Here is a 57,671-nt window from a genome sequence, read left to right as displayed (position 1 = left end):
TTACTACGGCGGCCAGTACGTATCGTACCTGAACCGTTTCTCGAAGGTCTATCGCGTGATCGTGCAGGCCGACGAGAAGTACCGCCTCGACATGGAGTCGCTCAACAACGTCTTCGTGCGCACGAACAGCGGCGAGATGGCCCCCGTAAGCCAGTTCGTCACGCTGACCAAGACCTACGGCTCGGACGTGCTGAACCGCTTCAACCTCTACAACTCGATTGCCGTGACGGGTTCGTCGAACGACGGCTACTCGTCGGGTGACGCCATCAAGGCCATCAAGGAGACCGCCGCCGAAGTGCTGCCGCGTGGCTACGGATACGACTTCGACAGCCTGACCCGCGAGGAGAATGCAACGGGCAGCAACTCGATCATCATCTTCGGCATCTGTATCCTGCTGATCTACCTGATCCTCTGCGCCCTCTACGAGAGTTTCTTCGTACCATTCGCCGTGATTCTCGCCGTGCCGTGCGGTCTGATGGGTGCCTTCCTGCTGGCCAAGGCGATGGGCATGGAGAACAACATCTACCTCCAGACGGGTATCATCATGCAGATCGGCCTGCTGTCGAAGACGGCCATCCTGATTACGGAGTACGCCGGCGACCGCCGCCGTGCGGGCATGAGCCTCGCGCAGGCCGCCGTCTCGGCCGCCAAGGTGCGTCTCCGCCCGATCCTGATGACAGTGCTCACGTGTGTCTTCGGTATGCTTCCGCTGATGTTCTCGACGGGTGCGGGCGCCAACGGAAACTCGACCCTCGGTACGGGCGTCGTCGGCGGTATGATCGTCGGAACGCTGGCCCTGCTGTTCCTTGTACCGGGCCTGTTCATCGCCTTCCAGACGCTGCAGGAGAAGTTCAAACCGATCGAATTCGACACCGATCCGCAGTGGGCCGTACGCGCTGAAGTGGAAGAGGTTAAAAACGAGAAAGAGGAGGAGTAACACCATGAGAAAAACCATCATCATACTTGCTGCAGCCGCCATGACGGGCTGCGGCATCTACAAGCCCTACACTCGCCCGGAGGTGAAGACCGACGGATTGTACGGCACGGCCGAAACGGCCGATACGACGACGCTGGGCGACATCAGCTGGCAGGAGATGTTCTCCGACCCCCAGTTGCAGGCGCTCATCGAACAGGCGCTGACGAACAACACCGACCTGCAATCGGCCGGATGGCGCGTCAAGGAGGCCGAGGCGACGCTCAAATCGGCGCGTCTGGCCTACCTGCCGTCGTTCAACTTCGCGCCGCAGGGTTCGTTGAGCAGTTTCAACGGCGCGACACCGACGAAGACCTACACCGTCCCGGTAACGGCCAGCTGGCAGATCGACATCTTCAACGGACTGACGAACGCCAAACGCAAGGCCAAGGCGCTCTACCTGCAAAGCCAGGAGTACGAACAGGCCGTGAAGACGCAGCTCATCGCCAGCGTGGCGAACCTCTACTACACGCTGCTGATGCTCGACAGCCAATACGGCGTAACGGAGGAGACGGCGGCCAAATGGCGTCAGAGCGTCGAGATGATGCGCGCCATGAAGGATGCCGGACTGACGAACGAGGCCGCCGTGGCCCAGTACGAGGCCAACACGCTCTCGATCGAGGCATCGCTGCACGACCTGGCCTACCAGCGCACGCAGACCGAGAACAGCCTCTGCTCGCTGCTGGGCGAGGCCCCGCACACGATCGCACGCGGGGAGCTCGCGGCGCAGCACATGCCCGAGACGCTGGCCGTCGGCATTCCGTTGCAGATGCTTTCGAACCGCCCCGACATCCGTCAGGCCGAATACTCGCTCATGCAGGCCTACTACGCGACGTCCAGCGCCCGGTCGGCACTCTATCCGTCGATCACGTTGAGCGGTACGCTCGGATGGACGAACAACAGCGGTGCGGGGATCATCAACCCGGGCAAGCTGATCTGGACGGCCGCCGGGTCGCTCCTGCAACCGATCTTCAACGCCAACGCCAACCGGGCCCAGGTGAAGATCGCCAAAGCCCAGCAGGAGGAGTCGAAACTGGCCTTCCAGCAGGCGCTGCTGAACGCCGGTGCGGAGGTCAACAACGCCCTGACGCAGAGCCAGTCGGCCCGTGCGAAGGCCGACCTTCGGGTTGCCCAGATCAAGGCGCTGGAACGGGCGGTCGAGGCCACGGAGCTGCTCATGCAGCACGGCACGACGACCTATCTGGAAGTCCTGACGGCCCAGCAGTCGCTGCTTTCGGCCCAACTGTCGCAGATCTCCGACCAGTTCGACGAGATCCAGGGCGTCGTGAACCTCTATCAGGCGCTCGGCGGAGGACGTGACATCGCAACCGGGGAGGAGAAGTGATGAAACGGGGAGCGACCAGAGAAGAGATCATCCGCACGACGCAGGAGTTCATCGCCCGAAACGGCATCCGTGCCGTGCGGGTGGATGAGATCGCGCAGACGCTGGGCATCTCGAAACGCACCCTCTACGAAATGTTCACCGACAAGAACGACCTGATCAGCGCCTGTCTTGACGCCATGAGCCGCCAGCAGCAGGAGCAGATCGTCGCCTGCCGGAAACGGCGGAGCGGAAATCCGTTGCAGAAGACCGTCCGGCTGATGAACGAATACATCGAAAACCTCTATCGGGTGGACCACAGTTTCCTGTCGGACCTGCGCCGCAAGGTGATCTTCGCGGAACATTACGACGAACACCGGGGATTCTGGCACAAGGAGCTGACCATGCTGCTCGACATGTGCCGCAAACAGGAGCTGCTCCTGCCGGAGATCGACGCCGCGGCCTTCGCCGAGCAGTTGATGGGTACGCTTCTGGATCTTCGGTTGAACGGCACCTCGCGCGAGGAGTTGAGCCTCTTCGGGCGGACGATCCTGCGCGGAGCGGCGACCCGTCAGGGTATCGAGCTGATCGACCGCCGGCCGTGAAGCCCCCAGAGTCCGCAACGGAAACTACGGATGAAGAAAAGCTCCGCACATTGCAATGTGCGGAGCTTTTCTTTGGGGGATTTGCCCGGAGATCTTGCATTTCTTGAAATCTTTTCCTATATTTGCACCTGTCGAGCACGAACAAATCTCGGAACATGAATGCACGGATCACATATCGGATGAACACCGGCATGATCTCCTGCGGGATGATGATGATGATGGTCATGTGCAACCGAACTTGCCGGGTGTAATCTTTTCGTGCACGACAACGATACGATCCGGCTTCCTGAGGAGTCGGATTTTTTTATGACAGGAAAGGCCCGCCCGGAGAGGGCGGGACCGATGGAAAGAAACGCAAGCATACCGATTTATGGAGACCCGAAATTACCGATTCGAAACCCGGCAGATCCACGCCGGACTCAATCCCGACGAACCGACCGGCTCGCGCGGCATCGCGATCTGGCCCACGGCGGCCTACCGCTTCCGGAGCTGCGACCACGCGGCGCGTCTTTTCGATTTGAGCGAAGCCGGAAACATCTATACCCGCCTGCAAAACCCCACGACGGCGGCTTTCGAGGAGCGCATCGCCGCACTGTACGGAGCCGTCGGGGCGCTGGCCGTCTCGTCGGGGATGTCGGCGATCCTCGTAACGACGCTCTCGCTGGCCGCCGCGGGCGACAACATCGTCGTCTCGCCCTACCTCTACGGCGGGACGCACAACCTGCTGCGCACGACCCTGCGGCGACTGGGTATCGACTGCCGCATGGCTGCAAGCGAGCAGGCGGCGGATTTCGAACCGCTGATCGACGACCGCACGCGGATGATCTATGCCGAGAGCATGGGCAACCCGACCTGCACGGTGCCCGATCTGGAAGCGCTGGGCGAGGTGGCCCGGCGTCGGGACGTCCCGCTGGTCGTGGACAACACGTTCGGGGCCGCGGGCTACCTGTGCAACCCCTTCGAGTGGGGTGCGAACATCGTCGTGGACTCCGCGACGAAGTGGATCAACGGCCACGGCACGACGCTCGGCGGCGTGATCGTCGACGGCGGCAACTACGACTGGTCGAACGGCAAGTTCCCCCAGATCGACGGCCCTTCGGAGGGCTACCACGGACTGAACCTCTACGAGACGTTCGGAAACGCGGCATTCGTGGTGAAATGCCGCGTCGACGGACTGCGCGACCTGGGCTGCGCGCCGTCGCCGTTCGACTCCTACCTGATGCTCATCGGGCTGGAAACGCTCTCGCTGCGCGTAAGGCATGAAGTGGAATCGGCTCGGAAGCTGGCCGAATACTGCCGCCGCCATCCCAAAGTCCGGAACGTCAGCTACGTGGGCTTCGACACCCATCCGAGCCACGACAACGCCCGCAAATACTACCGTTTCGGAGCTTCGGCGATCTTCACCATCGAACTGGAAGGGACGCTGGAAAGCACCGTGCGGTTCGTGGAGTCGCTGCACCTGGCCGCGAACATGACGATGATCGGCGACTCGATCACGGTGGTGACCCACCCGGCCTCGACGACCCACAAGCAGTTGAGCGACGAGGATCTCGCGGCGGCGGGCGTGACGCCCACGATGCTGCGCATCTCGCTCGGACTGGAAAACGTCGACGATCTGATCGACGATTTCGAACAGGCGTTCACACACGTCGAATAGGGACCGCAGAAACAGAACAAGAGACACACCGCACCATGGAACCGCAGATCTATCTGGCCCCGGGGCCTTTCGCGCTGGAATCGGGAGACACTCTCCCGGAGCTGCGCATCGCCTACCACACCTACGGACGGATGAACGCCGCGCGCGACAACGTGGTGTGGGTCTGCCACGCCCTGACGGCCAATTCGGAGGTCGCCGACTGGTGGCCCCACACGGTCGAGAAGGGGCGGTTTCTCGACCCGGAGCGGTGGTTCGTGGTGTGCGCCAACATCCTCGGCTCGCACTACGGCACGACGGGACCGCTGCACGTCAACCCCGCAACGGGACGGCCGTGGTACGGGAGCTTCCCGCAGTTCACGATCCGCGACATCGTGCGGGCGCATCGTCTGCTGGCCGATGCGCTGGGTGTGGGGCGGATCGCGATGCTGGTGGGGAGTTCGGTCGGCGGATTCCAGGCCGTGGAGTGGGCCGTCATGGAGCCGGAACGGATCGAGGGTCTGGCGCTGATCGCCACCGACGCCAAAGCTTCGCCCTGGAACATCGCCATCGACGAAACACAGCGCATGGCCATCGAGGCCGACGCGACGTTCGGCGAGGAGCGCCCCGATGCCGGCATGAAGGGGCTGGCGGCGGCCCGGGCCCTGGGGCTGTTGAGCTACCGCGGCCCCGAGGGCTACAACCTCACGCAGCAGGACCATGAGGAGAATCCCGTCCTGCACCGGGCCTGCACCTACCAGCGGTATCAGGGCGAGAAGCTCTGCCGGCGCTACAACGCCTATTCGTACCACGCGATCCTCGACGCCTTCGACACCCACGACGTGGGACGCGGGCGCGGAGGCGTGGAGGCGGCGCTCGGGAAGATCCGCGCCCGGACGCTGGTCGTGGGAATCACCACCGACATCATCTTCACCCCCGCGGAGATGCGGCGCCTGCACGGGCAGATCCCCGGAAGCCGCTATTGCGAAATCGACTCGCCGTTCGCCCACGACGGATTCCTCGTCGAATACGAACAGCTCAACGCCCTGCTCCTGCCGTTCATGACGGAGCGGTAACCTTCGGAAAACAGACAACAAACGCATAGAGCCATGACTAAAATCAAAATCGGACTGTTCGGATTCGGCGTCGTCGGACAGGGCATCTACGAAGTGGTGCGCAAGTCGAAGAACGCCCACGCCGAGATCGTGAAGATCTGCGTCCGCGACCCGCACAAGCCCCGCAAAATCGAGGTCGACCCGTCGTTGTTCACCACGTCGGTGGACGAGATCCTCGACAACCAGAACGTGAACCTCGTCGTGGAGGTGATCGACAACGCGCAGGCGGCCTACGACATCGTCAAACGCGCCATGCTGCGCGGAATCCCCGTCGTCTCGGGCAACAAGACGATGCTGGCCCACCACCTCCCGGAGCTGATCGAGATCCAGAAGACACGCGGCGTGGCGCTGTTGTACGACGCCTCGTCGTGCGGTTCGATCCCGGTGATCCGCAACCTCGAGGAGTATTACGACAACGACCTGCTGCTCGAAGTGAAGGGCATCCTGAACGGCTCGTCGAACTATATCCTCTCGCGGGTCTTCGACCACAAGGACTCCTACGCCAATGCGCTGGCACAGGCCCAGGCGCTGGGATTCGCCGAAAGCGACCCGTCGTTCGACATCGAGGGCTACGACTCGCTCTTCAAGCTGGTGATCATCACCGTGCACGCCCTGGGGACCTACGTCGCCCCGGAGCGGATCTTCACCTACGGCATTTCGACGATCCACGACTCGGACATCCGCTACGCGCGCGAGAAGAACGTCAAGATCAAGCTCGTGGCACAGGTCGTCAAGGTCAGCGACGAGCACTTCACGATGTTCGTGATGCCGGAGTTCGTCACGCCGTCGAAGTACATTTACAGCGTCGACGACGAGTACAACGGCGTGGTGATCCGCGGCGAGTGCTACGACCGTCAGTTCATGTTCGGCAAGGGCGCCGGGAGCCTGCCCACGGCCTCGTCGATCCTGAGCGACATCATGGCGCGGCTGAACAACTACCGCTACGAGTACAAGAAGATGAACTACATCGAGAAGCCCGACTACACGACCGACATCACGCTGAAAATCTACGCCCGCTACCGGGAGACCGACGTACGGCAGATCCTGCACTTTACGAAGATCCACGAACAGTTCATCAGCGAGGAGAGCAACTACGTGATCGGCGACATTCTGTTGAGCGAGCTGCTTGAAAAGCGTCCGCAGCTTTCGGGCAAGGATGTCTTCCTGGCCAACATTCCGATCTTCTTCCTGAACCGCGACTGATCCTCCGGCGGTCCGGAGAAGAACCGGCCGGAACAGCGCAATAGCACGCAAACCCCGGATGGAAGGTGTTTCCATCCGGGGTTTGTCATAAGGAAGGCTCCGCGCAGCCGGGATCAATCCTGCACACAGCGGACCGTGATGCCGTAATTGACGGAAACCTCCGTTTCCACGGGATCCGCCCCGGTCTGATAACAGAGACAACGGCACTTGCCCGTCCCGGTGAGTTCGCAGCCCATCAGATACCCCGTCTCCGAATCGCCGTAGCGTTGACTCGACGCGGTGACGATGCGGAATCCGTCGCATTTCAAAAAATCGTCCGGACGCTCGGGATCGGCGGCCAGCGCCGACAACTCCTCCGTATCGGGGATGTGCCAACCGTCGGGACAGATGCCCTGCACGGGGGTCCCGTCCGCGGTCTTGCCGCCCATCGCAGCCGTACAGGCATACAACAAACCCTGCCCGGTCTCCTCCCCGAGGCCCGACTGGGGATACCAGTAATCGACCTCCTGCGTCAGCGAGGCGGGTTGACAGCGCAGATTCCCGGCCATCCAGAGCCGCCCGCCGATGCGGAGCGTGGGGTAGACGACCCCCTCGTAGACCAGATCCGGCGCTTCCTCGTCGGGGTTTTCCGGCTCATCCGGAAGATCGGGTTTCCCGGAACCGCCGAGCGACCCGCCCTCCTCCCAATCGACGATCTCGCCGGCCAGGGAGAGTTCCAGACCGTTGTCGTCGATCCGCACCGAGAGGTCGTAACGCCTGCCGCTTTCGAGCAGGGCATCGGCGACGGTCCGGGATGCGGTCCGACCGTCGGAGGTCGAGACCGTAACGGTCAGATCGCCCTGCTGCGGAACCAATATCGCCCGGTAGGAGAGACCGGGCTCGACCTCGAAGGCCTGAACCCGGGCCGGAAGGGCCCCGGGCTTCGCAACGGCCGTCGGAACCGAAAGATCCACGTCGGCGACGGTTGCAAACCCGTCGATGGCGACCTCCGTCACCGCCGCCGCGGTCGCATTGTCGATGATGATGGAGAGCCGGGTCATCAGATGGCGGAAGAGCATCGCCACCGGGGTTCCCGACGGGGAGACCTCGTGGACGACGGCCCCCAGCAGATCGGCCTCTTCGTATCCCGCACGCTGGTCCTGCAACAGCGCGAACTCCTCGGGCAGCCCCTCCGGAGAATAGGGATAACAGGCCGTCAGCGTGGCGGTCTGCTGCACGTCGTCGTACCAAAGGAGATTGTCGTCGGCAAAAACCGCCCCGTCGTAGGTCATCGGATAGTTTTGGACATAGGTTTCGGAGCCCTTCCGAATGGTCAGGCCGATCCGGTCTCCCGACTCGAAGTAGAGGCCCGACACTCGGGTCTGCATATTCGGAACGATTTCAATACGACGCGGCGTTGCCGCCTGCTTGGCACATGCCACCATGAGCCCTCCGGCCAGAAGAACGATGCCTGAAAAGGATGAATATTTCATGTTTCGGTTTATTTTATGCGACTTTCCGGCGCAAAAATAAACCTTTTCGACCGATTTTCAAGTCGGCGATCCACTTTTGTAATAGGCCGCATCGAGCCCGAGGGTGAAATTCCCGCGTCGCCGCCACGTGACGGCGGCAAGCAGACAAACCAATACGGCATTGAAAATGAAGGGGAAGCGGTCGCCGTGCGTATGGAACGGATAGCGGAAGAGATCGATCAGGAAGGGGCAGACCATCACGGCGAGATAATTCATGGCCATGACACACGACAGGGCGAACGTCGCGGGGCGGGGCGGAGCGATGGTCGCGGCCTTGTCGTAGATGACGGGCTGCATCACGCCATATCCGACACCGGCGAGCAGGGCCCCGACGGCGAGGAGCCAGCCACTGCGGAAGATCCCGAAGCAGAGCAGTCCCAATGCGACGGCGAGCAGCGAAACGAGGTTGACGTCGGCTTTCAGACGCCGGATGATGCGGTCGATGAAGAGCCCCGGGAGCATGATGGCCAGGAAGAAGAGCGAGATGAGCACCCCGGAGAACGAACTGCGGATCTTGCAGGCCTCGACAAGGAACGCGGCGTAATAGACGATGGCCAGCACGGCATAGGTGATGAAGAAGTAGAAGAGCATGAGTCCGACGAGTTTGCGGGTGTCGATACGCTTGTATCGGAGCTGGATGCTCTGGGCGGGTTCGGGGTCGGAGGGCTGCCGGCGGAGGAAAAGGGAGAGCGCGAGCGAGATGCCCGGCAGGGTATACACCAGAAAGGGGAGATGCCAGTCGACGTTGGCCAGATAGCCCGTCAGGGCGGTTGCCAGCACAAGCGTGAGGTTGTTGATCGCCGAGCTGTACCCCAGCTGGCGGACGCGGAAGTCGCCCGTGAAATACTCGACGACGAGTCCCGTGGAGAGGGGGATGACCATGCCGGCGCCGATACCGAGGATGCAGCCGGCGACGATCAGTCCGACGATGCTGCGCAGGAAGAGACACGCCACGCCGGCCAGAAAGAAGACCGTAAGTCCGGCGGCGAGGATTTTGAGTTTGCCGCGCCCTTCGGAGAGCTTTCCGGAGAGCAGCACGAAGGGGATAATGAGCAGCGAGGGGAGCGACGTGAGCATCTGGATTTCGAGGTCGGTGACCTTCGGGAAGACCCGGTTCAGGTCACCCAGAATCGGGGAGATGGCCAGTCCGGGGAGCGACGCGATGGCCGACACGGACCAGATGGCCAGCAGAACGGGAAGCGAGATGAAGCCTTTTCCGGTTTTGATTTTCATGTGCGGAGATTTTGGCATACACCCTGCAAGTGTCGTACCGAAACGGGCTCCGGACCTGTCGCCGACTGCCGGGCGGACCGTCCGGGTCTGCCGCCGATCAGTAGACCTCCTCGGGAAGGGTTTCGCCGACGGGCTGTCCGTCGATTCGGTCGCGCCACTTGACGGCGGCGTGGGTTCCGTCGCAGTAGGGTTTGTTGGCCGACTGCCCGCAGCGGCAGAGCACCATGCGGTTGCGGATCTCGTACACGCGGCCGTCCTCGCGCCGCAGCGGGATGCCGCCGCGGACCCACAAACCGCCGCTGCTGCCGATCGCCTCATCCTCGATCAGCCCCAGACTCGGTTCGAAGCGGAATTCATAAGGTTTTCCGGTCTCGCGGTCCCAGGCCGTCAGACGGCCGCCGGGGCACATCGACGCCTCACGGACGGCCAGTTTGCGCGAGGCCGGATCGTCGGAGTGTTCCGTAAGGGTCCAGACATCCCCGGCCGGGTGGCAGAAGCGTGCAAAGGTGCAATATTTCGCATTGTCGGTCAGCACGATACGTTCGCCGCGGATCTCCTCCGCCTGATCGAGCAACGCCTCGTCGGGAGCCGTGAGCGAGGGATCCCAGGCCGTCCGGGCATGCGTTCCGTCGCAGTAGGGTTTGCGTTTCGACGCCCCGCAGCGGCAGAGGGCCGTGGGTTCGGCCTCCGTCGAGAAGCGGCGCCCCTCCTGGAAATACCAGCTTTCGTTCTCCGCATCGGGCATGATGAACTGCGCAGCCAGCGGCGGACGCCCGTAGACCAGATAGGGACCCTTTTCGCTCACCGTGATGCTGAAACCTGTTGCGGCCGGATGACTTCCCGGCTCAATTTTTCGTGTCGGCATACTATACGGATTGATGATTCGTTAAAAAAGAGACACAATAATTGTTCCCGGATGCAAAATTCGCGGGGACGAACATGGAAATTATCCCGCTTTTTGGTATCTTTGCAACGATTTTGGATTCAGAAATTCGAAAATACACGATGAATATGAAACGATTCGCCGGGTGGACCTGCGCTCTTGCCGCCGCCCTTTTTCTCTCGTGCAGCGACGACGATGTGAAGGGTTCGCTCGCATTCGATACTCCGGCCGTCTTCTTCGCCGACGGCGACACGGCACCGGTAACGGTCCATTTTACGGCTTCGAATCTCAACAGTTTCTCCGTTTCCAGCACCCCGACGGGATGGGACGGTATCGTGCTGGATCCCGTGGCATGCACCGTGACGGTGACGCCCCCCGACTCGTTCGACGACGACGAGGCCAAAACCGGTTCGATCGTGTTGAGCGGCAAGGGCGGAGGCGGAGCTACGGGCTCGGCATCGCTCTTCGTGGGGGTGGTCGAGCAGAAGGAGTTCTCCGAGCGGGCCAACAGCTACATCGTCAACCAGAAAGAGACGAACTACCTGCTCGATGTCGAGCACCGCAGCGACGGCGCGACGCTCGCCACGGTGTCGGTGGAACTCATCTGGCAGAATCCGTCGAGCCTGATCCAGTACCTGTCGCTGAAAAACGGAAAGGCCTCGTTCTACGTGGGTGCGGACAGCGACGACGACACGAAAATCAAATCGGGCAACGCCGTGATCGGGGCCTACGACGCCGCCGGCAAGCTCCTTTGGAGCTGGCACATCTGGGTCGCGGACTACGATCCCTCGGTTGCCGGGAACCAGAAGATATTCAACGGCTACACGATGATGGACCGCAACCTCGGCGCACGGGCTGCGGGCAATGACTCGACCGACGACATCCTCGCCTCCTACGGACTCTACTACCAGTGGGGGCGCAAGGACCCGTTCATCGGCCCGAGCACCTACAATTTCGCCAGCGGCTCGGCGGCAACGCTCTACAACGGCAGCAACACGAGCATCACGGCAACGCCCGCGGCATCAAGCTCGTCGAACGGAACGATGGAATACGCGCAGCTCAATCCGTATATCTTCATCACCGGCGTGGAGGATTCCGACTACGACTGGCTGTGGAGCGACCACTCGGCCACGCTCTGGACGGCCCCAGGCAGCACGAAGAGCCTGTACGATCCCTGCCCGGCGGGCTGGCGCGTAGCGCCTGCGGCGGCTTTCGAGGGCCTGACGCCCGATGCGGAGAGCCTCGGCTGGGAGAACACGAAATACAGCGTCACACTGGAAAAAGAGGGCGTATCGTCGCTCTTCATGGGGGCCGGACGCCGCACCTACCTCGACGGGAAGTTCCAGAATGTCTACGTGGCCGGCTACGACCCGAAGGGCACCCGTGCCGACGAGGCACAGCCCTGGATCGGGCTCTACTGGACAGCCGACGCCCAGACCTCCGACAACCTCTCCTCGGCGCTCTATTTCCGCTACGGCAGCAGCGAGGAGGTGCAGAACGCTTACGCCCTGCGGCGCTCGACCGGACTTCCGGTCCGCTGCGTCAAGAGCGAATAAACAACCGGATATACGAAAAGGGGCGGTTCCGACGGAACCGCCCCTTTTCATGACCTCGGCACGCTGCCCGGAACGGAGGCTTTCGGCCGGACTGCCCCCGGGATCGGGAACTCCCGACGCGAAACGCGCGCTGCCCCGGGGAAAACGTCCGCGCCGCGGCGGATGGGTCAATCCTCCGCCCGCGAGGTGCGGAAATAACGCTCGAAGAAGAGCAGCTGCGAGGGGAGCGCAACGGCCCAATAGGCGGCGTTGTGCTTCCCGGGCCTCACCTGGAAATCGTGCCCGATGCCGCGTTCCAGCAACTTCTCGTGCAGGGCCGTATTCACGCCGTAGAAGAAATCCCCGTATCCGCAGTCGAAAATCAATGCCAGCTCGCCGTCGTTCAGACGGTCGACCTGCCCGATCACCGTGTGGGCGTCCCACCGTTCGGGATTCTCGTCCCGCGGCCCCAGCTGCTTCTTCATCTCCCACGAATCGGGGAACGGACGGATGTCAACCCCTCCGGCCGTCGCGCCGGCGGCGCCGAAACGCTCCCGGTGGCGCAGGGCAACCCACAGCGCACCGTGACCGCCCATGCTCAACCCCGTGATGGCGCGTCCCTCACGGCATGGCAGCGTCGGGTAGTGCGCGTCGACCCAGTCGACCAGCTCCCGCGACACGAAGGTCTCGAACTGCGAGCGGGGATCGAGCGGACTGTCCCAATACCAGCTGTTCTCACCGTCGGGACAGACGAAGATCATGCCGTGACGCTCGGCCAGGGCCCGCAGGTCGCAGATGCCGGGCCACGTGAGGTGCGAACCGCCGTAACCGTGCAGCAGGTAGAGCACCGGGTATTTCAGCCCCTCTTCGGCGCCGTCGGGCACGACGACCGCCACCGGAATGTCGCGCTGCATCTTCGGGCTGAAAACCGCCGCCGTATCAATCTTTGCGGCGGACGCCGTCACGGTCAGGAACAGAAGGAGTACAAGAATCTGCAATTTCTTCATTTTCTCATCCATTTTCCACAATCAAAAAAAGGGGCGTTCGCAACGCCCCGAAAATATCCCGACCCGGTTTTATTTTTTCTCGGGTTTGGCGATGGTCTCGCGCATCTGCGTGTCGGCCATGATGTTCTTCATCTTGTAGTAGTCCATGATGCCGAGATTTCCGTTGCGGAAGGCCTCGGCCATGGCCAGCGGCACCTCGGCTTCGGCCAGAATCACCTTCGCGCGGGCATCCTGCGCCTTGGCCTTGTTCTCCTGTTCGAGAGCCACGGCCATCGCACGCCGCTCCTCGGCCTTGGCCTGGGCGATGTTCTTGTCGGCCTGCGCCTGGTCCATCTGCAACTGCGCGCCGATGTTCTTGCCCACGTCGATGTCGGCGATGTCGATCGAGAGGATCTCGAAGGCCGTCCCGGCGTCGAGTCCCTTTTCGAGCACCACGCGCGAGATGGAGTCGGGATTTTCGAGCACGATCTTGTGCGAGTCGGCCGACCCGATCGACGAGACGATACCCTCGCCGACGCGCGCCAGCACGGTCTCCTCACCGGCGCCGCCGACCAGCTGCTTGATGTTGGCGCGCACCGTCACACGGGCCTTGGCGATGAGCTGGATGCCGTCTTTGGCCACGGCGGCCACCGGCGGCGTGTTGATCACCTTCGGGTTGACGGACATCTGCACCGCCTCGAAGACGTCGCGGCCCGCCAGGTCGATGGCCGTGGCCATCTTGAAGTCGAGCAGGATGTTGGCCTTCTGCGCCGAAACGAGGGCATGGACCACGTTGGTGACGTTTCCGCCCGCCAGATAGTGGGCTTCGAGTTCGTTGGGATTGAGTTTGAGTCCGGCCTTCGTGCTCTCGATCATCGACGAGACGATGATCGAAGGCGGGACCTTGCGCCAGCGCATCAGCACGAGTTGCAGCAGGCTGATCCTTACGCCCGACACCAGGGCCGAGAACCACAATCCCACGGGGATGAAATAGAAGACGAGCCAGATGGCGAAGAGGCTCACGAAGACGATCAGCGCGATCATTCCAACCTGTAAATCCATAAATCCGATATTTTATTTTGACAATTTTCCGATAGTTTTGTCGCCGGTCCCTCCGCATCGGGCTTCAACAGGAAAAAGCGACAGTAGCAGGGAAGCGGGACGCAGGTTCTCACCCGACCGTTTTGACGACGACGCTGAAATTCTCGAATCCGACGACCTCGACCTCCCGGTTCGGGTCGACATAGGTCCCCGTGGATTTGGCCTCGTAGACCCGTCCGCCGATTTCGACCTTTCCCATCGGAGAGAGGCGCGAAAGAGTCGTGCCGCGGTCGCCGATCCGGAGCTCCTCGGAGGGCATGACGGGCATGCTCGACGACTGGATCTCCTGTTTGAGGGAGAATCGCTGCCAGGTCTTGGCACGCAGGGAGACGACCACCGCGACGAGCGACAACAGGAGGATGACGACGATGACGAGGATGCCGGGCACGGTTCCGAGATTGCGGAAGGCGAGGTAGATCGCCCCGCCGTAGGAGGCCATGGCCAGCACGGCGCCGACCGAGACGCCGGGCAGCAGCACGAGTTCGGCCACCAGGAAGAGCAGCCCGAGCAGAACGAGCAATACGATATAGAAGAGGTCCATAAAGCGATCCGATGAGCGGTTTGGTCAGAAGTTAAAGGTAGGAAAAATTTTTCAGGGATTCGTCACTTCGACGACATTTATTTCGAGCGACCCGTCGGCCATGCGCAACGCCTCGGCCAGGCGGTCGGCCGTCGTCCGCTCGGTGAATCCCGCGACGACGAACAGCTGCTGCCCGACGCGCGAGAGCTCATGCCCGGCGGCGGTCTCGGCAATCACCTGCTTCGCGGCCTCCGGCAGGGCCTCCGCACCGGTGATCTCCACACGGTAGGTGACGTTCATCGCCTCGGGATCGCGCGAGAGGTTGCGCTCCGCGCCGTCGACCCACACCACGATCTCGGGACGCAGGAATCCGTGCTCTTTGAGGATCTTCTGCGCCGCCTCGGCCTCTTCGAGCGACGCGAAGCCGCCCGTATAGTAGCACCACTTGCCGTCGGCGTTGATCAGGTAGAAGAGCGGGTAGGCCCCGCGGAAGGTCGCGGCGGCCCGTTTGGTGTTGAACGTGCCGAGCAGGATCCGGTAGATCGTACCGTTGGCGTAGACCTTGCACTCGGGGATCGGGTTCTGATACGTGTATTTGGGCTTCGACGAGAAGGCCACGCTGTCGTAGTCGAGGAAGTAGCGCTCGGCAACCTCGACCCGCGGGAGCCGGAAATCGACGGCGGCGAGCTGTTCGGCCGCCCCGCGCAGCGAATCGCGTGCGGCATCCAGCCCCAGGACCTCCGCCACGGCGACTTCATAGTCGGCGATCACGCGCTTGCGGAGGAAATAGTCCGCCACGGCATCCGAGGCCGTCGTGCCGCTCAACCCGGTGAGCTGGCGCGATGCACGCGCGAGTTCCTCCTCCTCACGGGCGAGGATCTCCTCGCTGTTGAGTTCGTCGAGGATATAGCCGTAGGCGTAGTTCTTGTTGTCGAAGATGTAGTTCCAGACCTCGGAGAGCGAGTCGGCCAGCTGGCGGTTGATCCCTTGCAGGGCCGTCAGCCGCTCGTAGATCTCCATCGCCTCGGCCTCGGTCTGCACCGCGGCGTACGACTCGGCCAGTTCGGTCAGCGTCGCATGGTTGGCGAAATAGCGGTCCGCATAATCCCGGGCGGCGGATTCCAGCCGCTGGGCCTTGCACAATGCCGCATAGTCCGCCTCGGCAAGGTGTTCGCGGAAATAGAGGTTGTCGACCAGGTTGCGGACCTTCACGGAGTCGGGAATCGACACGACGGCTCCGTCGCCCGAAGTCGCCGGAGTCTGCACCGCCCCGTCGAGATTGGCCAGCACCCACTCCTGCTCGATGGTGTTGATCCGATCGATCAGACGCCCCTTGGCGTTGCGGATCTCGAAGATCCGGCTTTCGAGCTGCAGGATCTCCTGCGAATAGCGCTGACGCTGCACCGGATCCTCGCGCAGGCGTTCGCGCAGGACCGCCACGGCATTCACGATCGAATCCTCGCGCTCCTGCAGCCGGGCATCCTCCCGCAGCAGCGACATATACTCCTCGTTGTTCTCCAGACCGGCAATGCGGGCCTCCACCGGGGGTTGTTGGGCCAACAGACCGCCCGCCGTCAGAAAGAGCGCACCCAGCACATATATGAAATTCCTGCGAAACATAGGCTTCGGATTATCTCCACCATTTAATCAAAAAGATCTGAATCAGACCGAAAATCTCCAGACGCCCCAGCAGCATCAGCAACGTATTCGTCATTTTGAAAGCCGACGGCATCGCCGACCAGTTGTCCATCGACCCGACCTCGCCGAATCCCGGTCCCACGTTGCCCATCGAAGCGACCGACCCGGTGAAACTGGTCGTCAGGTCGACGCCGAACAAGGCCCCCGCAATCGTCCCCAACAGCAAAAACATCAGATAGGCCACGATGTAGATCATCACGGAGTGCAGCACCTCGTTGTCCTGAATGACGCCGTCCAGCCGGATGCGGATCACGGCGTTGGGATGCTGCTGGAGTTTCAGGCGCGCGCTCATCATCTTTCCGGCCAGGACCATGCGGTTGACCTTGATGCCGCCGGCCGTGGAGCCCGCACAGGCGCAGACGATCGACCCGAAGATCAGGATGATGACCGCAAACGGCGTCCAGGTGTTCGAATCGGCCGTGGCAAACCCCGAGGTGGAGACCACCGAGACGAACTGGAACATGCCGTGGCGGAACGAGGCCGAGAGCGTGGGGTAGAGGTCCGCGGCATAGAGGCTGATGGCGATGAGCAGCCCCCCGACCAACAGTATTCCGAGATACCAGCGCGTGACCTCCGAGCGGAAGATGTTGTTGCGTTTCCCGGTGACCGTAGCGTAGATCAGCCCGAAATGGATACCGGCCGCAGCCATCGTAAAGATCAGAATCGTATCGATGGCCGGGCTGTTGAAGTAGGCGACGCTGGCATTCTTGGTCGAGAAGCCGCTCGTGGCGCAGGCCGACATGGCGTGGCACAGGGCGTCGAACCAGTTCATCCCGGCCATCTTGAGCAGCACGGTCGACAGGACGGTCAGCCCGACGTAGACCACCAGCAGGATCTGGAGGGTGATCTGCGAACGGTAGCGGTAGTTGTCGCGGGCCATCGACGAGAGCTCCACGTTGGAGAGCATCATCTTGCTGCGGCCCATCGAGGGGAGGACGACCAGGGCGAACATCACCACGCCCATACCGCCGATCCAGGTCGTCGCAAAACGCCAGAACTGCAACCCGCGGGGCAGGGCCTCGACGTCATTCAGGACCGTCGAACCGGTTGTCGTAAGGCCCGAGACGCTTTCGAACCAGGCGTTGACCAGCGTGAACTCCCCGCCCCAGATCAGGTAGGGGAACATCGACACGACGCAGGCCACCAACCACGCCCCGACGACGATGCAGAAACCCTCCTTGTTGGTGATCTGCTCGCAGCGCCCCACGAAGATCAGCGGGAAGGCGCCCAGCAGGGCCGTAAGCAGCGACGACAGCAGCAGGGGATAGAATGCCGAGTCCACGCCGCTCACGTAGGAGATCCCCGCGGAGATCAGCATGAAGAGCGCCATGAACAGCATCACGACTCCGACATATCGCAGGACCACTTCGACGCGCATCGCTTCAGGCTTTGGGTTGTTTCGACTGGTTGATGAGCGTTTCGATGCGCTCCTTGAGTTCGAGGACCTCGTCCTTGAGGTCGCCCTTCACGTTGAAGGGGGTGCGGAAGGAGAGCCAGTCGCCGAGGCTCTTGTTCATGCGCACGACGGGCGACACGCAGTAGATCGACATGAAATAGTAGAGCATCAGCACGATGGCGATCATCACGGCAACGGAGATCAGCACGGGCGTCACGGCGCGGTAGGCGTTTTTCTTCATCTGCTCGGCACGCGGCGCCAGGGAGCTCTGCGTGGAGGTCATGTAGTTCTTGATGGCGGCCGTAAGACGTCCGTAGAGAGCGTCGTACTCCTCGTTGTACCACTTGATGCCCAGCGAGTCGGGGCGTTGGGGGGTCTGCGCCGCGGCGAGCGAGTCGGAGGAGCGCAGGTCGCCGAAGGCGAGGTAGTTGTCCGTGGCGAGGCGGAGTTCTGTGGTCGCGAAGGCGAGCGAATCGAGGAACGACTTGTCGAGAGCCTCGTTCTGGGCCACGAGCAGCGTATTTTCCAGCCGGTCCATGCAGACGCGGCAGAGGCTGTCTCCGGAGCGGTCGCCGAAGACCGACAGACGGATCAGCGCCACATTCTGTTCGTGAGCGGCGTCGAGCATCTCTTTGGCCAGCTCGATGTTGCGCGCATTGGCCTTGAGGATTTCACCCGTATCGCGGCTCAAATGGCCCAGTTCGAGCAGGGAGATCATTCCGGAAAAAAACAGCAGGCAGACGATGCTCAAAAATCCGACCGTCACCCGTTTACGCAAACCCGTCATACTTTACAGCGTTACTTTGCATGCAAATATAATAATTAATCCCGGATTTCGCCCATCAGATCGTGAGAATCATCCATCTCGCCGAGTGCGACGCGGCAGATGGTGTTGACCCGGGCGGCGTCGTAGGGGGCCTTCACGCGGCGGTAATTGCCCGTGAAACCGAACATCATGCCGCCGCGGCGCGTGCTTTCGAAGAGCACCGTGTCCTCCGACCCGACGGCCCGGGCGCAGAAGTCGGCATGCAGCCGCCCGCAGAGCGCTTCCAGTTCGGCGACGCGCCGCGTGGCGACCGAGGGCTGCACCTTTCCGGGCAGGTCGACGGCCGGAGTTCCGGGACGCTCCGAGAAGGGGAAGATGTGCAGAAAGGCGGGTTCCAGCCCGGCGAGGAAGTCGTACGTCGCGCGGAAATCGGCCTCGGTCTCGCCGGGGAAGCCGACGATGACGTCGATGCCGATGAAGGCGTCGGGCATCCACCGCCGCACGGCGGCGATGCGCTCGGCGAAGCGGGCCGTAGTGTAGCGGCGGCGCATGAGGCCCAGGATGCGGTCCGAACCGCTTTGGAGCGGGATGTGGAAGTGGTGCATCATCTTGGGCTCGCGGGCGCAGAACTCGATGATCTCGTCGGTCAGCAGGTTCGGCTCGATGGAGGAGATGCGGAAGCGCTCGATCCCCTCGACCCGGACCAGCGCCCGCAGCAGGTCGATGAAGCGTTCGCCGGTCGAGCGGCCGAAGTCGCCCGTATTGACGCCCGTGAGGACGATCTCGCGCTGTCCGGCCGCGGCAATCTGACGGGCTTCGGCCACCAGATCGGCGATCGGCATGTTGCGGCTCGCACCGCGGGCGTAGTGGATCGTGCAGTAGGAGCAGCAGTAGTCGCAGCCGTCCTGGACTTTGAGGAAGGCGCGCGTGCGGTCGCCGCTCGAAAAGGCTGCGAAGAACGACGTCAGCGAATCCGTGTCGCAGCTGTACACCTGCGCCCGGCCCTTGCCCGTGAGTTCAACCACCCGTTTATATAACTCTCCCTTATCGTTGTTGCTCAACACGATGTCGACCCCCTCGATGGCGGCGATCTCCTGCGGTTTCAACTGCGCGTAGCACCCCGTCACGGCGATGATCGCCTGCGGATTGCGACGGTGCAGCCTGCGGATCAGGTTGCGGCACTTCTTGTCGGCGTGCTCCGTCACCGAGCAGCTGTTGATCACGCAGATGTCCGCCTCGGCCGTGGGCGGCACCCGCACGAAGCCGCCCCGCTCGAACTCCCGGGCCAGCGTCGACGACTCCGAAAAATTGAGCTTGCAGCCCAACGTATGGAAATTGACTCTTCGCGGTTGCATGAATTCCTTACTTTTTACGGCACGAAATTACGAAAACTGTGCGAAAGGAGGAGGCTTTTCCGATAAAAAAGCGTAAATTTGCACGCAATACGGACCAGGCATGGAATTTTTCAGCGACGTCTTCCAATACGGCTATCTCTCGAACGCACTGGCCGCCTGCGTGCTTTCGGGCATCGCATGCGGAGTGATCGGCACATACGTCGTCTGCCGCCGCATGGTCTTCCTCGCCGGCGGCATCACCCACGCCTCGTTCGGCGGCCTCGGCATCGCCTTCTGGGCCGGCACGAACCCCATTGCCGGCGCCATGCTCTTCGCCGTGCTCTCGGCCCTCGGCATCGAGTGGGCCGGCAGCCGCGGACACATCCGCGAAGACTCCGCCATCGGCATCATCTGGTCCGTGGGCATGGCCGTCGGGGCCCTCTTCATGAGCCTGCGACCCGGATACACCTCCGGCGACCTCTCGGCCTACCTCTTCGGCAGCATCATCACCGTCACCGGCGGCGACGTCGCGGCGCTGGCCCTCCTCACCGGCGTGATCCTCGTCGGCACGCTGCTCTGGCTCCGTCCGGTGATGTACGTCGCCTTCGACCGCGACTTCGCCCGCTCGCGCAACATCCCCACCCGCGTGATCTCCTACGTGATGTCGGCCCTGGTGGCCGTGACGATCGTCCTCTCGATCCGCATCATGGGCATCGTGCTGCTCATCTCGCTGCTGACCATGCCCGCGGTCATCGTCAACAGCCTCTCGCGGTCGTACCGGACGCTGGCCCTCGCGGCGCCGGCCGTGGCCGTCGCGGGGAACATCGCGGGACTCATTGTCAGCTACCACCTCGACGTCCCGCCCGGCGCCGCCATAATATTTACGCTCACCCTTGCGCTCATAACGGTAAAACTCGTATCTTTGCCGAACAAAAAATCGCATACACGGCATGAAGACCATCCATAAACTCGTCCTGAAGGCCTACCTCGGACCCATGGTCCTCACCTTCTTCATCGTCATGTTCGTGCTGATGATGAACTTCGTGTGGCGCTACATCGACGAACTCGTGGGCAAGGGACTCAGCGCCGGGATCATCATCGAGCTGATGTCCTACGCCATGGCCAACATGATCCCGATGGGGCTGCCGCTGGCGATGCTGCTGGCCGCGATCATGACGATGGGCAATCTGGGCGAAAACTACGAACTGCTGGCCATGAAGTCGGCCGGAATGTCGCTGCTCAAAATCACCAAACCGCTGATCATCGTCGTGGGGTTCATCGCCGTGGGGAGCTTCTTCATCTCGAACAACCTGGTGCCGTACTCCAACAAGAAGATGTTCAGCATCATCTACGACATCCGCCAGCAGAAACAGAGCCTCGAATTCCAGGACGGACTCTTCTTCAACGGCATCGACAACATGTCGATCCGCGTGGGACACCAGGATCCCGAGACGCACCTGCTGACCGACGTGCTGATCTACGACAACCGCGCCACGAACGGCAACATGAACACCATCGTGGCCGATTCGGGCTACATCCGCCTCTCGGACGACAAGAAATACCTGCTCGTGACGCTCTACCACGGCGAAACCTACGAGCAGACCCGCAACAGCCAGTGGTACAACAAGAGCGCCCTGCGCCACCACACCTTCGAACTGCAAAAGCAGGTCATCCCGATGGACGGCTTCGCCATGGGACGCAGCGACGCCGACATGTTCTCGAACTCCCAGACGAAGAACATCAACGAGTTGCAGCACGACATCGACTCGCTGGAAATCAAGGTCAACGCCGCGACGACGAACTCCTACGAGCCGCTGCTCAAAGAACAGATCTTCGCCCGGGACAACAGCGTCCTGCCGCAGCCCGACAGCCTGCGCGTGGACAAGAGCGGCTTCCGCAACCTGCTGGCCACGGATTCGATCTCGGGGCTCCCGACCCGCGAAAAGGAGCGGATCTGGGACCAGGCCCGCACGCTGGCCAAGAACTCGCGCAACATGTTCGCCTTCGACGAATCCTCGGCCAAAGAGGCGCTGAATCAGCTCTACCGCTCGAAGATCGAGTGGCACCGCAAGATCTCGCTGCCGGTCTCGATCCTGATCTTCTTCCTGATCGGGGCGCCGCTCGGAGCGATCATCCGCCGCGGCGGTCTGGGGCTTCCGGTGGTGATCTCGGTGGTCTTCTTCGTCTTCTACTACGTCATCAGCCTCACCGGCGAGAAGATGGCCAAGGAGGGGAGCTGGAATGCCTTCTACGGCATGTGGATCTCGTCGTTCATCCTCACGCCCATCGCCGTCTACCTCACCTACAAGGCGACGAACGACTCGGCGCTGCTCGACACGGACTGGTATGCCGGAAGGATCAAGGCCCTGAAAGAGCGGCTCGGGAAATGGACGGGCCGGCTGTTCGAAAAACGGAAAAAGAAAAAAACGATAAAAACCAAACGGAATGGCAAAAGAGACGGTACTGAATAGCGTGGAGGAGGTCATCGAGGACTTCCGCAACGGCAAGATCGTGATCGTGGTCGACGACGAAGACCGCGAAAACGAAGGCGACTTCATCGTCGCGGCGGAGAAAATAACCCCCGAGATCGTCAACTTCATGCTCAAAGAGGGACGCGGCGTGCTCTGCGCACCGCTCTCGGAGAAACGCTGCGAGGAGCTGGGCCTCAACATGATGGAGGAGAACAACACGTCGCTGCTGGGGACTCCGTTCACGGTGACGGTCGACCTGCTGGGCCACGACTGCACCACGGGAGTGTCGATCCACGACCGTGCGGCGACGATCCGCGCGCTGGCCGACCCCGCGACGAAGCCCACCGATCTGGGACGCCCGGGGCACATCAACCCGCTGCGGGCCCGCGAGAAGGGGGTGCTGCGCCGTCCGGGGCACACCGAGGCGGCCGTCGACCTGGCCCGTCTGGCCGGCTTGCAGCCCGCCGGCGCACTGATCGAGATCATGAACGAGGACGGCACGATGGCCCGCCTTCCGCAACTCGTCGAGAAAGCCCGGAAATTCGGGCTGAAAATCATTTCGATCGCCTCGCTGATCGCCTACCGGCTGCGCGAGGAGTCGCTCATCGAGAAGGGCGTGACGGTGCCGCTGCCCACGGCATGGGGCGACTTCCGGATCACGCCGTTCCGTCAGAAATCCAACGGCGTGGAGCACGTGGCGCTCACGAAAGGGGAGTGGTCGGAGGATGAACCCGTACTGGTGCGCGTACACTCGTCGTGCGCCACGGGCGACATCTTCGGATCGTACCGCTGCGACTGCGGCGAGCAGCTCCACCGCGCCATGCAGATGATCGACCGGGAGGGCAAGGGCGCCATCGTCTACCTGAATCAGGAGGGGCGCGGCATCGGGCTCTGCAACAAGATCCACGCCTACAAGTTGCAGGACGAGGGTCTCGACACGGTGGATGCCAACCTCAAACTGGGCTTCAAGGCCGACGAACGCGACTACGGCGTGGGTGCGAGCATCATCCGCGAGCTGGGGATCCGCCACATGCGGCTGATGACGAACAACCCGCTCAAACGGGCCGGATTGGAGGGCTACGGGCTCTGCATCGACGAGATCGTGCCGATTGTGATCGCCCCGAACCCCTACAACGAGCACTATCTGGAAACCAAGCAGGAGCGCATGCACCACACGCTGGGACTGAAAAAATAGAGACCGCAAAGGCGAGGCCGCCGGAAGGGAGCGGGTGCAAAAAGAAGAAGACCCGGGTCCGGAATCGCCGGCGGAACCTCCGCGTTTCAATATCGGGAAAAGGGATGGAACAGGCAAAAAATCTCCGCATCGTCTTCATGGGCACGCCCGAGTTCGCCGTGCCGTCGTTGCGGGCGCTGGTCGCCGGGGGCTACCAGGTCGTCGGGGTCGTCACGGCACCCGACAAACCCGCGGGCCGCGGGCAGCGGATGCACGAGAGCGACGTGAAGATCGCCGCCCGGGAGCTGGGGCTTCCGATTCTGCAACCCGTCAAGCTCCGCGACCCGGAATTCGTCGAGACGCTGCGGGCGTGGCAGCCCGACCTGGGGATCGTGATCGCCTTCCGGATGCTGCCGGAGGTGGTCTGGGCGATGCCGCGGCTGGGGACGTTCAACCTCCACGCCTCGCTGCTGCCCCAGTACCGGGGTGCGGCGCCGATCAACTGGGCGATCATCAACGGCGAGACCGAAACGGGCGTCACGACCTTCCTGCTGAACCACGAAATCGACAAGGGAGCCATCATCGGGCAGATCCGCGTGCCGATCGGTGCGGAGGATACGATCGGCACGATGTACGAACGGCTCATGGAGGTCGGCACGGGGCTGGTCCTCGACACCGTGGAGCGGATTGCCGCCGGGAAGATCGAACCGATCGAACAGCAGGGAATCGACGAATCGGCCTTGCGCCCGGCGCCGAAGATCTTCAAGGAGGATTGCCGCATCGACTGGCGGTGGAACGGCAAGCGGATCGTGGATTTCATCCGCGGGCTGTCGCCCTATCCGGCGGCATGGACGGCCATGTACCGCGCCGGAGCAGATGAGGAGCAGACGGCGAAGATCTATGCGGCACGGTTCGAGGAGGCCGCACACGAAGAGGCGGCTTGCGGCACGGTGGAGAGCGACGGACGGACCTTCATCCGGGTGGCATGCGCCGACGGATGGATTCGTCTCGGGGAGTTGCAGATTGCCGGAAAGAAGCGTCTTGCGGTCCGCGAGTTGCTGCTGGGCTGGCGCGACGTGCTGCAATACCGGTTCAGGGAACCTTGACACAATCCTACAATCGAACACCTATAAACCGGATCCACTTAAATATCTAAAATGATATTTTCCATATACTCGCCGAAAAAAATATCTGAATATTTCATAAAATCGGGTCAATACAGAGTCACGATTTATATTGCATTAGTAATTGCATTTTATCTATCGTTATCTGTCATGGACTCCATCTGGGAGTTCAAGGGATTGCATGAATTCAGGTCCTACATTCACCGTCTGGCCGATGCCATGTTCTTTGCCCTCCCGGCTTGGGGGTTAAGACGGAAAAAGTGGCTTTTCCCCTATATCTGCGTTGTAACACTCTATCTGCTTGCTAACGTATGGTATTATCGTAACTACGGAACGATTATGCCCTTAACATCGTTTCTGTTGGTTCAGAACCTTTCAACAATCGGGAGCAGTGTACTGTTCTCGCTTCGTTGGATTGATCTTCTATTGGTTCTACCTCCATTTGTTTTCATGATTGGATACCGTTATAACCAGATCATACAAAGAAAAAAACATCGGGGGGGGGAGTTGTTCAAGAAGCAAAATCTTGCGGCTGTACTTTGCCTGATTACCCTTTCGATCATTATCGGACAAAACTATGTTTTTGCCCGATGTTATGCAGTCCATCAGCATCCTATCTACCGCTATAAAACAGAGCCGATGGTTGGCATGCGGGAATACGGAATAGTCAATTTCTGGATCTCGCAATTTACCTTGCTTAAAGGTTGTACAAAAGAGGAAATCGAAGATGCAGGCCGATTCATCGAAATATCAAAGCAACGTCGGGCCGACACTCAACTTGTTACCTCTCACAACAAAAATCTGATCATCATACTGACGGAATCCTTATGTGCATGGCCGATCAATCTGACCATAGACGGGACAGAAGTCACTCCATATCTCAATTCTTTGACTCGTGATACAAGCGTGCTTTCTTTCATGAAAGTCCTGCCACAAATCAAGGATGGAAGATCGTCCGATGCTCAATTGCTTATAAATACAGGGTTACTTCCTCTTATCTCGGGAGCTACCTCGGTAATCTATGGCAGTTCAAATACCTATCCATCATTACCAAAAGCCTTGAAAAAAAAGGGATATGTCTCCATCATACTGACTTGCGACAATAAAACAGTATGGAATCAGGAAGCTGCCGCCAGAAATTATGGATTCGACCGTTTCTATGAGCGGATGGACAATGGTCACATGCGCCCTGAATCGGACCATTATCTCTTTACAAACAGCCTTCCGATCCTCCAGAAATTACATCAACCATTCTATGCACAACTCGTCACCTTCTCGGGTCATGATCCTATAGAAACCGAATTCGAAAGTTCACTCCGGCAGGCTGATATTCCGAATCGGAAGGTCATGAATTATCTGATTATTACACAATATGTCGACCATTGTATCCAAGAGTTCATTACCTCTCTTCGGGACGCCGGACTATATGACAACAGCATTATCGTCATTGTCGGAGATCATGATTCAATCATCTCCCGGAATTTGTACGAAGGTCGTCCGGAACGCTCTTTGGAGGATCGCTTCATTCCGTTGTTCATTCTCAATGCTCCGTTGAAAGCGGAAACCGACAAGGTTATCGCTCAAAGTGACATCTATCCGAGCCTGTTGGATCTGATGGGATTGGCTGACTACCCATTCCCCGGTCTGGGAGAAAGCGTTTTCAGAAACTCGTGCAACTGTGCCGTAAACTGGGATGGAAAATGGGTTGGAGATAATACCGACGATTCCGTACGGCAGGCCCGCTTTGAGATGTGGCGCATTTCGGATATTCTCCTCCGTTCAAATTTTTTCGAAGGGAAAGAGTTCTGACCGACACACCGAGAAACTCTAATTTCATTTTGAAAAAGAGAAGGCCCGTCGTCGGGACCTTCTCTTTTATGCGTATATCCGCCAGAATCAATATGTAACAGCGAAACGTCAGAATGCCGATATCTCCGTTTTCGCAATTTACCGCACCTTGCGGATAATCTCGCCGCCGTGGCGGATGGCCTCTTCGTTGGCCGGGAGCATCTTCCACGCACGTTCGGGAAGCGACTTTTTCAACCCGACCATCACGTTCTCCATCTCAACCACCGGGCAGACCTTCAGGTAGCCGCCCAGAATCATCGTGTTGAACAACTTCGCCTGACCCATCTTCGCACACTCGGCCGTGGCATCGATCGAATAGACCGAAATGTCCGTGCGGACCGGATGGCGCGAAATCCCGTTCGTATCGTAGATCAGCACGCCGCCCGGCTTGACCATCGGCTCGAACTTCTCCATCGACTGCTGGTTCAGAATGATCGCCGTGTCGTACTCGTGCGCAATCGGCGAGGAGATCTTCCGGTCGGAGAGAATCACCGTCACGTTGGCCGTGCCGCCGCGCATCTCCGGGCCGTAGGAGGGCATCCACGTCACCTCGAAGTCCTGCATCACGCCCGAATAGGCCAGAATCTTGCCCATCGAGAGGACGCCCTGTCCTCCGAATCCTGCTATGATCAATGTCTCTTTCATCGCTTTACTCCTTTTTTACGTCCTTGATATCGCCCAGCGGATAGTAGGGCAGCATGTTCTCCTCCAACCAACGGTTCGAATCCACCGGCGAGAGCTTCCAGCCGCTGTTGCACGTCGACACGACCTCCACCAGCGAGAAGCCGTTCCCGGCCATCGCGTTCTCGAACGCCTTGCGGATCGCACGCTTGCACTTGCGCACGTTCGCCGCCGTGTGGACGCTCTGCCGCGTGATGTAGGTCGCACCGTCCAGATGCGCCATCATCTCCGCGATCTTGTACGGATAGCCGTTCAGACGCGGGTCGCGGCCGTAGGGCGTCGTCGAGGTCTTCATCCCGAGCAACGTCGTCGGGGCCATCTGTCCCCCCGTCATGCCGTAGATTGCGTTGTTGATGTAGATCGCAACGACGTTCTCGCCGCGCGCCGCCGCATGGATCGACTCCGCCGTACCGATCGCCGACAGGTCGCCGTCGCCCTGGTACGTGAAGACCATGTTCCCCGGCCACAGCCGCTTCACGGCCGAGGCAATGGCCAGCGCGCGTCCGTGCGCCGCCTCGATCCAGTCGATGTCGATGTAGTTGTAGGCGAAGACCGAGCAGCCAACGGGCGAAACGCCCACCGTGCGATCTTCGAGACCCATCTCCTCGATGACCTCGGCGATGAGTTTGTGCACCGTGCCGTGGCTGCAACCCGGGCAGTAGTGCATGACGTTATCGGTAATGAGTTTCGGTTTCGCGTAAACCAGATTCTCCTGTTTGATTTCAACCTCTGCCATCGTAGTCTACTTTTTAATCAGTTTTTCCTTCAAGGCTGCGAGCACCTCGTCGGGGTTGAACAACATGCCGCCCTGGCGCCCGTAGTGCTCCACGGGGGCCTTTCCGTTGACGGCCAGACGCACGTCCTCGACCATCTGTCCGGCGTTCAGCTCCGCCGAGAGGAAGCCCTTCACGCCGCGTGCGGCCAGTTCGGCGATCTGTCGGGTCGGGAACGGGTAGAGCGTGATCGGGCGCAGCAGGCCCACTTTCAGACCTTCGGCGCGCGCCATCTCGACCGTCGCCGAACAGATCCGCGCCGACGACCCGAAGGCCACGATCACATAATCCGCATCGTCGCATTCGATGGCTTCGTAGCGCACTTCGTTCTCTTCGAGCGCCTTGTATTTCTCCTGCAAGCGGATGTTGATGATCTCCATCTTCTCGGACTGCAATTCCAGCGACGTGACGACGTTGCGTTCGCGGTCGGCCGGTTTCCCGCAGGTCGCCCACGAGCGGCATTCGGCCTTGATCTCCTCGTCGGTGCGGCGCGGACGCTGCGGCGCCAGCACCACCTTCTCCATCATCTGGCCGATGGCGCCGTCGGCGAGGATCATCGCCGGATTGCGGTACTTGAAGGCCAGATCGAAGGCCTCGGCCACGTGGTCGTGCATCTCCTGCACGGAGTTCGGGGCGAAGACGATCAGGTGGTAGTCACCGTGGCCGCCGCCCTTCACGGCCTGGAAATAGTCGCCCTGCGAGGGTTGGATCGTACCCAGACCCGGGCCGCCGCGCTGGCAGTTGATCACCAGGCAGGGAAGCTCCGCGCCGGCCAGATAGCTCAAACCCTCGGCCATGAGCGAGATGCCGGGGCTCGACGACGAGGTCATGACCCGTTTTCCGGTCGCTGCACCGCCGTAGACCATGTTGATCGAAGAAATTTCCGACTCGGCCTGCAGGACGACCATGCCGGTCGTCTCCCACGGTTTGAGTTCCATGAGCGTCTCCATGACCTCCGACTGCGGGGTGATGGGGTAGCCGAAATATCCGTCGCAACCGTAGCGGATCGCCGCATGGGCGATCACCTCGTTGCCTTTCATGAGTTTTACTTCCTTCTCTGCCATCGCTTATTCGAATTTTTGACGATAAACCGTGATGACGCTGTCGGGACAGATCACCGCACACGAAGCGCAGCCCGTGCAGGCATCGGGATTTGCCATCCGGGCCACGGGATAGCCCTTGCCGTTGACCTCTGCCGAGAGGGCGAGTACGTCGCACGGACATACCGAGACACAGACGCCGCACCCTTTGCAGCGCTCCCTGTCGACGACGATAGTTCCTTTGATCTTTGCCATAATAACGCCAATAGTATTGTTAAGTTGCTTACAAATATACGAATTTTTCCCGGCCCCGATTTATTTTCGTTATAAAATATCACCGTTTCATGATAAAATATTGGTCCGGAGCGCATCACACGGATTCCGGAGCGCTCTTTTCCTGATCGGGCTGCTTGGGATCGGGGCCGTAGCGGTTCTCCCCGGGCGTCCCGGGCAGGCAGAACCACACCAGAAAGACGATCTCCCAGATGAAGAAGAGCACGCAGCCGCCGCACAGCACGATGAGAAACCACGCGGATGCGTCCCGACCTCCGGCAAAGGCCGACAGTCCCGAAAGCACCAGAGCGGCCACTGCCCAGACCAGCAGGGCGAGATAATTCCAGAGGAGCCATTTGGAGGTGCGGCCCGTGTCGTGCAGGCGGCGTGCCGAGACCGCGAGCTGGGGCAGGAACAGGAACAGCGCCACCAGCAGATAGAACACCCCGTAGGGCGTATTGAAGCAGACCACGTCCAGCGCCATGGCCACGATCAACAGCAGGCACGAAAAGAGGATAAAGTACCAGAATTCCGTCCGACGGGCACGCCCCGAGAAATTCACATAGTTGCGGATGCATTTGAAAAACCACTTCATACGGCACGGTTTTCAGGGATTTTCCGATCTGCGGGCCAAACAAAAGCCAGAACAAAGTCCCGGCAAGGGGCGGCCCGCGACAATTTTCCTCCGGAACGCTCCGGTCCGGCTGCGTAAAGATACGAAAAATCCCGGAACCTACGCCCCGAAGCGAACAAAAACAAGACGGTCCGGAGGATTTTCCGGACCGTCTTCATTCCATCGGCTGCGGCTACTTCTCCTCGGCGAAGGAGTGGATCACCACGCCCGAACGCAGTTTCGGCTCGAACCACGTCGTCTTCGGAGGCATGATGTTGCCCGTATCGGCGATGTTGATCAGCTGCTGCATCGAGACGGGGTAGAGCGCGAAAGCCACCTTCATCTCGCCGCTGTCGACGCGGCGTTTCAGCTCGCCCAGACCGCGGATGCCGCCCACGAAGTCGATCCGCTTCGAGGTGCGCAGGTCCTCGATGCCGAGGATCCGGTCCAGCACGAGGTTCGAGAGCACCGTGACGTCCAGCACCCCGATCGGATCGTTGTCGTCGTAGGTCCCGGGCTTGGCCGTCAGGCTCCACCAGCGGCCGTCGAGGTACATCGAGAAGTTGTGCAGGCCTGTCGGACGATACTCCTCCGTGCCCTTGTCCCCGACCTCGAACGACTCTTTGAGCCGCTCGACCAGCTCCGCCGGGGTCAGGCCGTTCAGGTCCTTCACCACGCGGTTGTAGTCGATGATCCGCAGCTGGTTGGCCGGGAACGTCACGGCCAGGAAGTAGCAGTACTCCTCCTCGCCCGTGTGGTTCGGGTTCTCCGCCTTGCACTCGGCGCCCACACGCGCGGCGGCAGCCGTGCGATGGTGACCGTCAGCAACGTACAGCGCCGGAATCTTCGAAAAGATCTCCGTGATGCGGTCGTTGGTCTTCCGGTCGCGGATCACCCACAGCTTGTGCCCGAATCCGTCGGACGCCGTGAAGTCGTACTCCGGGGCGTTGTTCGCCACGATGTCATTGACGATGGCGTCGATCTCGGCGTTGTCCGGGTAGGCGAAGAAGACCGGTTCGATGTTGGCCTGCTGGTTGCGCACGTGGATCATGCGGTCCTCCTCCTTGTCGGGGCGCGTGAGCTCGTGCTTCTTGATCGCTCCCGAGAGGTAGTCCTCGAAGTGGCAGCACATGGCCAGTCCGTACTGCGTGCGGCCCTCCATCGTCTGCGCATAGATGTAGTAATACTCCTCGGGATCCTGCTGCAACCAGCCCTCCCGCTGCCACTTGCGGAAATTCTCCACCGCCTTCTCGTAGACGGGTTGCGAATGCTCGTCGGCAATGGGGTCGAAGTCGATCTCGGGTTTGATGATGTGCAGCAGCGAACGCTCCGTGGCTTCGGCCTTCGCCTCCGCGGAGTTCAGTACATCGTAGGGACGCGACGCCACCTCGGCCGCATGCTCCTTCGGCGGACGCACCGCACGGAATGGTTTGATTCGTACCATAGTCTTTCGGTTGTTTTCGATTATTGGTTGGTTGGTTCACTCGTTCCATCGAAAAAGGCGGGCCCGTTCACACCGCACCCGCCTTCTCCGCTCGTCCGGTCCTTCCTATTTGTTGACCTGGAATTTCCGGTTTCCGTTTTTCAGGAAGTCGACGATCTGACGGGCGGCGGCCAGGCCGGCGTTGATGTTCGCCTCGGCGGTCTCGGCGCCCATCTTCTTCGGCGTGGCGAAGACCCGCTTGCCGAATTTCTCGTCCAGCTCGGACTGATTCCCGGCCGCGATGTCGGTGATGTATTTCAGATCCTCGCGTTCGGTCAGCGCACGCAGCACCCCGGCCTCGTCGATCACCTCCTTGCGGGCGGTGTTGACCAGCGTGGCGCCCTTGGGCATCGACATCAGCAGGTCATAGCCGATCGAGCCGACGGTCTGCGGCGTGGCGGGAATGTGCAGCGAGAGGAAGTCGGAACGCTTGTAGAGCTCCTCGACCGACGCAACCGGCTCCACACCGTCGGCCGCGAAGACCTCCGGGTCGGTGATAAACGGATCGTAGGCCACGACATTCATGCCCAGCGCCTTGCCCTTGCGGCCGACCAGCTTGCCGACGTTGCCGTAGGCGTGGATCCCGAGCGTCTTGCCCTGGATCTCCGAGCCCGTGCCGGGCGTAAAGCGGTTGCGCGACATGTAGATCATCATGGCGATGGCCAGTTCGGCCACGGCGTTGGAGTTCTGGCCCGGGGTGTTCATCACCACGATGCCGCGCTCCGTGGCGGCCGCGAGGTCCACGTTGTCGTAGCCCGCGCCGGCCCGCACCACGATGCGGAGGTTCTTCGCCGCGGCGATCACCTCGGCGGTGATCTTGTCACTGCGGATAATGATGCCGTCGGCATCGGCCACGGCTTCGAGCAGCTGCCCCTTGTCGGTGTATTTTTCGAGGAGCGCCAGTTCGCAGCCGGCCCCTTCGATGATTTCACGGATTCCGTCGACCGCCTTCCTGGCAAAAGGCTTCTCCGTTGCTACCAATATTTTCATGGGTTTCAATATTTCGGTGTTCAACACTTCTTGGATGTCCCAGGCCTTCACCTCACCGGTGAGAGTGTCGTAACCGGTCGGGACGCGCGTAACGAGCGGCATGGGGTCCGGCTATTTGGCGTGCTTGGCGGCGAACTCCTGCATGCACTCCACCAGTACGCGGACGCTCTCGATCGGCAGGGCGTTGTAGCACGAGGCGCGGAAACCGCCCACCAGACGGTGACCCTTGATGCCGACGATGTCGCGGCTCTTGGCGAACTCCATGAACTCCGGAGCCAGATCCTCGTAACCCTCCTGCATGACGAAGCAGATGTTCATCAGCGAGCGGTCCTCCTTCTCGACCGTGCCGCGGAACAACGGGTTGCGGTCGATCTCGTCGTAGAGCAGGGCGGCCTTCTCCCGGTTGCGGCGGTAGATCTCCGGCACGCCGCCGATGGATTTCAGCCAGCGCAGCGTCTCCATCAACACGTAGATCGGGAAGACGGGAGGCGTGTTGAACATCGAGTTGTTCTCGACGTGCGTGCGGTAGGACATCATCGTCGGCAGGTCGCGCACGATGCGGTCGAGCATGTCCTCGCGGATGATGCCGAAGGCGACGCCCGCCGGAGCGAGGTTCTTCTGCGCACCGCCGTAGATCATGGCGTATTTCGTCACGTCGACCGGACGCGACAGGATGTCCGACGACATGTCGGCGATCAGCGGCACCGGCGAGGTGAGATCCTCATGGTACTCCGTGCCGTAGATCGTATTGTTCGAGGTGATGTGCACATAGTCCAGATCCTCGGGGATGGCGAATCCCTTGGGGATGTAGGTGAAGTTGCGGTCTTCGGAGGAGGCCAGCACCTCGACCTCACCGTAGCGTTTGGCCTCCTTGATGGCCTTCTTCGACCAGACGCCCGTATTCACATAACCGGCCTTCCGACCCAGGAAGTTGGCCGGAATCTGATAAAAATAGGTACTGGCTCCGCCGCCCAGATAGATGATCTTGTAGTTGTCGGGGATGTGGAGCAGTTCGCGGAAAAGCGCGTCGGCCTCGGCCATCACGGCGTCGAAATCCTTGGTACGGTGCGAGATCGAAAGCAGCGAAAGTCCCGATCCGTTGAAGTCGAGAACGGCCTGAGCCGCCTTTTCGATCACTTCATCCGCCAGAATCGACGGGCCCGCATTGAAATTGTGCTTTTTCATAGTAATTCGTTATGTGATTTGAGTGTCCGATCCGAAACTGTTAGTTTGCTAACACAAATATAAATAAAAAATTTTTATAAACGCAAAGATAGCCAAATAAATTTCATTCCGGAAGAAGAATCGACACCTTTTTGATTTGTTTTTACTACTTTTGTGTCCGAATTCAAAGTGTTCCTGAACCATGATCAAATCCATGACGGGCTTCGGAAAGGGCGAAGCCGCACTCCGGAATAAAAAGATCACCGTAGAGATCCGCTCGCTGAACTCCAAGCAGTTGGACCTCTCGCTGCGGCTGCCGGCCATCTACCGGGCCTCGGAATCCGAACTCCGCGCGCTGGTGACGCGCCTGCTCCAACGGGGCAAGGTCGACGTCTCGGTCGGCGTGGAGTCGCAGGTCACGGAGACTTCGGCGCGCATCAACCGCGAAGTCTTCGCCGCCTATGCCGCCCAGCTGCGGGAGGCCGCCCGGGCCGCAGGGCTCGACCCCGGCACCCCGGAGTGGGATGCCGCAGCGCTCCAAACGCTCATGCGCCTGCCGGACGTCGTATCCACCGAGAGCGAGACGATCTCCGACGAGGAGCACGCCGCGCTGCTCGCCGCCACGGAGGCCGCCGCCGCACAGCTCGATGCCTTCCGCACACAGGAGGGCGCCACGCTGATCGCCGACCTGCTGCGGCGCGTCGACCTGATCGAACAGTATAAAAACGAGGTCGTTCCCTTCGAGCAGGCCCGTACGGAGACCATCCGTGCGCGGATTCTGGACAACATCGCCAAACTCGGCGTCGAGGTCGACCGCAACCGGCTCGAACAGGAGATGATCTTCTACCTCGAAAAGCTGGACATCACCGAGGAGAAGGTGCGCCTGACGAACCACTGCCGCTACTTCCGCGAGGTGGCCGCCGAAGAGGAGGGCGTGGGCCGCAAGCTGGGATTCATCGCCCAGGAGATGGGCCGCGAGATCAACACCCTGGGATCGAAGGCCAACGAGACGAACATGCAGATCCTCGTCGTGAAGATGAAGGACGAACTGGAAAAGATCAAGGAACAGGTACTCAACATTTTGTAAATCCCCGGAGGGCGGGGGAGGTTCCGCCGGGCACGGCCCGGACAAACCACAAGAAGAAAAAATGGGAAAAGTCATCATATTTTCGGCCCCGAGCGGTTCGGGGAAAACCACCATCGTCCGGGAGCTGCTGGCGCGTTACCCGCAGCTGGAATTCTCCATTTCGGCCACGAGCCGCGCACCGCGCGGAGCGGAGCGCGACGGCGTGGACTACTACTTCCTCTCGCAGGAGGAGTTCGCACAGGCCGCGGCCGAAGGGCGTTTCGTGGAGTGGGAGGAAGTCTACAAGGGCACCTGCTACGGCACGCTGCGCAGCGAGGTGGAGCGCATCTGGGCAAAGGGCCACGTGATCGTCTTCGACGTCGACGTGCTGGGAGGCATCAACCTCAAACGGATCTTCGGCGACGACGCCTGCTCGGTCTTCATCATGGCACCCTCGGTCGAGGAGCTGCGCCGCCGGCTCGTCTCGCGCGGCACGGATGCCCCGGAAGCCATCGAACGGCGCGTGGCCAAGGCGGAGTTCGAACTGACGAAGGCCCCGGAGTTCGACCACGTGGTGGTCAACGACCGGCTGGACGACGCCGTGGCCCGGGCCTGCGAAATCCTCGGACAATTCATCGCCCGGTAGCCGCATGAAACGCGAAATGCTCTATTTCGGGTCGTTCAACCCGATCCACAAGGGACACATCGCCCTGGCGGAGTATGTCCTCGACCGGGGTCTGTGCGACGAGGTGGCGCTGGTCGTCTCGCCCCGGAGCCCCTACAAGGAGGCCGGGGAGCTGGCTCCGGAACTGGACCGCTTCGAGATGGCCGAGATCGCCTGCCGCAACTCGAAACATCCGGAGCGAATCAAGCCGTCGGTCGTGGAATTCCTGTTACCAAAACCCTCATACACAATTGACACCCTTCGTTACTTACAGAAAAACTTCGGGTCGGAAATGGATTTTTCCATCCTGATGGGCGGCGACCAGATCGCCGGGCTCTCCGGTTGGAAGGAGTACGAAAAGGTGCTCGAATATCCGATCTACGTCTACCCGCGGCGCGGGCAGGCGACCGTCGGGTTCGAGGGGCGCATCACGGTGCTCGGCGACGCGCCGTTGCAGGACTTCGCCGCCACCGACATCCGCGCCTGCATCGCCCGCGGCGAGGACGTGAGCGCGATGCTTGATCCGGAGGTGTTCGAATACATTCGCAAAAAGGGGCTGTGGAGCCCCGCAACCCGCATCGCGGAGCTCACGGCCCGGATCGCCGCACGGCCCGGCGACGTGGAACTGCTCCTCGAACGCGGCAGGCTCCATTACCGCATGGGCGAGTGGGGCCCGGCGCTGAACGACTTCAACGCCGTGCTGCGCACCGACGCCGCGCATGTCGAGGCGCAGCAGTTCGCACAGATGGTGCAGGAGATTCTCGAATTCCGATACAAAGACATATACAATCCCTGAACATGACACGTTTGAAGATCGCCCTCATGGCGGGCGGCGATTCGCCCGAACGGGAAATCGCCCTGCAAAGCGCCGCACAGATCGAAGCGGCGCTCGATCACTCGAAATACGACATCACGGTCGTCGACCTCCACCACCGCGACTGGCACTGCACGACGCCCGACGGACGCCGCTGGCCGGTCGACCGCAACGACTTCTCGGTGACGATCGACGGCGAACACAAGATCTTCGACTATGCGCTGATCCTCATCCACGGCACGCCGGGCGAGGACGGGCGGCTGCAAGGCTATCTCGACATGATGGGCGTTCCCTACTCGTCGTGCTCGATGGTCTCGTCGGTCGTCACGTTCGACAAGATCACCACCAAGCGCACGCTGGCCGGACATGTGAACCTCGCCCGCGAACGCTTCCTGCGCCGCGGCGAGGCGTATGACACGGCGCAGATCGTCGCCGAACTGGGCCTTCCGCTCTTCGTGAAGCCCAACGCCAACGGCTCGTCGTTCGGCGTGACGAAGGTCCACAGGGCCGAAGAGCTGGACGACGCCATCGACACGGCTTTCGCCCAGGGCGACGAGATCCTCATCGAGGAGTGCATCTCGGGCCGCGAAATGGGATGCGGAATCCTCGTCACGCGCGAGAAGGAGTACGTCTTCCCGATCACGGAGATCGTCCCCCGGAACGACTTCTTCGACTACGAGGCCAAATACACCGCCGGGTGCTCCGAGGAGATCACCCCGGCGCAGATCCCCGACGAGGTGCGCCGGGAGCTGAACCGCATGACGCGCGAAGCCTACCGGCTGTGCCGATGCTCGGGTGTCGTCAGGGTCGACTTCATCGTAACCCCCGAAGGAAAACCCTACTTCATCGAGCTGAACTCGATCCCGGGCATGAGTGCCGGGAGCATCGTCCCGAAGCAGGCCCGCGAAATGGGCATATCGCTCGGCGAGCTCTATGACCTGATTATCGCCGACACCTGCCGCCAATGATCGAGATCGACGACAAAATCGTGAGCGCCGACCTGCTGCGCGAATGCTTCGCGTGCGACCTGGCGCAATGCAGGGGCATCTGCTGCGTGGAGGGCAACGCCGGGGCGCCGCTCGAAGCCGACGAAGTGGAGGTGCTCGAACGCGAATTCCCGAACTACCGCCCCTACATGACCGGCGAAGGCATCGAGGCCGTCGAGCGGCAGGGCTTCATGGTCGTGGACGAGGAGGGCGACCTCACCACGCCGCTGGTCAACGATGCCGAGTGCGCCTACACCTATCGGGAGAACGGCGTGACGCTCTGCGCCATCGAGAAGGCCTGGCAGGAGGGGAGGACGCCGTTCCGCAAGCCGATCTCGTGCCATCTCTATCCGATCCGCGTGATGCGTTTCTCGAACGGCACCGTGGGGCTCAACTACCACCGCTGGTCGGTCTGCGCCCCGGCCCGCAGGTGCGGCGCAAAGCTCGGAATCCCGGTCTACAAGGCGCTGCGCGAGCCGATCATCCGCCGCTTCGGCGAGGAGTTTTATAAAGCGCTCGAAGCCGCCGAAGCGTTGATCAAACAGTAAACAGAAACCCGAACCCGACAAAACACCCGACAACCGACAAAAGGATGAAAAAATACACGCTGACACTCGTTATGCTCGCTGCGGCCCTTGCGGCCGAAACCCGGGAGGTCCGGGCGGCCCGGCCGTCGCGGGCCCGACTCCAGGAACAGGCCGTCGAAGCGATGGCCGAAGCCGACTCGCTGCGCCGCCTCTCCGCGCTGCAAAGCGCCGAAATCGACTCCCTGCAACACCTGCTCGACCGCACCGAAGCCCGGATGGCCGCCCGCAACCAGACCAACCGGACGGTTACGGCCGAACAGCCCGTCGATCCCGAACAGGCCGCGGCGGATTCCATCGCCTCGCTGCAACTCCGCCTGCAACGCAAGCAGATCGAGTCGACGTTCGACACCAACGGCCTGACGGTCCTCGACACGCTCAACTCCGGGAACGACGCCCTCTACGTCATTCTCTACGCCAACAACACCTGGAAATATGTCCGCAACCGCGCCGTGGCCAAAGACAGCACGATCTTCGAGAAGTACTGGGACACGTCGTCGCTCTTCCCGTACCAGAGCGTCGACATGTCGTCGATGCCGCAGTCGGTCGTGATCGACCTGATCGACTCGACGACAAGCTACCACTATCCCTACAAGGGCGCCGTGAACCCCCGCGGCAAGTACGGACCACGCCGCGGACGCCGCCATCAGGGCGTCGACCTGCCGCTCAAAACGGGCGATTCGGTCTATGCGACGTTCTGCGGCCGCGTGCGCATCTCGAAGTACGTCCGCGGATACGGCAATCTGATCATCATCCGCCACGACAACGGGCTGGAAACCTACTACGGACACCTCTCGGAGCGGCTCGTGGAGCCGGGGACGTGGGTCGAGGCCGGGCATGTGATCGGACTCGGCGGCTCGACGGGCCGTTCGACGGGACCCCACCTGCACTTCGAGACCCGCTACTACGGGCAGGCGTTCGACCCCGAACGGCTGATCGACTTCAAGAACGGCACCCTGTGCCGCGAGACCTTCCTGTTGAAGCGGTCCTTTTTCAGCATCTACTCCAACGCCGGGCAGGATTTCGAGGATGAGATCGCCAACGAGGAGCAGGACAAGAAGGAGGCTGCCGAAAAGGCCGCCATGCGTTACCACAAGATCCGCTCGGGCGACACGCTGGGCGCGCTGGCCATCAAGTACGGAACGACGGTCTCGAACATCTGCCGGCTGAACGGCATCAAGTCGACGACCATTCTGCGCATCGGCCGCACGCTCCGGGTGCGGTAGGTTCCCTTTAAGAAAGGGGCTTTCTTAAAAGCTTAAAAGGGTACCTTTTGATGGCAAAAGGTACCCAAAACCAGCCGCAAGTTGCTTTTCGCGGGGCCGCAATCTGGCGGCGCGGAAACGGGCGCCTGGCGCGGGTTTGCAAGCAAACCGGCCCCGTTTCTTATCGCTCCGCCCGTGCTGCGTCCTCTTTCCGCGAAAAGCAAAGTGCGGCGGACACCAGACGACGCAGATTCGGTTATCCGAAACCCCAATAAGCCCCGCAACTCACAAAACCCGGCTTTTAGCCGGGCGGAAATGCTTGCGGATCCGGCACCGGCCCCCGGGAGAGTCCGCCCCGGAGAAACCGGTTTTTAACCGGATGGGTTATTTTTTGTTGATCTTCGCGTCGATGGCGTCGATGGCCGCAATCACCGCCCCGCGGAAACCCCGCTGTTCGAGCTCCCCGACACCCACGATCGTCGTGCCGCCCGGCGAGCAGACCGCATCCTTCATCGCTCCCGGGTGCTGGCCCGTTTCGAGTTGCAGCCTGCCCGTGCCGACGACCATCTGGCTCACCATCCGGCAGGCGTCGGCCCGCGGAATGCCGTGCTTCACCGCCGCGTCGGACAACGCCTCGATGAACATCGCCACAAAGGCCGGGCTGCATCCGCAGATCGTCCCGGCCATCCCCAGCAGCGGGGTATCGACCGTCAGCACCAGCCCCACGTGCGAAAAGAGCTCCGTCAGGGTTTTCAGCTGTTCGTCCGAGAGCGAGTGGCGGCGTTCGAAGACCACAATGCCCTCACAGACCGCAACCGGCGTGTTGGGGCACGTGCTCAAATGGGCCGTGCCGGGAGCGAGCATCCGCTCGTAGTCGTCGAACGTTACCCCCGCGGCCACCGAGACGACAACCTTCGTCTTCAACAGTTCGCGGACCGGCGCGACGACCGCCTCGACCTGGTAGGGTTTCACGGCGATGACCACCACGTCGGCAAACGCCGCGACCTCGGCCGCCGTGTCGAAAGCCCGGAAGCCGAAGGACTCCGTATTGCGTTGCAGTTTGGCCCGGTCGCGGGCGCAGGCCCCGATACAGCCGGCCCCGACCGCGCCGCCGCGCACCAGTCCGCCGGCCAGGGCCCGGGCCATGTTTCCGAATCCGATAAATCCGATGTTCATAACGAAAAATACGATTTGAAAGGCTGCGCCGCCTTCGCAACGCAGCGGATGGTTGTTGTCTGAAAAGGTCTATTTCGAATAGTCGCGCTCGCCGAAGATCAGCGACCCGACGCGCACCTGCGTCGAACCGCACCCGACGGCCAGCGGGTAGTCGTGCGACATGCCCATCGAGAGGGTGTCGAACGCCGGGCCGAACATCGGACGCAGCTCCTCGAAGCAGCGGCGCAGTGCGTCGAAGTCGCGGCGGACGGTCGTCTCGTCGTCGGTGTTCGTGGCGATGCCCATCACGCCCCGCACCCGGAGGTTCGGCATCCCGGCAAAGGGATTCCCGGCCAGGTACGTGCGCAGTTCATCGGGGTCCCAGCCCGTCTTGGTCTCTTCGGCGGCGACGTGGAGTTCCAGCAGGATGTCGATCACCCGGCCGCACCTGGCCGCCTCCTTCTGGATCGCCTCGACGAGCCGCGCGCTGTCCACCGACTCGATCTGGGCCACGAACGGCGCGATGTACTTGATCTTGTTGGTCTGCAAGTGGCCGATCATGTGCCACTCGATATCCTTCGGCAGCGCGTCGTACTTCCCGCGCAACTCCTGCGGGCGGCTCTCGCCGAAGACGCGCTGTCCGGCGTCGTAGGCCGCGCGGACCGCCTCCGCGGGGTGGGTCTTCGAGACGGCGACCAGCGTCACCCCCGCAGGCAGCGACTGCCGCACAAGGGCCAGTTGGGATGCTATTTCCGACATGGGTTTGCAAATTTTCCGTAAAAATAGGGAAAAATCCGCCTCGACGGATGACTTCGCCCGGAAAATCGAACGGTCAAAACTTCTCCGGGGTCACTACATCCGGAAAATTGCACGGTCAAAGCCTCCCCGGACTCACAGCGTCCGGAAAATCGAACGGTCAAAACTTCTCCGGAGTCACTACATCCGGAAAATTGCACGGTCAAAGCCTCCCCGGACTCACAGCGTCCGGAAAATCGCACGGTCAAGGCCGCCCCGGTTCACTGCGCCAGGAAAATGCCCGTCACGACGGAGAGGTCGGCATCACTCAATACCATCGTCCCGGAGTGCGTGGCAGGGTTATAGATCCAGACCTCGCGCCGGCCTTCGACCTCGCTCAGCACGCCGATCCGGACCTCGGGCACACCCTTTCCGGCCGGCTCCTCACCCTCCGAACCGATCTCGACAGCGGCCTCTTCGGCCGATTCCTTCCCGGGCACGATACACTGGGTCATCGACAGCACCCGCCCCTCAACCGCGAGAACATGCTCATCCCGGGATTTCAGCGCCAGCGTTGCGGGATCGAGGGGCAGGAACCAGGTCACGCTCCCGTGCAGCACGGCATAACCGCCCACACGCTCCATCCGCGCGGGATCGTCGGCCGACGGCTTCATGGTCCAGTAGGGGAGCAGGTATTCCGACGCGACGGACTCCCCGAGCCGGGCCGTGGAACCCGACAGCGGAAGTACCAGCGGCGAAAAGGTATCGTCGTCGTTACGCACCGTGAGCAGAAGGGCCTGGAAGGCATAGACGAAGGGTTGGCGGACGATGCGGTCCGCAGTAACCCCCTCGGGCAGCTGCCAGGAATAGGGTTGCGACGTGCCTCCGGAGAGGTAGAGCCGGTCGTCGCGGACGTAGAGAGCAACCACGGACGATGCGGAGGTCGATCCCGCAAGCAGAGCCTCGCCGCCCGACTCCTGCGTATGGCGGGTGACGAGGTCCAGATCGACGAGCCGTCCGTCCGCCATGCCGCAGGCCGTGCCGGTGCCGAAACACCCCACAACATAATCCAGCGGGAGGTCGGAGGTCAGCACATCCTCATACATTTCGGTCGATCCGTACATCGGACAGCGGGCCACGGCGGTTCCACCCGCCGCAGTCGGGGTGAGCGTATAGAGGAAGATTTCGTGCTGCACGCCGTCGCCGACACGGATCGTGCCCAGCGGCTGGAAGATCCCTGCGCGGAAAAGCAGCACGTCGACCGTCGAGGGAGGGTAGTGGCCCGGAGCCAGGAAAGTGACCGACCCGGCCGTGCGCTCCGTCACGACGCCCCGGACTCCCTTTGCCCAGCCCTCCGGGGCAAACTCCTCCGAACCGCCGGTCCAGGCAATCTCGAACCAGATTTCGTCCCCCGATTCGAATCCCGAGGCCGTGACGGTCACGGGAGCGCCCGGCGCAAACGGCCCGTCGGAGGGCATCGTGATGTCGGTCACCAGGATCTCCTTCGGGCGTTCCACCGTGAGGCCGCACCCCGACACAAGAAGGCTGAAAAACAGCACCACACCAATCCTGCACATAGCAAAGCAATGATTTTAAAGTTTTTACCTCCGTATCGGGGGGGGGTATTTCCGGGCGGAAGAAAGTTGTTGCCGTTACAAATATAGTATTTTGGACCGATCGACGCAGCGGTTTCCGGCTTTTTTTCTATCTTTACGTGCTAAACCCGAAAAACATGAAAAATTTCAGATTGATGCTCGCAGCCTTCGCCGCCGTAGCCGCTTACGGCGCGGTCTCGGCCTGCACCAACTTCATCGTCACGAAGGGCGCCTCGACCGACGGTTCGGTCATGGTGACCTACGCGGCCGACTCCCATGCGCTCTACGGAGCCCTCTACCACACCCCCGGCGGACGACACAAGGCCGGGGCGATGCTCTCCGTCTACGAGTGGGACACGGGACGCTACCTCTGCGACATCCCGCAGCTCCGCGAAACATACTCCACCGTGGGCAACATGAACGAACACTCGCTCATCATCGGCGAGACGACCTACGGCGGACGTGCGGAGCTGGTCGACACCACCGGCCGCATCGACTACGGATCGCTGATCTACATCGCCCTGCAACGCGCACGCACGGCCCGCGAGGCGATCCGCGTGATCGTCGACCTGGCCAACACCTACGGATATGCGTCGAGCGGCGAGTCGTTCTCGATCGCCGATCCCGAGGAGGCATGGATCATGGAGCTCATCGGCAAGGGATACAAGGACGACGGCAAGGGCGGCAACGCCCGAAAGGGAATCGTATGGGTCGCCCGCCGCATCCCCGACGGCTATGTCTCGGCCCACGCCAACCAGGCGCGGATCACCACCTTCCCGAAGGACGACCCGGAGAACTGTCTCTATGCCCCCGACGTCGTGGAGTTCGCCCGCGAGATGGGCTACTTCGAGGGTGAGGACGAGGCGTTCAGCTTCGCCGACGCCTACTGCCCGCCCGATTTCGGGACCGTGCGCGGCTGCGACGCCCGCGTGTGGGCCTTCTTCCGCACCGTGGCCGACGGCATGGACGCCTATCAGGACTACGCCATGGGCTATGACCTCAAAAACCGCATGCCGCTGTGGGTGAAACCCCGCACGAAGGTCTCCCCGAAACAGCTCTTCGACTGCATGCGCGACCACTACGAGGGTACGCCGATGGACATGACCACGGACATCGGCGCCGGAGGCCACAACTGCCCCTACCGCTGGCGCCCGATGGAGTTCGAGGTCGACGGCGAGACCTATCTCAACGAACGCGCCACGGCTACGCAGCAGACCGGATTCTGGTTCGTGGGGCAGGCCCGCGCCGATCGTCCGGCCGACACGGGCATCCTCTGGTTCGGGGTCGACGACGCCGCGACGTCGTGCCTGACGCCGATCTTCTGCTCGGCGCAGGAGGTTCCCGAGTGCTTCCGCGAGGGCAACGGCTCGATGCTCGAATATTCGCCCACGTCGGCATTCTGGCTCTTCAACCGCACGACGAACTTCGCCTACATGCGCTACGACATGATCGCGGCCGACATCCGCAAGGTCTCGGACCAGTGGGAGAACGCCCGCCTGGCCGACATGGAGGCGATCATGGCCCGCATCGGCAGGATGTCGCCCGCGGCGCGCCGCAACTACCTCACCGAAGTGAGCGTATCGACGGCACAGGAGCTCTTTGACCGCTGGCAGCGTCTGAACGGCTACCTGCTGATCAAGTACATGGACGGCAACGTCAAGAGCGAGCACGGCGACGTGCTGTCGTTCCTCGACGGCGACGGCTCGGCCGCCCACTTCGTCGACAACGGAAACGGGCGCCAGATCCCCGACAAGATCCAGTTCCCGGGCTACAACGAGAAGTGGAAGCGCGCCGTGGCCGCCGACAACGGCGAGGTGCTCAAAGTGCGGAAATAAGCACCCGAACTCCCGGGGCCGGCCGTCTCACGCGGTCCGGCCCCGACCGGGAAACCGCGCATACAAACGGCCGAAGGAGGGGGCATTCATACCCGTCCGGAAACCGGGACATCCAGACCTGAAACGAAAATCTGAAAACCATGAAATACGACATTCTGATCATCGGCAGCGGCCCCGGCGGATATGTGGCCGCAATCCGGGCCGCGCAGCTGGGCCGCAAGGTGGCCCTCGTGGAGCGGGCCGAGGCGGGCGGCGTCTGCCTCAACTGGGGCTGCATCCCCACCAAAGCGCTCCTGAAAAGCGCACAGGTCTACGGCTTGTGCAGCCACGCCGAGCAATACGGACTCGAACTCTCCGGAGAAATCCGACCGAATCCGGAACAGATCGTGGCCCGCTCGCGCGCCGTGGCCGAGACCATGTCGCGGGGCGTGCAGTTCCTGCTGAAAAAGAACGACATCGACCTCATCGCCGGAACGGGGCGGCTCACGGCCCCGGGGCGTGTCGACGTCGACGGCTCGGAGTACGAGGCCGACCACATCATCCTCGCCACCGGGGCCCGTCCGCGCGAGATGCCCTTCATCCCGGTCGACGGCGAGCATGTGATCACCTCGCGCCAGGCCCTCACGCTCACGCGGCTGCCCGAGACGATGATCGTCGTCGGCTCCGGGGCCATCGGCAGCGAATTCGCGTGGTTCTACGCCGCGCTGGGCGTCAAGGTGACCGTCATCGAGTACCTCCCGCGCATGATGCCGCTCGAAGACGAGGAGGTCTCGAAGGCCATGGAGCGCGCCTTCCGCAAGCTGCGCGCCACGGTGCTCGTCGGGACGACCGTCAGGCAGGTGCGCGTCACGGACGAGGGGCGCTGCGCGGTGGAGATCGAGGGCCGGAAGGGCCCGGAGACCCTGACGGCAGATGTCGTGCTGTCGGCCGTGGGCATTCAGTCCAACATCGAGGGAATCGGTCTCGAAGAGCTGGGCGTCGCCGTCGAGCGCGGCAAGGTCTGCGTCGACGAATTCTACCGCACCAACGTCCCGGGGATCTACGCCATCGGCGACATCGTACCGGGTCCGACGCTGGCCCACGTGGCCTCGGCCGAGGGTATCTGCTGCGTGGAGGCCATCTGCGGGCTCTCGCCCGCACCGGTGGACTACACGACCATTCCGTCGTGCGTCTTCACGCAGCCCGAAGTGGCGTCGGTGGGCATGACCGAGCAGCAGGCCGCAGAAAAGGGCATTGCCGTGAAGATCGGACGCTTCCCCTTCACGGCCTCGGGCAAGGCCACGGCAGCGGGGGAGCGCGACGGCTTCGTGAAGCTGATTTTCGACGAGGAGGATCATCTGCTGGGGGCCCACCTGGTAGGGGCTTCGGTGACGGAGATGCTGGCCGAGCCGACGCTGGCCCGCAGGCTGGGCGCCACGGCGCATCAGATCGCCCGCACGATCCATGCCCACCCGACGATGAACGAAGGGGTGATGGAGGCTGCCGAAGCGGCGCTCGGGGCCGCCATCCATCTCTGACGGATCAGGCGCACGCGGCACGAGCCATCCGGAGTGTTTTTTTGGAAAAATTCGTATCTTTGCCCCGCTTTTTAATTCATAAATACATGAAAAACCTTTACCTGCTGACACTCGCTGCCACCCTCGTCCTTGCAGGTTGCAAGAAGGACGACACCCCTGATTCTCCCCCCCCCACACCGGAGCCTGAACCTGAACTTGAACTGACCGTCGAACAGACCGAATACACGCTCGGCGCCGTCGAGGAGCGGACCGCAACGGCCGTATTCACCGCAAAGAACGACTGGACCCTCTCGGTCGTGTACGACAATGCCGGAACCGAAGCCGCAACCGAAGCCGCAACCGACGATGAAACCGCAACCGAAGCCGCGTGGCTGACCGTTACGCCCGCGAGCGGTGCCGCCGGAGAACAGACGGTCGAACTGACCGCCGCCCCCAAAATCACGGAAGAGTCCCGCACAGCCTATGTCGATATTGCCTGCGGAGAAGAGAGCGTGCGGCTGACCGTTACCCAAACCGGCACATCCGACGAAACGAATTTCTCCGCCTTGTTCGCCCCGGAGTTTGCGCAGAAGTTGCAGGGACTGGAAATTATCTCCGATGCGGGAAATATCACGCTGGATGATATGGAAAAGATTGCCGCAATCACCGAACTGAATGTTTCGGGGAGTTCCCTGACCTCCCTGCAAGGAATCGAATATTTCGAATCGCTGACGTATTTGGGCTGCAACTACAATAAGTTGACGTCGCTGGATGTAAGCGGCTGCACGGCGCTGACGAGGTTGATGTGCTACAACAATCAGTTGACGAAACTGAATGTAAGCGGCTGCACGGCGCTGACGAAGTTGGACTGCGAAACCAATAAGTTGGAGACGCTGGATGTAAGCGGCTGCACGGCGCTGACGAAGTTGCGCTGCCTGTCCAATTCGTTGAAGTCGCTGGATGTAAGCGGCTGCACGGCGCTGACGGAGTTGCAGTGCTCCTCCAATCAGTTGACGTCGCTGGATGTGAGCGGCTGCACGGCGCTGGAGTCGTTGCTCTGCAACTCCAATCAGTTGACGGAGCTGGATGTAAGCAACAACACGGTGCTGTATGAGTTGCAGTGCACAAGAAATTCGTTGACGAGGCTGGATGTAAGCGGCTGTGCGGCGCTGACGTGGTTGGAGTGCCTGTCCAATCAGTTGACCTCGCTGGATGTAAGCAAAAACACGAAACTGAAGTGTTTGAAGTGCTCCTTCAATCAGTTGACGGAGCTGGATGTCAGCCAAAACACGGCGCTGATGTGGTTGTACTGCTACGACAATTCGTTGACGTCGCTGGATGTAAGCAACAACACGGTGCTGTATGAGTTGGAGTGCTACTCCAATCAGTTGACCTCGCTGGATGTAAGCAACCACCAATCGTTGTGGTTGGTGGACTGCAGATCCAATCAGTTGACGGTGCTGGATGTAAGCAACAACACGGAGCTGACGGAGTTGCAATGCTACTCCAATTCGTTGGCGTCGCTGGATGTAAGCGGCTGCACGGCGCTGACGGTGTTGTACTGCTACGACAATCAGTTGACGACGCTGAATGTAAGCAACAACAAGGAGCTGGAGTCGTTGCGCTGCTCCTCCAATCAGTTGAAGTCGCTGGATGTAAGCCAAAACACGGCGCTGACGACGTTGTACTGCGGAGGCAATCCCGGGGACGGGGAGTCTGTGTTCCCGGTAACGGTCTGGGCTGATTTCAACCTGAACCGCATCCCAGACAAATTCACCAAAGACAGTTGGGTTCTCGACAACGGCACAACCATCTCTCCCGTCTACCAAAAAGCTCAATAGCCCCTTTAAGAAAGGAGCCCGGTTAAGAACCGGGGCGGATTCAGGGGTCGGAAACCCCGTAAGTTTCCGCAGCCCATAAAGCCCTTCTCTTAAAAGGGGCATTTTGGTGTCAAAAGGTGCCACCAGAACCAGCCGCAAGTTGCTTTTTGCGGGGCCGCACCTCGGCATCACGGAAACGGGCGCCTGACGCGGGTTTGCAAGCAAACCGGCCCCGTTTCTTTTCGCTCCGCCTTCGTTGCGTCCTTTTTCCGCGAAAAGCAAAGTGCGCCGGTCTAAAAGACCGGTTCTATGGGCGAAGGAACCTTTGTGGGGCTTCCGGGCCGGTTCCGCGCTTTGAACGTTGGACGCGGATTCACGATTCGGAAACCTCGTGAGTTTCCGCAGCCCCTGAAACCGGCTTTTTAAGCCGGCGGTTCTTAACCGGGCGGGCGCAGTAAGATCAAGCCTTTACAGCCTCCCGTTCCGGGCGCTCGGACTTCCGAGGTTTCTTTTTCCGCAAAAAACAAAGTGCGCCGGCTTAAAAAGCCGGTTTTAGGGGCGATGGGGTCGGCGAAGAGTTTCCGAAACTATTCCGCGCGTCGACCGTCGGTCGACGCGGATTCAGGGGCCGGAAACCCCGTGAGGTCCCGCAGCCCCTAAAACCCCTTTCTTAAAGGGGGGGGAAGATTTCGGCAGGGTAGCGGACGTCGCTCAAAAACAGCCCCTGCGCCGGGGCCCCGGCACTCGAACGCGACAGGTCGCGGCTCTCGATGATCGACCGGAAATCCTCCGGCGTATAGCGCCCCCGGCCCACGTCGACCAGCGTCCCCACGATCGCCCGAACCATGTTCCGCAGAAACCGGTCCGCACGGATCGTGAAGCAGAGGCGCCCGTCCGCCAACTCCTCCCAGTCGGCCCGCTGCACATGGCAGATGTTCGTCCGGTTGTTCGAGTTCAGCTTGGCGAACGACGTGAAATCCTCGTATTCGAGCAGAAAGGCCGCCGCACGGTTCATCCGCGCGACGTCCAGCGGCACGTAGTACTGCCATGTCAGGTGGCGCGTGAAGGGATTCTTGCGCGGCTCGATGTAGTAGCGGTACTCGCGTTCGCAGGCATGGAACCGCGCGTGCGCATCCTCCGCAACCGGCGTCAGCCCCTCCACGGAGATATCCTCCGGAAGCAGAAAGTTCAGTTTGTAGAGCGTCTGCACGGGGTCCGATACCGGATGCGAACAGTCGAAATGCGCCACGTAGTAGGAGGCGTTGACCCCCGTGTCGGTACGGCCCGCACCGGTCGTCTCGATCGGTTCGCGCAGGAGCGTCGTCAGGGCCCGTTCGAGCGTCTGCTGCACCGACGGCTGGTCGGGCTGCCGCTGCCACCCGCAATAGGCGGCCCCCAGATAACGGAGTTCGAGAAAATAACGCATGGCTGAATCCTTTTCGCCGACAAAGATACGCATTTCACGCATACGATAAACGATCCCGCTACGTTTAGTTTCCGAATTTATTCGTATCTTTGTCGGAAACTTTCGAACGACATGAAGGCTGCAATCATCGGATACGGCAAGATGGGCCGCGAAATCGAACGGATCCTCACCGAACGGGGACACGAAATCGCCCTCGTCATCGACCAGGAGAACGCACACGACCTCGACGCCGAACATTTGAAGGGCATCGACGTGGCCATCGAATTCACGACGCCCGAAACGGCTTACGACAACATCCGCACCTGTCTGGAATGCGGCGCGGCCGTCGTCAGCGGAACCACCGGCTGGACCGACCGTCTGGCGGAGTTGCAGGAGCTGTGCCGCCGGCGCGGCGGGGCGTTGTTCTACGCCTCGAACTACTGTCTGGGCGTCAACCTCCTGTTCCGCCTCAACCGCCAGCTGGCCGCACTGGTCAGCCGCGTCGGGGGCGGCTACGACGTCCGCATCGAGGAGGTCCACCACACCCAGAAGAAGGATGCCCCGAGCGGCACGGCCATCACGCTCGCCGAGGGCATCATCGAAAACCTCCCCGCCAAAACGGGATGGGTGAACTTCGCACCGGGAATCGAACACGCCGCAAACCGCGTGGAGCGCAGCGGGGATACGCCGGCCGACCGCATCGAGATCCGTTCGGTGCGCGAGGGAATGGTCCCCGGCATCCACACCGTGACCTACGAGTCCGAGGACGACATCCTCGAACTGCGGCACACGATCAAAAACCGCCGCACGCTGGCGCAGGGAGCCGTCGTGGCGGCCGAATTCCTCTGCGGAAAGAAGGGCGTATACGGCATGGAGGACCTGCTGAAATAGTTGAAACAACCGAGACAACATGCAAAAAATCAAGGCTTTTTTCAGAAACAAATGGGTCGGGTTCACGCTGGCCGCCCTGCTCTATACGCTCTGGTTCGTCGTCTGGACCGGGAACCTCTGGCTCCTGATCGGCCTGCCCGTCATCTACGACCTCTACATCTCGAAGCTCTTCTACCGCTACGTCTGGCACCACAACGCGGAGCTCTGCAAACGAAACAGGCTCTACAAGACCGTCTACGAGTGGGTCAACGCCATCATCTTCGCAACGGTCGTCGCCACGCTCGTGCACATCTTCATCTTCCAGATGTATGTGATCCCCACCTCGTCGATGGAGAAATCCCTGCTCGTCGGTGACTACCTCTACGTCAGCAAGGTATCCTACGGCCCCCAGATGCCCAACACACCCCTCTCGTTCCCCTTCGTGCACCACACGATGCCCTTCTCGCAGACCAAAAAATCCTTCTCCGAAGCGATCAAATGGCCCTATCACCGGCTCAAAGGACTCAAACCCATCCGCCGCAACGACGTCGTGGTCTTCAACTTCCCCGCCGGAGACACCGTGCTGCTCGAAAACCAGTCGGTGACCTACTATGACGTGCTGCGCGGTTTCGAGGAGTCCTTCGGAAAGGAGGAGGGGCGCAAGCGCCTCAACGAAAAATACACGGTCATCAGCCGACCCGTGGACAAACGCGAAAACTACATCAAGCGATGCGTGGCCCTGCCCGGCGACTCGCTCGTGATCCGCGACGGACAGGTCTTTGTCAACGGAGAACCCCAGGAGCCGATCCCCGGCTTGCAGAGCTCCTACATCGTGCAGACCAACGCCCCCTTCACGCAGTATGCGCTCGACAACCTCGGAATCACCGAGTACAGCGGAAACGGCGCCGCCTACTACATGTCCCTCACGAAGGAGGCCGCCGCAAAGATCGAGGCGTCGAGCAACGTCATCTCGATCCGCCCCTACATCTACACCCCCTCGACCGACGTATTCCCGCAATGGGACGAGGCGCGGTGGAGCCAGGACAACTACGGACCGATCTGGATCCCGAAGAAGGGCGCCACGGTGGAGCTGACACCCGAAAACCTGCCGCTCTACCGCCGGATCATCGAGGCATACGAGGGGCATGAGCTCGACGTGCGCGACGGCGCGATCCGCATCGACGGAGAACCCGCCACGCAGTACACCTTCGCCATGGACTACTTCTGGATGATGGGTGACAACCGCCACAATTCGGCCGACTCGCGCTTCTGGGGCTTCGTGCCCGAGGACCACATCGTCGGAAAGGCCTCGTTCGTCTGGCTCTCGCTCGACGCCAACAAGAAGTTCCCGTCGAACATCCGCTGGGAGCGGCTCTTCCGGAAAGTGCGGTAGGCCATGCAGGACGACGACCGATACCGGACCGTCGCGGCGCCCGCCGAGGCCGCCTGCCGCGAACGCAGCAGCAAGTTCCTCGCCTGGATCTATCCCGTCCGCAGCGAGGAGGAGATCCGCGGCCATCTGGATGCCCTGCGCAAACGATTCTTCGACGCCACGCACCACTGTTACGCCTGGCGGCTCGGACCCCGCGGCGAGGCATTCCGCGCCAACGACGACGGAGAACCTTCGGGAACGGCCGGAAAGCCGATTCTCGGGCAGCTGCTCTCGAACGACATCACCGATTGTCTCGTAGTCGTGGTCCGCTACTTCGGCGGCACGAAGCTCGGGGTTCCCGGGTTGATCGCCGCATACCGCGAAGCCGCAGCTGCGGCCATCGAAGCCGCGCAGATCGTCGAGCGGACCGTCGACCGGGTCGTCACGGTGGATTTCCCCTATGTGGCGATGAACGACATCATGCGTGTGGTCAAGGAGGAGCAGCCCAGGATCGAGGCGCAGGAGTTCGACAACCTCTGCACCCTGCGGCTCGCAATCCGCGAAAGCCGCGCCGAGGGGCTGGTCGTCAGGCTCCGCAAGGCCGGAGGTTCCATCCGGGAGTAACCGGTGAGGGCAGACGGCCGGAAAGGACCGGGAAAAGGAGCAGGGTAGAAGGACCGCGGGAAGAAGGAGCAGGGAAAGAAAAAACCGGGATTGCAGACGCGGACAGGCGGAATCGGGTCCTCCCAAGTATAGAAACAAACCAACGGAACAAGGTCGCGGATCGCAGACCTTACGGATATGGAAAAACACGATAACTGCATCTACATAAAAGGGGCGCGGGTTCATAACCTTCGCAACATCGAACTCGCCATCCCGCACGAAAAACTGATCGTCATCACCGGTTTGTCGGGCTCCGGAAAGTCGACCCTCGCCTTCGACACCATCTTCGCCGAAGGGCAGCGCCGCTATGTCGAGAGCCTCTCGGCCTATGCCCGGCAGTTCCTCGGCAAGATCAACAAACCCGATGTCGACATCATCGAGGGAATCGCCCCGGCCATCGCCATCGAGCAGAAGGTCAACACGCGCAACCCCCGCTCGACGGTCGGAACGACCACCGAAATCTACGACTATCTGAAACTCCTCTTCGCACGCGTCGGACACACCTTCTCGCCCGTCTCGGGCGAAGAGGTCCGCTGCTACTCGACGGACGATGTGGCCGAATACCTCCTCGAACACCGCGGGCAGCGCATCCTCATCGGGGCGCCGCTGGTACTCGCCGAAGGGCAGGGGATCATCGAGAAGCTGACGCTGCTGCTCTCCGAGGGTTTCATGCGCGTCTACACCGGCGGCGAGGTGCGGCTCATCGAAGACATCCTGCCCGGAATCGGACCCGACACGAAGGCCGACGAGCTGCGCATCGTCGTCGACCGCCTGCGCGTGAACGACGACGAGGAGACCCCGACCCGCATCCGCGATTCGGTGGCCCGCGCCTTCTCCTACGGCGGGGGCGTCTGCGAGACGGTCACCGACGACGGACTGCGCTCCTTCTCGTCGCGCTTCGAGGCCGACGGCATCGAGTTCGAACCCCCGACCGAGCATCTGTTCAGCTTCAACAACCCGCTCGGCGCCTGCCCCCGCTGCGAAGGCTACGGAAAGGTCATCGGCATCGACGAGGACCTCGTGATCCCCGACAAGAGCAAGACCATCTACGAGGATGCAATCGCCTGCTGGCGCGGCGAGACGATGCGTCGCTGGAAGCAGCAGCTCATCGACAACGCCGCGAAGTTCGACTTCCCGATCCACACCCCCTTCTACGAACTGACACCCGCCCAAAAACGTCTGCTCTGGCGCGGAAACCAGTATTTCCACGGTCTCGACGAGTTCTTCCAGTACATCGACTCCGAGCGGCGCAAGATCCAGTTCCGCGTGATGAAGGCCCGCTACACGGGCAAGACCGTCTGCCCCGAGTGCGGCGGTTCGCGGCTGCGCCGCGAGGCTCTCTACGTCCAGGTCGGGGGGCGCACGATCGCCGATCTGGTCCGCATGCCCGTCGACGGGCTGATCGACTTCTTCGCCGCCCTGCAACTCGACGACCACGACGCAAAGGCCGCGGCGCGCATCCTCGTCGAGATCCGAAACCGGTTGCAATACCTCGCCGACGTGGGGCTCGGATACCTGACCCTCGACCGCCTGTCGGCAACCCTCTCCGGCGGCGAGAGCCAGCGCATCAACCTCTCCACATCGCTCGGAAGCAACCTCACAGGCTCGATGTACATCCTCGACGAACCCTCGATCGGGCTCCATCCCCGCGACACAAACCGCCTGATCGGCGTGCTGAAACAGCTGCGCGACCTGGGAAACACGGTGATCGTCGTCGAACACGAGGAGGAGGTGATCCGAGCCGCCGACTGGATCGTCGACATCGGTCCAAAGGCCGGTTACAACGGCGGCGAGGTGGTCTTCAACGGCACGCTCCCCGATCTGTTGAAGTGCGGGCAAAGCCTCACGGCCGACTACCTCACGGGACGCCGCGAAATCGCCGTGCCCCCCACCGAGCGCGGGTGGAGCCGCTCGATCCGGATCCGCGGAGCCCGCGAAAACAACCTCCGCAACATCGACGTGCGGATCCCGCTCGGCGTGATGACCTGCATCACCGGAGTCAGCGGATCGGGAAAATCATCCCTGGCCAAAGGAATCCTCTATCCCGCGCTGCGGCGCATGCTCTTCGACACGGGCGTCAAACCCGGCGACTTCGACGGACTGGACGGCGACGTGCAGCTGCTCAAATCGGTCGAGATGGTCGACCAGAACCCCATCGGAAAGTCCTCGCGATCGAATCCCGTCACCTACATCAAGGCCTACGACGAGATCCGCAAGCTCTTCGCCGACCAACCCTATGCCCAGCACAACGGACTCGGCGCCTCGGCCTTCTCGTTCAACATCGCCGGAGGCCGCTGCGAGGAGTGTCAGGGCGAGGGCGTCATCAAGGTCTCGATGCAGTTCATGGCCGACGTCGAACTGGTCTGCGAAGCCTGCGGCGGAAAGCGTTTCCGCGACGAGATCCTCGAAGTCAGGTACCGCGGACGGTCGATCTACGACGTACTCGAAATGACCGTCGACGAGGCCATCGACTTCTTCGGCGAAGAGCCCGCGAACGCCACCTGCCGCAGGATCATCGAGCGGCTGAAACCCTTGCAGGACGTCGGTCTCGGATACATCAAGCTCGGGCAGTCCTCCTCGACGCTCTCCGGCGGCGAGAGCCAGCGCGTGAAACTCGCATCGTTCCTCACGAAGGATGCCGCCCAGGGCGGCGTGATGTTCATCTTCGACGAACCCACCACGGGACTCCACTTCCACGACATCTCGAAGCTCCTCGCGGCGTTCAACGCCCTGATCGAACGCGGGCACACGATCGTCGTCGTCGAGCACAACATGGACATCATCAAGTGTGCCGACTGGGTCGTGGACCTCGGGCCCGAAGCCGGTGACGGGGGCGGGCGCGTCATCTTCGAGGGCCGGCCCCGCGAGCTGGAACAATGCCCCGAAAGCCACACCGGCGAGTTCCTGCGCCGCCGCACCAAACGCTGATCCCCAATCATGGAATTCCACACCTATACCTTGCCCAACGGAATCCGCGGCATCCACCGTCAGGTGCGCGGATCGGTGGCACACTGTGCCCTGGTCATCGGCGCCGGAAGCCGCGACGAACTCCCCACGGAGTACGGGCTGGCACACTTCACCGAACACGCCTTCTTCAAGGGCACCGAGCGCCGCCGCGCCTGGCAGGTCAACTGCCGCCTCGAAAACCTCGGCGGCGAGCTCAACGCCTTCACCACGAAGGAGGACACGACGATCCATGCCACGACCCTCCGCGGCGACTTTGCAAAGGCCGCCGAGCTGATCGCCGACATCGCCTTCCATTCGACCTTCCCCGAACGCGAACTCGAACGCGAAAAGGAGGTCATCGTCGACGAGATCAACACCTACAAGGATTCGCCCGCCGACCTGATCTACGATACCTTCGAGGACCTGCTGTTCGAGGGTTCGCAGCTGGGACACAACATCCTGGGCCGCAAGGCCGCACTCGCCCGTTACGACGGCGACGCCATCCGCGCCTTCACCCGCCGGATGCACACCACCGACCGCATGGTCTTCTCGTCGATCGGCAACTTCTCGCCCCGGGCGGCCGAAGCCGTCGCCGCGCGTTACTTCGGCGAACAGCCCGCCACCGTATGCGGCGGCGAAAGGGTAGCGCCGGGCCCCTGCGCGGCGTTCGAAAAGAGCGTCGTGAAACACACCCACCAGACCCACTGCATCATCGGCGGCCGCGCCTGCGGAATCGCCGAAGAACGCCGCCTGCCCCTGGCCCTCGTGGTCAACATCCTCGGAGGACCGTCGGCCAACTCGCTGCTCAACGTGGTCGTGCGCGAACGAAACGGACTGTCGTACAACATCGAAGCCAACTACACCCCCTACGGCGATACGGGCATCGTGGCGATCTATTTCAGCTCCGAACACGGAAACGCCGACCATTGCATCGAGCTCATCGAGGAGCAGCTGCACCGGTTGCGCACCGTACCCCTCACCAGCCGCCAGCTCTCGATGGCCAAGAAGCAGTTCATCGCCCAACTGGCCATTTCGAGCGAAAGCAACGAGAGTTACATGCTCGGTGCCGGCAAGAGCCTGCTGACCCACGACGAAGTGGACACCATGGAGCAGGTTTACGCCAAAGTCCGCGAACTGACCGCCGCACAACTCACCGAAGTTGCCGAAGAGGTCTTTTCGGGCATGTCAAGGTTGATTTACAAATAGAGTCTATGGACGCACTCGAACGATACGTACACGAACATTCGGCGCCCGAAGAGGAGCTGTTGCATGAGCTGGACCGCGAAACCAACCTCCGCGCCGTGGCACCCCGCATGTTGTCCGGGCACATTCAGGGGCGGATGCTCGAAATGATCGTCCGCATGATCCGCCCCCGCCGGGTGTTGGAGATCGGGACCTTCACGGGCTATTCGGCCCTCTCGATGGCCGCGGGGCTCGACGACGAGGCCCGGTTGGACACCATCGAGGTCGACGACGAGCTGGAAGAGTTCACCCGGTCGTGGTTCGACCGTTCGCCCCACGGCCGCAAGATCCGGCTGCACATCGGCTCGGCACTCGACATCGCACCCCGGCTCGGCGAGGTCTACGACCTCGTCTTCATCGACGGCGACAAGCGCGAATATCCCGACTACTACCGCATGCTGATGGGCGACAACGGCGGCAAGGCGCTCGTACACGGCGGTTCGGTGATGATCGCCGACAACATCCTCTGGTCGGGGAAGGTCGTGCAGCCCGTGGCACACGGCGACCGGCACACGCAGGCGTTGATCGAGTTCAACCGCATGGTCGTCGAGGACCCCCGCGTGGAGAACGTCATCGTCCCCCTGCGCGACGGGCTGAACCTGATCCGGGTAAAAAGCAACTGAAAACAACAGGGATACTACGGATTTCAACGATTCGATACAGCGCTGACAGGCTTCGCAAAGTCCCCGCCGAGGCGGGGATTTAGGGGTGGGTCTGACCTGAATACGGCGCCGCAGGCGGCGAACAACAGCGGCGGGATACGAAACACCGGACAACAAGCAACCATCGACAACATACATTTTACCATGGAGATCAAGGAATTGCAGGAAAGGGTAGACGCCTGGATCAAGCAGTACGGCGTGCGTTACTTCTCGGAACTGACCAACATGGCCTGCCTCACGGAAGAGGTGGGGGAGTTGGCCCGCGTCATGGCCCGCACCTACGGCGACCAGTCGTTCAAGGCCGGCGAACGGGCCAACCTCGCCGACGAAATGGCCGACGTGCTGTGGGTGTTGGTCTGTCTGGCCAACCAGACCGGCATCGACCTCACCGAAGCCATCGAGGCCAATTTCGCCAAAAAGACCTCTCGCGACAAGGAGCGACACCTCAACAACAGCAAACTCAACAAGGAGTGAAAAAACGGTTCATTTCAGGGAGCGGACCCCGTATGTGGCGGCCCGCTCCCTCTGTTTTTTCCGGAACACCCTGTTTTTTATACCCTTCGGGCGGATCGGTTTGGTGCGTTCGGGAAAAATCCCTATCTTTGGAAAAACCGGATTTACAAACTCCAAAAAACAACCATCATGAAACGTTTTTACCTGCTGACCGCCCTCTTCGCGCTGACCGCCGCCGGGTGCGTCAAGGTGGATCTGGTCGATGTTTCTACCTCCCCCCTTCCGGAAAATCTGACCGTTGAACAGACCGACTACACGCTCGGGCCCATCGAGGAGCGGACCGCAACGGTGGTGTTCTCCGCAAAGGGCGACTGGACCCTCTCGATCGTGTACGACGATGCCGATGCCGGAGACGAAACCGATGCCGATGCCGCGTGGCTGACGGCCGATGCCGCAGGCGGTGCCGCCGGAGAACAGAGCCTCGGAATGTCCGCCGCACGGAATTTCCAGGCAGCGCCCCGCACGGCCTATGTCGATCTCGTCTGCGGGGAGCAGACCGTGCGGCTGACCGTCACCCAGACGGGCCTGTCCGACGACATGGACTTCTCCGCACTGTTCGATGAGACCTTTGCGCAGAAGTTGCAGGAACGGGATAT

The 57,671-nt window shown here is 61.5% G+C and carries 51 protein-coding genes (1 of these 51 running past the window's edge); 29 read left to right on the top strand and 22 right to left on the bottom strand.

All coding sequences use genetic code 11. The features are described 5' to 3' along the window. The 6 genes from B5G16_RS09450 to B5G16_RS09425 form a co-directional block, all read left to right on the top strand. Window positions 1-937 carry the end of an efflux RND transporter permease subunit gene (locus tag B5G16_RS09450; RefSeq protein ID WP_087263495.1) on the top strand. It extends 2,249 nt beyond the left edge of the window, so only the last 937 of its 3,186 coding nucleotides appear in the window; its start codon lies off the left edge, out of view; it ends in the stop codon at window positions 935-937. Between the two features lie 4 nt (window positions 938-941). Further along, window positions 942-2,318, top strand: a complete 1,377-nt coding sequence (locus tag B5G16_RS09445; RefSeq protein WP_087263494.1) for a TolC family protein — start codon at window positions 942-944, stop codon at window positions 2,316-2,318. Beyond that, window positions 2,318-2,899 carry a TetR/AcrR family transcriptional regulator gene (locus B5G16_RS09440; protein WP_087263493.1) on the top strand — a complete coding sequence of 194 codons (582 nt, stop codon included), beginning with the start codon at window positions 2,318-2,320 and terminating at the stop codon, window positions 2,897-2,899. Before B5G16_RS09445 ends, B5G16_RS09440 begins: the two co-directional genes overlap by 1 nt. A gap of 370 nt (window positions 2,900-3,269) precedes the next feature. Next, window positions 3,270-4,556, top strand: coding sequence for an O-acetylhomoserine aminocarboxypropyltransferase/cysteine synthase family protein (locus B5G16_RS09435; RefSeq protein WP_087263492.1), 1,287 nt, complete (start codon window positions 3,270-3,272; stop codon window positions 4,554-4,556). A gap of 35 nt (window positions 4,557-4,591) precedes the next feature. Then, a complete protein-coding gene (locus tag B5G16_RS09430; protein ID WP_087263491.1) occupies window positions 4,592-5,608 on the top strand; it encodes a homoserine O-acetyltransferase family protein in 1,017 nt (338 codons plus the stop codon). Between the two features lie 33 nt (window positions 5,609-5,641). Next, entirely contained in the window at window positions 5,642-6,850 is a 1,209-nt protein-coding gene (locus B5G16_RS09425; protein WP_087263490.1) for a homoserine dehydrogenase, read from the top strand. Window positions 6,851-6,963: 113 nt separating this feature from the next. On the opposite strand, the gene B5G16_RS09420 is transcribed toward B5G16_RS09425, so the two are convergent. The 3 genes from B5G16_RS09420 to B5G16_RS09410 form a co-directional block, all read right to left on the bottom strand. Next, window positions 6,964-8,322, bottom strand: a complete 1,359-nt coding sequence (locus tag B5G16_RS09420) for a fimbrillin family protein (protein ID WP_087263489.1) — start codon at window positions 8,320-8,322, stop codon at window positions 6,964-6,966. 57 nt (window positions 8,323-8,379) lie between these two features. Further along, entirely contained in the window at window positions 8,380-9,594 is a 1,215-nt protein-coding gene (locus B5G16_RS09415; protein ID WP_087263488.1) for an MFS transporter, read from the bottom strand. A 97-nt stretch (window positions 9,595-9,691) separates the two neighbouring features. Then, window positions 9,692-10,459: a CDGSH iron-sulfur domain-containing protein gene (locus B5G16_RS09410; protein WP_087263487.1), complete on the bottom strand. Its 768-nt coding sequence runs from the start codon at window positions 10,457-10,459 to the stop codon at window positions 9,692-9,694. Window positions 10,460-10,605: 146 nt separating this feature from the next. On the opposite strand from B5G16_RS09410, the gene B5G16_RS09405 reads away from it, so the two are divergent. Beyond that, window positions 10,606-12,033, top strand: coding sequence for a hypothetical protein (locus B5G16_RS09405; RefSeq protein WP_087263486.1), 1,428 nt, complete (start codon window positions 10,606-10,608; stop codon window positions 12,031-12,033). Window positions 12,034-12,200: 167 nt separating this feature from the next. Here the strand turns inward: B5G16_RS09405 and B5G16_RS09400 are convergent, their stop codons facing one another. From B5G16_RS09400 to mtaB, 7 genes are all read right to left on the bottom strand, one after another. Further along, window positions 12,201-13,019, bottom strand: a complete 819-nt coding sequence (locus tag B5G16_RS09400; RefSeq protein ID WP_087263513.1) for an alpha/beta hydrolase — start codon at window positions 13,017-13,019, stop codon at window positions 12,201-12,203. A 69-nt stretch (window positions 13,020-13,088) separates the two neighbouring features. Further along, window positions 13,089-14,060 (bottom strand): flotillin-like protein FloA, encoded by a 972-nt coding sequence (gene floA, locus B5G16_RS09395; RefSeq protein WP_204228073.1) that lies wholly within the window; start codon window positions 14,058-14,060, stop codon window positions 13,089-13,091. 109 nt (window positions 14,061-14,169) lie between these two features. After that, window positions 14,170-14,640 (bottom strand): NfeD family protein, encoded by a 471-nt coding sequence (locus B5G16_RS09390; RefSeq protein ID WP_087263484.1) that lies wholly within the window; start codon window positions 14,638-14,640, stop codon window positions 14,170-14,172. Between the two features lie 51 nt (window positions 14,641-14,691). Then, complete coding sequence (locus B5G16_RS09385) at window positions 14,692-16,239, bottom strand: SPOR domain-containing protein (RefSeq protein WP_087263483.1); 1,548 nt, start codon at window positions 16,237-16,239, stop codon at window positions 14,692-14,694. Window positions 16,240-16,249: 10 nt separating this feature from the next. Then, on the bottom strand, window positions 16,250-17,695 hold the full coding sequence (locus tag B5G16_RS09380; RefSeq protein ID WP_239406067.1) for a TrkH family potassium uptake protein: 1,446 nt from the start codon (window positions 17,693-17,695) through the stop codon (window positions 16,250-16,252). A 4-nt stretch (window positions 17,696-17,699) separates the two neighbouring features. Then, window positions 17,700-18,500 carry a hypothetical protein gene (locus B5G16_RS09375; protein ID WP_087263482.1) on the bottom strand — a complete coding sequence of 267 codons (801 nt, stop codon included), beginning with the start codon at window positions 18,498-18,500 and terminating at the stop codon, window positions 17,700-17,702. 35 nt (window positions 18,501-18,535) lie between these two features. Then, window positions 18,536-19,834, bottom strand: coding sequence for a tRNA (N(6)-L-threonylcarbamoyladenosine(37)-C(2))-methylthiotransferase MtaB (mtaB, locus tag B5G16_RS09370; protein WP_087263481.1), 1,299 nt, complete (start codon window positions 19,832-19,834; stop codon window positions 18,536-18,538). Window positions 19,835-19,934: 100 nt separating this feature from the next. Here mtaB and B5G16_RS09365 point away from each other — a divergent pair, with 100 nt between their 5' ends. The 5 genes from B5G16_RS09365 to B5G16_RS09345 all read left to right on the top strand — a co-directional run bounded on the left by B5G16_RS09365 (window position 19,935) and on the right by B5G16_RS09345 (window position 26,391). Further along, window positions 19,935-20,780, top strand: coding sequence for a metal ABC transporter permease (locus B5G16_RS09365; RefSeq protein ID WP_087263480.1), 846 nt, complete (start codon window positions 19,935-19,937; stop codon window positions 20,778-20,780). After that, complete coding sequence (locus tag B5G16_RS09360) at window positions 20,764-22,284, top strand: LptF/LptG family permease (protein WP_087263479.1); 1,521 nt, start codon at window positions 20,764-20,766, stop codon at window positions 22,282-22,284. The genes B5G16_RS09365 and B5G16_RS09360 overlap by 17 nt, the downstream gene beginning before the upstream one ends. After that, the gene (locus B5G16_RS09355) at window positions 22,259-23,479 is read left to right on the top strand and encodes a bifunctional 3,4-dihydroxy-2-butanone-4-phosphate synthase/GTP cyclohydrolase II (protein ID WP_087263478.1); all 1,221 of its coding nucleotides are present in this window, start codon (window positions 22,259-22,261) and stop codon (window positions 23,477-23,479) included. The genes B5G16_RS09360 and B5G16_RS09355 overlap by 26 nt, the downstream gene beginning before the upstream one ends. A gap of 104 nt (window positions 23,480-23,583) precedes the next feature. Beyond that, entirely contained in the window at window positions 23,584-24,564 is a 981-nt protein-coding gene (gene fmt / locus B5G16_RS09350; protein ID WP_087263477.1) for a methionyl-tRNA formyltransferase, read from the top strand. Window positions 24,565-24,732: 168 nt separating this feature from the next. Further along, a complete protein-coding gene (locus tag B5G16_RS09345; RefSeq protein ID WP_239406066.1) occupies window positions 24,733-26,391 on the top strand; it encodes an LTA synthase family protein in 1,659 nt (552 codons plus the stop codon). A gap of 138 nt (window positions 26,392-26,529) precedes the next feature. Here the strand turns inward: B5G16_RS09345 and B5G16_RS09340 are convergent, their stop codons facing one another. The 8 genes from B5G16_RS09340 to serC all read right to left on the bottom strand — a co-directional run bounded on the left by B5G16_RS09340 (window position 26,530) and on the right by serC (window position 33,468). Beyond that, entirely contained in the window at window positions 26,530-27,075 is a 546-nt protein-coding gene (locus B5G16_RS09340) for a 2-oxoacid:acceptor oxidoreductase family protein (RefSeq protein WP_087263475.1), read from the bottom strand. Window positions 27,076-27,079: 4 nt separating this feature from the next. Then, window positions 27,080-27,847 (bottom strand): thiamine pyrophosphate-dependent enzyme, encoded by a 768-nt coding sequence (locus B5G16_RS09335; RefSeq protein WP_087263474.1) that lies wholly within the window; start codon window positions 27,845-27,847, stop codon window positions 27,080-27,082. Between the two features lie 6 nt (window positions 27,848-27,853). Next, window positions 27,854-28,948, bottom strand: a complete 1,095-nt coding sequence (locus B5G16_RS09330) for a 3-methyl-2-oxobutanoate dehydrogenase subunit VorB (protein WP_087263473.1) — start codon at window positions 28,946-28,948, stop codon at window positions 27,854-27,856. Window positions 28,949-28,951: 3 nt separating this feature from the next. After that, window positions 28,952-29,179: a 4Fe-4S binding protein gene (locus B5G16_RS09325; RefSeq protein WP_087263472.1), complete on the bottom strand. Its 228-nt coding sequence runs from the start codon at window positions 29,177-29,179 to the stop codon at window positions 28,952-28,954. 115 nt (window positions 29,180-29,294) lie between these two features. Further along, the gene (locus tag B5G16_RS09320; protein WP_087263471.1) at window positions 29,295-29,792 is read right to left on the bottom strand and encodes a DUF805 domain-containing protein; all 498 of its coding nucleotides are present in this window, start codon (window positions 29,790-29,792) and stop codon (window positions 29,295-29,297) included. 211 nt (window positions 29,793-30,003) lie between these two features. Further along, entirely contained in the window at window positions 30,004-31,254 is a 1,251-nt protein-coding gene (locus B5G16_RS09315) for a DUF1015 domain-containing protein (RefSeq protein WP_087263470.1), read from the bottom strand. Window positions 31,255-31,359: 105 nt separating this feature from the next. Beyond that, complete coding sequence (locus tag B5G16_RS09310; RefSeq protein ID WP_087263511.1) at window positions 31,360-32,283, bottom strand: 3-phosphoglycerate dehydrogenase; 924 nt, start codon at window positions 32,281-32,283, stop codon at window positions 31,360-31,362. A 111-nt stretch (window positions 32,284-32,394) separates the two neighbouring features. Continuing rightward, window positions 32,395-33,468 (bottom strand): 3-phosphoserine/phosphohydroxythreonine transaminase, encoded by a 1,074-nt coding sequence (gene serC / locus B5G16_RS09305; RefSeq protein ID WP_087263469.1) that lies wholly within the window; start codon window positions 33,466-33,468, stop codon window positions 32,395-32,397. Window positions 33,469-33,661: 193 nt separating this feature from the next. On the opposite strand from serC, the gene B5G16_RS09300 reads away from it, so the two are divergent. From B5G16_RS09300 to B5G16_RS09275, 6 genes are all read left to right on the top strand, one after another. Then, the gene (locus B5G16_RS09300; RefSeq protein WP_087263510.1) at window positions 33,662-34,534 is read left to right on the top strand and encodes a YicC/YloC family endoribonuclease; all 873 of its coding nucleotides are present in this window, start codon (window positions 33,662-33,664) and stop codon (window positions 34,532-34,534) included. 61 nt (window positions 34,535-34,595) lie between these two features. Next, entirely contained in the window at window positions 34,596-35,159 is a 564-nt protein-coding gene (gene gmk, locus B5G16_RS09295) for a guanylate kinase (protein WP_087263468.1), read from the top strand. Window positions 35,160-35,163: 4 nt separating this feature from the next. Continuing rightward, window positions 35,164-35,973, top strand: a complete 810-nt coding sequence (locus B5G16_RS09290) for a nicotinate-nicotinamide nucleotide adenylyltransferase (RefSeq protein ID WP_087263467.1) — start codon at window positions 35,164-35,166, stop codon at window positions 35,971-35,973. 2 nt (window positions 35,974-35,975) lie between these two features. Further along, on the top strand, window positions 35,976-36,959 hold the full coding sequence (locus tag B5G16_RS09285; protein ID WP_087263466.1) for a D-alanine--D-alanine ligase: 984 nt from the start codon (window positions 35,976-35,978) through the stop codon (window positions 36,957-36,959). Continuing rightward, window positions 36,956-37,525, top strand: a complete 570-nt coding sequence (locus B5G16_RS09280; protein ID WP_087263465.1) for a DUF3109 family protein — start codon at window positions 36,956-36,958, stop codon at window positions 37,523-37,525. The genes B5G16_RS09285 and B5G16_RS09280 overlap by 4 nt, the downstream gene beginning before the upstream one ends. 254 nt (window positions 37,526-37,779) lie before the next feature. After that, window positions 37,780-38,787: a peptidoglycan DD-metalloendopeptidase family protein gene (locus tag B5G16_RS09275; RefSeq protein ID WP_087263509.1), complete on the top strand. Its 1,008-nt coding sequence runs from the start codon at window positions 37,780-37,782 to the stop codon at window positions 38,785-38,787. A gap of 363 nt (window positions 38,788-39,150) precedes the next feature. Here the strand turns inward: B5G16_RS09275 and proC are convergent, their stop codons facing one another. The 3 genes from proC to B5G16_RS09260 form a co-directional block, all read right to left on the bottom strand. Next, on the bottom strand, window positions 39,151-39,942 hold the full coding sequence (gene proC / locus B5G16_RS09270) for a pyrroline-5-carboxylate reductase (RefSeq protein WP_087263464.1): 792 nt from the start codon (window positions 39,940-39,942) through the stop codon (window positions 39,151-39,153). A 69-nt stretch (window positions 39,943-40,011) separates the two neighbouring features. Next, on the bottom strand, window positions 40,012-40,680 hold the full coding sequence (locus tag B5G16_RS09265) for a YggS family pyridoxal phosphate-dependent enzyme (RefSeq protein WP_087263463.1): 669 nt from the start codon (window positions 40,678-40,680) through the stop codon (window positions 40,012-40,014). A gap of 257 nt (window positions 40,681-40,937) precedes the next feature. Next, window positions 40,938-42,233 carry a WD40-like domain containing protein gene (locus B5G16_RS09260; protein WP_087263462.1) on the bottom strand — a complete coding sequence of 432 codons (1,296 nt, stop codon included), beginning with the start codon at window positions 42,231-42,233 and terminating at the stop codon, window positions 40,938-40,940. 155 nt (window positions 42,234-42,388) lie between these two features. Between B5G16_RS09260 and B5G16_RS09255 the strand changes: the two genes are divergently transcribed. The 3 genes from B5G16_RS09255 to B5G16_RS09245 all read left to right on the top strand — a co-directional run bounded on the left by B5G16_RS09255 (window position 42,389) and on the right by B5G16_RS09245 (window position 47,423). Further along, window positions 42,389-44,086 carry a C69 family dipeptidase gene (locus tag B5G16_RS09255; RefSeq protein ID WP_087263461.1) on the top strand — a complete coding sequence of 566 codons (1,698 nt, stop codon included), beginning with the start codon at window positions 42,389-42,391 and terminating at the stop codon, window positions 44,084-44,086. Window positions 44,087-44,226: 140 nt separating this feature from the next. Further along, complete coding sequence (gene lpdA / locus B5G16_RS09250) at window positions 44,227-45,603, top strand: dihydrolipoyl dehydrogenase (RefSeq protein WP_087263460.1); 1,377 nt, start codon at window positions 44,227-44,229, stop codon at window positions 45,601-45,603. Window positions 45,604-45,689: 86 nt separating this feature from the next. After that, a complete protein-coding gene (locus B5G16_RS09245; RefSeq protein ID WP_087263459.1) occupies window positions 45,690-47,423 on the top strand; it encodes a BACON domain-containing protein in 1,734 nt (577 codons plus the stop codon). 649 nt (window positions 47,424-48,072) lie between these two features. Here B5G16_RS09245 and truA read toward each other — a convergent pair. Then, a complete protein-coding gene (gene truA / locus B5G16_RS09240; protein ID WP_087263458.1) occupies window positions 48,073-48,828 on the bottom strand; it encodes a tRNA pseudouridine(38-40) synthase TruA in 756 nt (251 codons plus the stop codon). A gap of 111 nt (window positions 48,829-48,939) precedes the next feature. Here truA and dapB point away from each other — a divergent pair, with 111 nt between their 5' ends. The 8 genes from dapB to B5G16_RS09200 all read left to right on the top strand — a co-directional run. Further along, complete coding sequence (gene dapB, locus B5G16_RS09235) at window positions 48,940-49,698, top strand: 4-hydroxy-tetrahydrodipicolinate reductase (protein ID WP_087263457.1); 759 nt, start codon at window positions 48,940-48,942, stop codon at window positions 49,696-49,698. Between the two features lie 19 nt (window positions 49,699-49,717). Then, complete coding sequence (gene lepB / locus B5G16_RS09230; RefSeq protein WP_087263456.1) at window positions 49,718-51,070, top strand: signal peptidase I; 1,353 nt, start codon at window positions 49,718-49,720, stop codon at window positions 51,068-51,070. A gap of 3 nt (window positions 51,071-51,073) precedes the next feature. Continuing rightward, complete coding sequence (locus tag B5G16_RS09225; RefSeq protein WP_087263455.1) at window positions 51,074-51,673, top strand: IMPACT family protein; 600 nt, start codon at window positions 51,074-51,076, stop codon at window positions 51,671-51,673. A gap of 177 nt (window positions 51,674-51,850) precedes the next feature. After that, a complete protein-coding gene (gene uvrA, locus B5G16_RS09220) occupies window positions 51,851-54,640 on the top strand; it encodes an excinuclease ABC subunit UvrA (RefSeq protein WP_087263454.1) in 2,790 nt (929 codons plus the stop codon). A 9-nt stretch (window positions 54,641-54,649) separates the two neighbouring features. After that, on the top strand, window positions 54,650-55,864 hold the full coding sequence (locus tag B5G16_RS09215; protein WP_087263453.1) for a M16 family metallopeptidase: 1,215 nt from the start codon (window positions 54,650-54,652) through the stop codon (window positions 55,862-55,864). Window positions 55,865-55,869: 5 nt separating this feature from the next. Beyond that, entirely contained in the window at window positions 55,870-56,523 is a 654-nt protein-coding gene (locus B5G16_RS09210; RefSeq protein WP_087263452.1) for an O-methyltransferase, read from the top strand. Window positions 56,524-56,706: 183 nt separating this feature from the next. Beyond that, entirely contained in the window at window positions 56,707-57,036 is a 330-nt protein-coding gene (locus B5G16_RS09205) for a nucleotide pyrophosphohydrolase (protein ID WP_087263451.1), read from the top strand. Window positions 57,037-57,204: 168 nt separating this feature from the next. Then, window positions 57,205-57,671: BACON domain-containing protein (locus B5G16_RS09200; protein WP_143260859.1), on the top strand; the 467-nt coding region annotated here is incomplete at its 3' end.

The sequence above is a fragment of the Alistipes sp. An66 genome, from assembly GCF_002161445.1.
GTDB lineage: Bacteria > Bacteroidota > Bacteroidia > Bacteroidales > Rikenellaceae > Alistipes > Alistipes cottocaccae.
Note: the sequence above shows the minus strand (reverse complement) of the source record. Positions and strands in the feature narration are given on the sequence as shown.

Excerpts from the sequence above, each read along its gene's own strand:
- mtaB (WP_087263481.1), bottom strand. The coding sequence starts at position 19,834 with ATGCAACCGCGAAGAGTCAATTTCCATACGTTGGGCTGCAAGCTCAAT.
- B5G16_RS09400 (WP_087263513.1), bottom strand. The coding sequence starts at position 13,019 with ATGAAGAAATTGCAGATTCTTGTACTCCTTCTGTTCCTGACCGTGACG.
- B5G16_RS09445 (WP_087263494.1), top strand. The coding sequence starts at position 942 with ATGAGAAAAACCATCATCATACTTGCTGCAGCCGCCATGACGGGCTGC.
- B5G16_RS09415 (WP_087263488.1), bottom strand. The coding sequence starts at position 9,594 with ATGAAAATCAAAACCGGAAAAGGCTTCATCTCGCTTCCCGTTCTGCTG.
- B5G16_RS09325 (WP_087263472.1), bottom strand. The coding sequence starts at position 29,179 with ATGGCAAAGATCAAAGGAACTATCGTCGTCGACAGGGAGCGCTGCAAA.
- B5G16_RS09330 (WP_087263473.1), bottom strand. The coding sequence starts at position 28,948 with ATGGCAGAGAAGGAAGTAAAACTCATGAAAGGCAACGAGGTGATCGCC.
- B5G16_RS09310 (WP_087263511.1), bottom strand. The coding sequence starts at position 32,283 with ATGAAAATATTGGTAGCAACGGAGAAGCCTTTTGCCAGGAAGGCGGTC.
- B5G16_RS09275 (WP_087263509.1), top strand. The coding sequence starts at position 37,780 with ATGGCCGCCCGCAACCAGACCAACCGGACGGTTACGGCCGAACAGCCC.
- B5G16_RS09355 (WP_087263478.1), top strand. The coding sequence starts at position 22,259 with ATGGCAAAAGAGACGGTACTGAATAGCGTGGAGGAGGTCATCGAGGAC.
- lepB (WP_087263456.1), top strand. The coding sequence starts at position 49,718 with ATGCAAAAAATCAAGGCTTTTTTCAGAAACAAATGGGTCGGGTTCACG.
- B5G16_RS09405 (WP_087263486.1), top strand. The coding sequence starts at position 10,606 with ATGAAACGATTCGCCGGGTGGACCTGCGCTCTTGCCGCCGCCCTTTTT.
- B5G16_RS09215 (WP_087263453.1), top strand. The coding sequence starts at position 54,650 with ATGGAATTCCACACCTATACCTTGCCCAACGGAATCCGCGGCATCCAC.
- floA (WP_204228073.1), bottom strand. The coding sequence starts at position 14,060 with ATGGATTTACAGGTTGGAATGATCGCGCTGATCGTCTTCGTGAGCCTC.
- B5G16_RS09205 (WP_087263451.1), top strand. The coding sequence starts at position 56,707 with ATGGAGATCAAGGAATTGCAGGAAAGGGTAGACGCCTGGATCAAGCAG.
- B5G16_RS09290 (WP_087263467.1), top strand. The coding sequence starts at position 35,164 with ATGAAACGCGAAATGCTCTATTTCGGGTCGTTCAACCCGATCCACAAG.
- B5G16_RS09260 (WP_087263462.1), bottom strand. The coding sequence starts at position 42,233 with ATGTGCAGGATTGGTGTGGTGCTGTTTTTCAGCCTTCTTGTGTCGGGG.
- B5G16_RS09280 (WP_087263465.1), top strand. The coding sequence starts at position 36,956 with ATGATCGAGATCGACGACAAAATCGTGAGCGCCGACCTGCTGCGCGAA.
- B5G16_RS09365 (WP_087263480.1), top strand. The coding sequence starts at position 19,935 with ATGGAATTTTTCAGCGACGTCTTCCAATACGGCTATCTCTCGAACGCA.
- proC (WP_087263464.1), bottom strand. The coding sequence starts at position 39,942 with ATGAACATCGGATTTATCGGATTCGGAAACATGGCCCGGGCCCTGGCC.
- B5G16_RS09420 (WP_087263489.1), bottom strand. The coding sequence starts at position 8,322 with ATGAAATATTCATCCTTTTCAGGCATCGTTCTTCTGGCCGGAGGGCTC.
- serC (WP_087263469.1), bottom strand. The coding sequence starts at position 33,468 with ATGAAAAAGCACAATTTCAATGCGGGCCCGTCGATTCTGGCGGATGAA.
- B5G16_RS09385 (WP_087263483.1), bottom strand. The coding sequence starts at position 16,239 with ATGTTTCGCAGGAATTTCATATATGTGCTGGGTGCGCTCTTTCTGACG.
- B5G16_RS09380 (WP_239406067.1), bottom strand. The coding sequence starts at position 17,695 with ATGCGCGTCGAAGTGGTCCTGCGATATGTCGGAGTCGTGATGCTGTTC.
- B5G16_RS09315 (WP_087263470.1), bottom strand. The coding sequence starts at position 31,254 with ATGGTACGAATCAAACCATTCCGTGCGGTGCGTCCGCCGAAGGAGCAT.
- B5G16_RS09360 (WP_087263479.1), top strand. The coding sequence starts at position 20,764 with ATGAAGACCATCCATAAACTCGTCCTGAAGGCCTACCTCGGACCCATG.
- B5G16_RS09410 (WP_087263487.1), bottom strand. The coding sequence starts at position 10,459 with ATGCCGACACGAAAAATTGAGCCGGGAAGTCATCCGGCCGCAACAGGT.
- B5G16_RS09245 (WP_087263459.1), top strand. The coding sequence starts at position 45,690 with ATGAAAAACCTTTACCTGCTGACACTCGCTGCCACCCTCGTCCTTGCA.
- B5G16_RS09345 (WP_239406066.1), top strand. The coding sequence starts at position 24,733 with ATGGACTCCATCTGGGAGTTCAAGGGATTGCATGAATTCAGGTCCTAC.
- uvrA (WP_087263454.1), top strand. The coding sequence starts at position 51,851 with ATGGAAAAACACGATAACTGCATCTACATAAAAGGGGCGCGGGTTCAT.
- B5G16_RS09225 (WP_087263455.1), top strand. The coding sequence starts at position 51,074 with ATGCAGGACGACGACCGATACCGGACCGTCGCGGCGCCCGCCGAGGCC.
- B5G16_RS09430 (WP_087263491.1), top strand. The coding sequence starts at position 4,592 with ATGGAACCGCAGATCTATCTGGCCCCGGGGCCTTTCGCGCTGGAATCG.
- B5G16_RS09375 (WP_087263482.1), bottom strand. The coding sequence starts at position 18,500 with ATGACGGGTTTGCGTAAACGGGTGACGGTCGGATTTTTGAGCATCGTC.
- gmk (WP_087263468.1), top strand. The coding sequence starts at position 34,596 with ATGGGAAAAGTCATCATATTTTCGGCCCCGAGCGGTTCGGGGAAAACC.
- B5G16_RS09335 (WP_087263474.1), bottom strand. The coding sequence starts at position 27,847 with ATGGCAGAGGTTGAAATCAAACAGGAGAATCTGGTTTACGCGAAACCG.
- B5G16_RS09340 (WP_087263475.1), bottom strand. The coding sequence starts at position 27,075 with ATGAAAGAGACATTGATCATAGCAGGATTCGGAGGACAGGGCGTCCTC.
- B5G16_RS09390 (WP_087263484.1), bottom strand. The coding sequence starts at position 14,640 with ATGGACCTCTTCTATATCGTATTGCTCGTTCTGCTCGGGCTGCTCTTC.
- B5G16_RS09320 (WP_087263471.1), bottom strand. The coding sequence starts at position 29,792 with ATGAAGTGGTTTTTCAAATGCATCCGCAACTATGTGAATTTCTCGGGG.
- B5G16_RS09300 (WP_087263510.1), top strand. The coding sequence starts at position 33,662 with ATGACGGGCTTCGGAAAGGGCGAAGCCGCACTCCGGAATAAAAAGATC.
- fmt (WP_087263477.1), top strand. The coding sequence starts at position 23,584 with ATGGAACAGGCAAAAAATCTCCGCATCGTCTTCATGGGCACGCCCGAG.
- lpdA (WP_087263460.1), top strand. The coding sequence starts at position 44,227 with ATGAAATACGACATTCTGATCATCGGCAGCGGCCCCGGCGGATATGTG.
- B5G16_RS09210 (WP_087263452.1), top strand. The coding sequence starts at position 55,870 with ATGGACGCACTCGAACGATACGTACACGAACATTCGGCGCCCGAAGAG.
- dapB (WP_087263457.1), top strand. The coding sequence starts at position 48,940 with ATGAAGGCTGCAATCATCGGATACGGCAAGATGGGCCGCGAAATCGAA.
- B5G16_RS09265 (WP_087263463.1), bottom strand. The coding sequence starts at position 40,680 with ATGTCGGAAATAGCATCCCAACTGGCCCTTGTGCGGCAGTCGCTGCCT.
- truA (WP_087263458.1), bottom strand. The coding sequence starts at position 48,828 with ATGCGTTATTTTCTCGAACTCCGTTATCTGGGGGCCGCCTATTGCGGG.
- B5G16_RS09435 (WP_087263492.1), top strand. The coding sequence starts at position 3,270 with ATGGAGACCCGAAATTACCGATTCGAAACCCGGCAGATCCACGCCGGA.
- B5G16_RS09285 (WP_087263466.1), top strand. The coding sequence starts at position 35,976 with ATGACACGTTTGAAGATCGCCCTCATGGCGGGCGGCGATTCGCCCGAA.
- B5G16_RS09440 (WP_087263493.1), top strand. The coding sequence starts at position 2,318 with ATGAAACGGGGAGCGACCAGAGAAGAGATCATCCGCACGACGCAGGAG.
- B5G16_RS09255 (WP_087263461.1), top strand. The coding sequence starts at position 42,389 with ATGAAAAATTTCAGATTGATGCTCGCAGCCTTCGCCGCCGTAGCCGCT.
- B5G16_RS09425 (WP_087263490.1), top strand. The coding sequence starts at position 5,642 with ATGACTAAAATCAAAATCGGACTGTTCGGATTCGGCGTCGTCGGACAG.